General features: G+C 56.3%; 44 protein-coding genes, 1 tRNA gene and 1 pseudogene (1 of these 46 cut by a window edge). 26 read left to right on the top strand and 20 right to left on the bottom strand.

Features of this window, described 5'->3' with window-relative positions; all coding sequences use genetic code 11:
- The 3 genes and pseudogenes from GOW16_RS08805 to GOW16_RS08795 all read right to left on the bottom strand — a co-directional run.
- A pseudogene (locus GOW16_RS08805) lies at positions 1 to 735 on the bottom strand (hypothetical protein); the annotation flags it as partial.
- Between the two features lie 436 nt (positions 736 to 1,171).
- The gene (typA, locus tag GOW16_RS08800) at positions 1,172 to 2,989 is read right to left on the bottom strand and encodes a translational GTPase TypA (protein ID WP_170413339.1); all 1,818 of its coding nucleotides are present in this window, start codon (positions 2,987 to 2,989) and stop codon (positions 1,172 to 1,174) included.
- Positions 2,990 to 3,065: 76 nt separating this feature from the next.
- On the bottom strand, positions 3,066 to 3,401 hold the full coding sequence (locus GOW16_RS08795) for a DMT family transporter (RefSeq protein ID WP_254429720.1): 336 nt from the start codon (positions 3,399 to 3,401) through the stop codon (positions 3,066 to 3,068).
- Positions 3,402 to 3,608: 207 nt separating this feature from the next.
- Here GOW16_RS08795 and GOW16_RS22970 point away from each other — a divergent pair, with 207 nt between their 5' ends.
- Positions 3,609 to 3,740: a hypothetical protein gene (locus GOW16_RS22970; protein WP_302478056.1), complete on the top strand. Its 132-nt coding sequence runs from the start codon at positions 3,609 to 3,611 to the stop codon at positions 3,738 to 3,740.
- Positions 3,741 to 3,793: 53 nt separating this feature from the next.
- Here the strand turns inward: GOW16_RS22970 and GOW16_RS08790 are convergent, their stop codons facing one another.
- Genes GOW16_RS08790 through GOW16_RS08780 form a run of 3 tightly spaced genes read right to left on the bottom strand, consistent with a single transcriptional unit; the run spans position 3,794 to position 5,846 of the window.
- A complete protein-coding gene (locus GOW16_RS08790; RefSeq protein ID WP_170413332.1) occupies positions 3,794 to 4,951 on the bottom strand; it encodes an HD domain-containing protein in 1,158 nt (385 codons plus the stop codon).
- Positions 4,948 to 5,193 carry a hypothetical protein gene (locus GOW16_RS08785; RefSeq protein ID WP_170413329.1) on the bottom strand — a complete coding sequence of 82 codons (246 nt, stop codon included), beginning with the start codon at positions 5,191 to 5,193 and terminating at the stop codon, positions 4,948 to 4,950. The genes GOW16_RS08790 and GOW16_RS08785 overlap by 4 nt, the downstream gene beginning before the upstream one ends.
- Positions 5,193 to 5,846 (bottom strand): alpha/beta hydrolase, encoded by a 654-nt coding sequence (locus GOW16_RS08780; RefSeq protein WP_170413326.1) that lies wholly within the window; start codon positions 5,844 to 5,846, stop codon positions 5,193 to 5,195. The genes GOW16_RS08785 and GOW16_RS08780 overlap by 1 nt, the downstream gene beginning before the upstream one ends.
- Before the next feature lie 177 nt (positions 5,847 to 6,023).
- Here GOW16_RS08780 and GOW16_RS08775 point away from each other — a divergent pair, with 177 nt between their 5' ends.
- The 10 genes from GOW16_RS08775 to GOW16_RS08730 all read left to right on the top strand — a co-directional run bounded on the left by GOW16_RS08775 (position 6,024) and on the right by GOW16_RS08730 (position 14,506).
- Positions 6,024 to 6,482, top strand: a complete 459-nt coding sequence (locus GOW16_RS08775) for an Rrf2 family transcriptional regulator (RefSeq protein ID WP_170413323.1) — start codon at positions 6,024 to 6,026, stop codon at positions 6,480 to 6,482.
- A 60-nt stretch (positions 6,483 to 6,542) separates the two neighbouring features.
- On the top strand, positions 6,543 to 7,586 hold the full coding sequence (locus tag GOW16_RS08770) for a cysteine desulfurase family protein (RefSeq protein ID WP_170413320.1): 1,044 nt from the start codon (positions 6,543 to 6,545) through the stop codon (positions 7,584 to 7,586).
- Positions 7,587 to 7,604: 18 nt separating this feature from the next.
- Complete coding sequence (gene sufB / locus GOW16_RS08765; RefSeq protein ID WP_170413317.1) at positions 7,605 to 9,125, top strand: Fe-S cluster assembly protein SufB; 1,521 nt, start codon at positions 7,605 to 7,607, stop codon at positions 9,123 to 9,125.
- A gap of 214 nt (positions 9,126 to 9,339) precedes the next feature.
- Entirely contained in the window at positions 9,340 to 10,053 is a 714-nt protein-coding gene (locus GOW16_RS08760) for a polysaccharide pyruvyl transferase family protein (RefSeq protein ID WP_217354547.1), read from the top strand.
- Positions 10,046 to 10,801, top strand: a complete 756-nt coding sequence (gene sufC, locus GOW16_RS08755; protein WP_170413310.1) for a Fe-S cluster assembly ATPase SufC — start codon at positions 10,046 to 10,048, stop codon at positions 10,799 to 10,801. Before GOW16_RS08760 ends, sufC begins: the two co-directional genes overlap by 8 nt.
- Positions 10,801 to 12,081, top strand: a complete 1,281-nt coding sequence (gene sufD, locus GOW16_RS08750) for a Fe-S cluster assembly protein SufD (protein WP_170413307.1) — start codon at positions 10,801 to 10,803, stop codon at positions 12,079 to 12,081. Before sufC ends, sufD begins: the two co-directional genes overlap by 1 nt.
- Positions 12,081 to 12,566 (top strand): YIP1 family protein, encoded by a 486-nt coding sequence (locus GOW16_RS08745; protein WP_170413304.1) that lies wholly within the window; start codon positions 12,081 to 12,083, stop codon positions 12,564 to 12,566. The genes sufD and GOW16_RS08745 overlap by 1 nt, the downstream gene beginning before the upstream one ends.
- Positions 12,563 to 13,129, top strand: a complete 567-nt coding sequence (locus tag GOW16_RS08740) for a YIP1 family protein (protein WP_170413301.1) — start codon at positions 12,563 to 12,565, stop codon at positions 13,127 to 13,129. The genes GOW16_RS08745 and GOW16_RS08740 overlap by 4 nt, the downstream gene beginning before the upstream one ends.
- Positions 13,130 to 13,142: 13 nt before the next feature.
- The gene (locus GOW16_RS08735) at positions 13,143 to 14,363 is read left to right on the top strand and encodes a cysteine desulfurase (protein ID WP_170413298.1); all 1,221 of its coding nucleotides are present in this window, start codon (positions 13,143 to 13,145) and stop codon (positions 14,361 to 14,363) included.
- Between the two features lie 66 nt (positions 14,364 to 14,429).
- Positions 14,430 to 14,506: transfer RNA gene (locus tag GOW16_RS08730), tRNA-Arg, on the top strand.
- Positions 14,507 to 15,189: 683 nt separating this feature from the next.
- On the opposite strand, the gene GOW16_RS08725 is transcribed toward GOW16_RS08730, so the two are convergent.
- The gene (locus GOW16_RS08725; RefSeq protein ID WP_170413296.1) at positions 15,190 to 15,759 is read right to left on the bottom strand and encodes a YcbK family protein; all 570 of its coding nucleotides are present in this window, start codon (positions 15,757 to 15,759) and stop codon (positions 15,190 to 15,192) included.
- 355 nt (positions 15,760 to 16,114) lie between these two features.
- On the opposite strand from GOW16_RS08725, the gene GOW16_RS08720 reads away from it, so the two are divergent.
- Genes GOW16_RS08720 through GOW16_RS08705 form a run of 4 tightly spaced genes read left to right on the top strand, consistent with a single transcriptional unit; the run spans position 16,115 to position 20,355 of the window.
- Complete coding sequence (locus tag GOW16_RS08720) at positions 16,115 to 17,719, top strand: L,D-transpeptidase family protein (protein WP_170413294.1); 1,605 nt, start codon at positions 16,115 to 16,117, stop codon at positions 17,717 to 17,719.
- A 36-nt stretch (positions 17,720 to 17,755) separates the two neighbouring features.
- Positions 17,756 to 18,847, top strand: a complete 1,092-nt coding sequence (gene lpxD, locus GOW16_RS08715; protein WP_170413291.1) for a UDP-3-O-(3-hydroxymyristoyl)glucosamine N-acyltransferase — start codon at positions 17,756 to 17,758, stop codon at positions 18,845 to 18,847.
- Between the two features lie 32 nt (positions 18,848 to 18,879).
- Entirely contained in the window at positions 18,880 to 19,137 is a 258-nt protein-coding gene (locus GOW16_RS08710) for an acyl carrier protein (protein ID WP_170413288.1), read from the top strand.
- A gap of 9 nt (positions 19,138 to 19,146) precedes the next feature.
- Complete coding sequence (locus GOW16_RS08705; protein ID WP_170413285.1) at positions 19,147 to 20,355, top strand: beta-ketoacyl-[acyl-carrier-protein] synthase family protein; 1,209 nt, start codon at positions 19,147 to 19,149, stop codon at positions 20,353 to 20,355.
- A gap of 62 nt (positions 20,356 to 20,417) precedes the next feature.
- Here GOW16_RS08705 and GOW16_RS08700 read toward each other — a convergent pair whose 3' ends face one another.
- Entirely contained in the window at positions 20,418 to 21,026 is a 609-nt protein-coding gene (locus tag GOW16_RS08700; protein ID WP_170413282.1) for an invasion associated locus B family protein, read from the bottom strand.
- Positions 21,027 to 21,459: 433 nt separating this feature from the next.
- Between GOW16_RS08700 and GOW16_RS08695 the strand changes: the two genes are divergently transcribed.
- Positions 21,460 to 23,001 carry a helicase HerA-like domain-containing protein gene (locus GOW16_RS08695; RefSeq protein ID WP_170413280.1) on the top strand — a complete coding sequence of 514 codons (1,542 nt, stop codon included), beginning with the start codon at positions 21,460 to 21,462 and terminating at the stop codon, positions 22,999 to 23,001.
- 42 nt (positions 23,002 to 23,043) lie between these two features.
- On the opposite strand, the gene GOW16_RS08690 is transcribed toward GOW16_RS08695, so the two are convergent.
- From GOW16_RS08690 to GOW16_RS08675, 4 genes are all read right to left on the bottom strand, one after another.
- On the bottom strand, positions 23,044 to 23,295 hold the full coding sequence (locus tag GOW16_RS08690) for a hypothetical protein (protein WP_170413277.1): 252 nt from the start codon (positions 23,293 to 23,295) through the stop codon (positions 23,044 to 23,046).
- A 187-nt stretch (positions 23,296 to 23,482) separates the two neighbouring features.
- Complete coding sequence (locus GOW16_RS08685) at positions 23,483 to 24,796, bottom strand: branched-chain amino acid ABC transporter permease (protein ID WP_170413273.1); 1,314 nt, start codon at positions 24,794 to 24,796, stop codon at positions 23,483 to 23,485.
- A complete protein-coding gene (locus tag GOW16_RS08680) occupies positions 24,793 to 25,803 on the bottom strand; it encodes a branched-chain amino acid ABC transporter permease (RefSeq protein WP_170413270.1) in 1,011 nt (336 codons plus the stop codon). The genes GOW16_RS08685 and GOW16_RS08680 overlap by 4 nt, the downstream gene beginning before the upstream one ends.
- 231 nt (positions 25,804 to 26,034) lie before the next feature.
- Complete coding sequence (locus GOW16_RS08675) at positions 26,035 to 26,409, bottom strand: hypothetical protein (RefSeq protein ID WP_170413267.1); 375 nt, start codon at positions 26,407 to 26,409, stop codon at positions 26,035 to 26,037.
- A 536-nt stretch (positions 26,410 to 26,945) separates the two neighbouring features.
- On the opposite strand from GOW16_RS08675, the gene GOW16_RS08670 reads away from it, so the two are divergent.
- Entirely contained in the window at positions 26,946 to 27,296 is a 351-nt protein-coding gene (locus tag GOW16_RS08670; RefSeq protein ID WP_170413264.1) for a hypothetical protein, read from the top strand.
- Between the two features lie 70 nt (positions 27,297 to 27,366).
- On the opposite strand, the gene GOW16_RS08665 is transcribed toward GOW16_RS08670, so the two are convergent.
- The 4 genes from GOW16_RS08665 to GOW16_RS08650 form a co-directional block, all read right to left on the bottom strand.
- Complete coding sequence (locus tag GOW16_RS08665) at positions 27,367 to 27,615, bottom strand: hypothetical protein (RefSeq protein WP_170413261.1); 249 nt, start codon at positions 27,613 to 27,615, stop codon at positions 27,367 to 27,369.
- Positions 27,616 to 27,751: 136 nt separating this feature from the next.
- A complete protein-coding gene (locus GOW16_RS08660) occupies positions 27,752 to 28,582 on the bottom strand; it encodes an ABC transporter ATP-binding protein (RefSeq protein WP_170413257.1) in 831 nt (276 codons plus the stop codon).
- Positions 28,579 to 29,367 (bottom strand): ABC transporter ATP-binding protein, encoded by a 789-nt coding sequence (locus GOW16_RS08655; protein ID WP_170413254.1) that lies wholly within the window; start codon positions 29,365 to 29,367, stop codon positions 28,579 to 28,581. Before GOW16_RS08655 ends, GOW16_RS08660 begins: the two co-directional genes overlap by 4 nt.
- 126 nt (positions 29,368 to 29,493) lie before the next feature.
- Entirely contained in the window at positions 29,494 to 30,675 is a 1,182-nt protein-coding gene (locus GOW16_RS08650; protein ID WP_170413251.1) for an ABC transporter substrate-binding protein, read from the bottom strand.
- A 153-nt stretch (positions 30,676 to 30,828) separates the two neighbouring features.
- Between GOW16_RS08650 and GOW16_RS08645 the strand changes: the two genes are divergently transcribed.
- Both GOW16_RS08645 and GOW16_RS08640 read left to right on the top strand, forming a co-directional pair.
- Positions 30,829 to 31,926, top strand: a complete 1,098-nt coding sequence (locus GOW16_RS08645) for a PQQ-dependent sugar dehydrogenase (RefSeq protein ID WP_170413247.1) — start codon at positions 30,829 to 30,831, stop codon at positions 31,924 to 31,926.
- Positions 31,927 to 31,958: 32 nt separating this feature from the next.
- Complete coding sequence (locus GOW16_RS08640; protein ID WP_170413244.1) at positions 31,959 to 32,366, top strand: hypothetical protein; 408 nt, start codon at positions 31,959 to 31,961, stop codon at positions 32,364 to 32,366.
- Positions 32,367 to 32,371: 5 nt separating this feature from the next.
- Here the strand turns inward: GOW16_RS08640 and GOW16_RS08635 are convergent, their stop codons facing one another.
- Positions 32,372 to 33,376 (bottom strand): GlxA family transcriptional regulator, encoded by a 1,005-nt coding sequence (locus tag GOW16_RS08635; RefSeq protein ID WP_170413241.1) that lies wholly within the window; start codon positions 33,374 to 33,376, stop codon positions 32,372 to 32,374.
- Between the two features lie 169 nt (positions 33,377 to 33,545).
- Here GOW16_RS08635 and GOW16_RS08630 point away from each other — a divergent pair, with 169 nt between their 5' ends.
- On the top strand, positions 33,546 to 34,916 hold the full coding sequence (locus GOW16_RS08630; protein WP_170413238.1) for a class II 3-deoxy-7-phosphoheptulonate synthase: 1,371 nt from the start codon (positions 33,546 to 33,548) through the stop codon (positions 34,914 to 34,916).
- 215 nt (positions 34,917 to 35,131) lie between these two features.
- Here GOW16_RS08630 and GOW16_RS08625 read toward each other — a convergent pair whose 3' ends face one another.
- From GOW16_RS08625 to GOW16_RS08615, 3 genes are all read right to left on the bottom strand, one after another.
- The gene (locus tag GOW16_RS08625) at positions 35,132 to 36,340 is read right to left on the bottom strand and encodes an oxidoreductase (protein ID WP_170413235.1); all 1,209 of its coding nucleotides are present in this window, start codon (positions 36,338 to 36,340) and stop codon (positions 35,132 to 35,134) included.
- Between the two features lie 79 nt (positions 36,341 to 36,419).
- Positions 36,420 to 36,674 carry an ArsR/SmtB family transcription factor gene (locus tag GOW16_RS08620; protein ID WP_254429719.1) on the bottom strand — a complete coding sequence of 85 codons (255 nt, stop codon included), beginning with the start codon at positions 36,672 to 36,674 and terminating at the stop codon, positions 36,420 to 36,422.
- A 295-nt stretch (positions 36,675 to 36,969) separates the two neighbouring features.
- The gene (locus GOW16_RS08615) at positions 36,970 to 37,590 is read right to left on the bottom strand and encodes a PAS domain-containing protein (protein WP_254429718.1); all 621 of its coding nucleotides are present in this window, start codon (positions 37,588 to 37,590) and stop codon (positions 36,970 to 36,972) included.
- Positions 37,591 to 37,889: 299 nt separating this feature from the next.
- Here GOW16_RS08615 and GOW16_RS08610 point away from each other — a divergent pair, with 299 nt between their 5' ends.
- The 6 genes from GOW16_RS08610 to pstC form a co-directional block, all read left to right on the top strand.
- Positions 37,890 to 38,780: a YicC/YloC family endoribonuclease gene (locus GOW16_RS08610; protein WP_170413226.1), complete on the top strand. Its 891-nt coding sequence runs from the start codon at positions 37,890 to 37,892 to the stop codon at positions 38,778 to 38,780.
- Between the two features lie 16 nt (positions 38,781 to 38,796).
- The gene (gene gmk / locus GOW16_RS08605) at positions 38,797 to 39,438 is read left to right on the top strand and encodes a guanylate kinase (RefSeq protein WP_170413222.1); all 642 of its coding nucleotides are present in this window, start codon (positions 38,797 to 38,799) and stop codon (positions 39,436 to 39,438) included.
- Entirely contained in the window at positions 39,435 to 39,959 is a 525-nt protein-coding gene (locus tag GOW16_RS08600) for a gamma carbonic anhydrase family protein (protein WP_170413218.1), read from the top strand. Before gmk ends, GOW16_RS08600 begins: the two co-directional genes overlap by 4 nt.
- Before the next feature lie 31 nt (positions 39,960 to 39,990).
- Entirely contained in the window at positions 39,991 to 41,022 is a 1,032-nt protein-coding gene (locus tag GOW16_RS08595; protein ID WP_170413215.1) for an ATP-binding protein, read from the top strand.
- A 193-nt stretch (positions 41,023 to 41,215) separates the two neighbouring features.
- Complete coding sequence (locus GOW16_RS08590; protein WP_170413212.1) at positions 41,216 to 42,256, top strand: substrate-binding domain-containing protein; 1,041 nt, start codon at positions 41,216 to 41,218, stop codon at positions 42,254 to 42,256.
- Between the two features lie 82 nt (positions 42,257 to 42,338).
- Positions 42,339 to 43,602: the 5' portion of a phosphate ABC transporter permease subunit PstC gene (pstC, locus tag GOW16_RS08585; protein WP_170413209.1), read on the top strand. It continues 209 nt past the right edge of the window; the window shows 1,264 of its 1,473 coding nt (coding positions 1-1,264); it begins with the start codon at positions 42,339 to 42,341; its stop codon lies beyond the right edge, outside the window.

Raw genomic sequence — 43,602 nt, 5'->3', positions numbered from 1 at the left:
GCCGTCGCCGCCGCCGCTGCCATCGCTGCCACCGCCGCCGTCACCGCCGCCGCTGCCATCGCTGCCACCGCCGTCGTTACCGCCACCGTTGCTGCCACCGTTACCGTCGCCGCTGTTGGAGTTTCCGCCACCGTTGCTGCCGCCGTTACCGTCGCCGCTGTTGGAGTTCCCACCACCGTTGCTGCCACCGTTACCGTCGCCGCTGTCGGAGTTTCCACCGCCGTTGCTGCCACCGTTACCGTCGCCGCTGCCGGAGTTTCCACCGCCGTTGCTGCCGCCGTTACCGTCGCCGCTGCCGGAGTTTCCGCCGCCGTTGCTACCGCCGCCGCCGCTGCCGCTGCCAGTGTCTGCACCGCCATTGCTGCCGCCGCTTCCGTTGCTGCCGCCGCCGTTACTGCCGCCAGCGCCACCGCCATTGCCGCCACCGCCATTGCCGCCGCCATTGCCGCCACCGCCATTGCCGCCGCCGTCACCGCCGCCGCCGCCATTGCCGCCACCGCCTTCACCGTTTTCGCCGCCATTGGTCGACGAGCCAGAGCCGCCGTTCCCACCGGCGTCGCCGGCCGACGTGTTGCTGCGGCTAACCGATTCGTTGTCGTTACCGCGGTTGGTCTGATCGGTTAGGACAGTCGCTGTTGGAATGTCGGTCAAAATGGCCGCGAACAGGGGGCACGCCTGAGACGTACGGGCCAGGATATCCTCGAAGTCGGCGCGGCGTTGAATGTAACGCAGCATCCGCTTGTCGACGACTTTGCAACTACAAAGCGTTTCAGTGGATACAGATTGACGGGCTGTTTTGACTTTGCAAACCTCAGCCGCATGAGCCGCGCTTGTTGCCATCAATGGGAATGCCGCGGATAAAAATACAAACGAATACAAACGGGACCTTACGCGCATAGCGCTACTCCTTTAAACTCATTACCTACACCTTAGAATTAAGTAATTGTGCCACAGATTTGACAAAAATACAGCCACATCTTGTCTCATTTTTCATTCGAGTGTCAGCAAAAATTGCAAGGAACTGTGCAACCTATTGGTGAAACTGTATGAAAAACAACAAAAAAGCCCGTCGGACGGACGGGCTTTATTTTGGTTAATTTAGTCGATTTGGAAGCAAATATGTCACAATCTTGGCATTGTGGAGCGTTTGGAAACAATGCCCGGAGCTGGTTCAAGCCGATTTTGCCATCCGTTTCCGCTCGTGCGGATCAAGGAAACGCTTGCGCAGCCGAATGGCGTTTGGCGTGACTTCAACCAATTCGTCATCATCGATGTAGGCAATCGCCTCTTCCAGGGAAAACTGGACATGAGGTGTCAGACGAACGGCATCGTCGGAACCGCTGGCACGCACGTTGGTGAGCTTCTTGCCTTTGAGCGGGTTAACCTCAAGGTCATTGTCGCGTGAATGCTCACCTATAACCATTCCCTGATAAACATCGGTCTGTGGGGCCACGAACATCCGGCCGCGCTCTTCCAGGTTCCAGAGCGCATAGGCCACGGCCTGACCTTTCTCCATCGAGATCAGAACGCCCGCGCGACGACCAGGGATTGCGCCTTTATGAGGCGCCCAGTCGTGGAAAACACGGTTCAGAACACCAGTGCCGCGTGTGTCGGTCAGAAACTCACCATGGTATCCGATCAACCCGCGTGACGGCACATGCGCGATGATGCGGGTTTTACCTGCGCCTGCAGGGCGCATTTCGACCAGCTCTCCCTTGCGGGCACCAGTGATTTTCTCGATTACCGAGCCAGAATACTCGTCGTCTACATCGATGGTGACTTCTTCGATCGGTTCCAGACGCTGGCCGTCTTCCTCGCGGAACAGAACCTGCGGACGAGAAATGCTCAGCTCAAACCCTTCGCGACGCATGTTCTCGATCAGAACTCCCATCTGAAGTTCACCGCGACCGGCGACTTCAAAGGCTTCACCTCCGGGGGTGTCGGTGATGCGGATCGCCACGTTCGATTCGGCCTCTTTCATCAGGCGATCCCGGATGACGCGAGACTGCACCTTTTTGCCGTCGCGACCGGCCAAGGGCGAGTCGTTGATGCCGAAGGTCACGGTGATGGTTGGCGGATCGATAGGTTGCGCGGGCAGGGCTTCGTCGACCTGCGGCGCAACCAGCGAGTCGGCCACGGTCGCTTTGCTCATGCCTGCAATGGTGACGATGTCGCCTGCCTCGGCCACGTCGATTGGCTGCTGTGCCAACCCGCGGAACGCCAGGATTTTCGACGCACGGAAGTTTTCGATCTGTGTTCCGTCACGGCTCAGCGCCTTGAGGTTGTCACCGGCCTTCAAGGTGCCGCTTTCGACGCGGCCCGTCAGGATGCGTCCGATGAACGGGTCGCTGCCCAGCGTCGTGGCCAACATGCGGAAGGGTTCGTCTTTGCGCTCGGCCTGTTTGGGGGCGGGAACGTGATCGACGATAAGGTCGAATAGCGCGGTCAGGTCCTTGCGGGGACCATCCAGTTCCATGTCCGCCCAACCCGAACGGCCCGAGGCATACATAGACGGGAAATCCAGCTGATCATCATCGGCACCAAGGTTTGCGAACAGGTCAAAGCACTCATCGAGTGCACGATCAGGCTCGGCATCCGGTTTGTCGACCTTGTTCAGAACGACAATGGGACGCAAGCCAAGCGCCAGCGCCTTGGAGGTCACGAATTTGGTCTGCGGCATCGGACCTTCGGCTGCGTCCACCAGCAGGACAACGCCGTCCACCATGCTTAGGATCCGCTCAACCTCGCCACCGAAATCGGCGTGGCCGGGGGTATCAACGATGTTGATCCGGGTGCCATTCCACTCGACCGAAGTCGCCTTGGCAAGGATGGTGATGCCGCGCTCGCGCTCCAAATCGTTGCTGTCCATGGCGCGTTCCGCCACCGCCTGATTTTCCCGGAACGCACCGGATTGTTTGAGCAGCTCATCCACCAGGGTCGTCTTGCCGTGGTCCACGTGAGCGATGATTGCGATATTGCGCAGGTCCATGAGAGGTCAGCCTTTGAACGGGAAGTTGCCGCGCGCATAACGCGGTTTGACTGAATAGGCCAGCCCTAACCGGTCATCAGTGGCCGGCTGTGTTGGAAAACAGGTGAATGACAAGGATTCCGGTCAAAATCATGGCCAATCCAACCACAGCGGGCCAGTCGAGGCGCTGACCGAAAACGATGAATCCGATAATGGCAATCAGCACGATCCCCAGGCCTGACCAAATGGCATATACGATGCCAACCGGCATGTATTTCAGGGTGAGGCCGAGCAGGTAGAAGGCCACTCCGTATCCAACAACTACCAGAACAGAGGGCCAAAACCGGCTGAACTGCTGGCTGGCCTGCAGCGCCGAGGTGCCAATCGTTTCAGCGATAACCGCCAGCAAAAGGATGAGATAGGCTTTGGGCAATGTGTGCCTCGAGTTTAGTTGCGATGCGGAAGGGTTGAGCACGATATTCCGTTTCGCGGCAAGAAGAATTTGGGCGAAAATCAGGAAAGTTACGACCGCCTGGCAAATGGGGTGGTGTGCCGGTGAGGTCAGGATAACCATACTATTTCAAAGAGATAGATTCTGATATGAAGCAGATGTTTTTTAGTTTTCTTTTATGAGTTTTCTATGACGAAATTTGCGATATCCGTGATCGTCGCTTCGGCATTGATAGTGGCGCTTGGGTGGCTTGCGGGCGGGGGGTCCGTCGACATAAACGCAGCCAGTGGTGTTGAGCGGTTCGAAAGTTTTCAGGTTTAAGTGCCTGCCGGAACGATTGGAAAAGGGGCCTTAGCGCCCCTTTTTCTTTTGGCTCAGCCGACAGCATTTTCCGAAAAGTACGTGCTCAGTTTCGGCCGCAGCCACGACCACAGTTCTGGTGCGCCGCGATTGATCGGCGTTCCCACGCGCTGTTCGATTTGGGCAAAGGTTACGTCGTAATCCACCCAGGATCCTCCGCCGGTTTCAAGATTTCCGACCGGGGTTTGAAACCGATCAATGGCCTTGGCAAAGCGCGCATCTGCAGTTTCGGCGTCCTCGAACTCTTGCCAAAGTGTCCGGAAAGTCAACTGAGGTGCCTTGGGCAGCAGACCAAAAAGCCTGTCGGCAGCGGCCTGTTCTTCAGCCTCTTGCGCGGCGTGGTCCACCTGACCGTGGATGGGGTGATCTCCGGCGTCGATCTCGACAATGTCGTGCAGCAGCAGCATCTTCAGGACACGTTCCAGAGACACGCCAGGCTGCGCGTATTCCGCCAATACCCAGGCAAACAGCATGATGTGCCAGGAATGTTCGGCCGAGTTTTCAAACCGCTCTCCGGACAACAGGCGTGAAGCGCGGTAAACGGATTTAAGGCGGTCTGCCTCAGCTAAAAAAGCCAGCCGCTCGGAAAACGCGGATTCGGACGCTGATTGCTTGTTCAGCAGGGCGCTGGCTAAGCTGTGCGCTTCAGGGAATTCCTGCGCCAGATATGCAGCGCGACCAGTGCTGAGGTTTTCTCGGACAACCTCGACATGGTCAGGGTTGGGAGTTGGTGCGCACATGACTTGAAACAGCGGTTGGCATCGGTCGAGGTATTTGGCGAATTTGGCGTCTGGCGTCGTGTCGGCTTCGAATTCTTCCCAGAGGGCACGAAAAACGATTGTCTGGTCGTCCGGCAAAAGCCCGAACAACTTATCCGCAGCGACCCGCTCGGCCTGCTCTACCGCGCTCCAGTCGGTGTCCAGATGAATGGGGTGATCGCCCACGATGATCTCAACCAGATCGTGCAACAGAAGCATGCGTATGACGCGGTTGATGTCGACGTCGTCACCCGCCAGCGGCTCCATTGTCAGCGCCCATAACGCCAGGTGCCAACTGTGCTCTGCGGCGTTTTCCGGCCGGGACTGATCTAGTAATGCATTCGCGCGATCGACCGACTTCAGCCTGTCCGCGCGTTTCAGGAATTCAAGTTGCGCGGACAGTCTTTCAGTCATTTCTTTTCAATCGCTTTCACTTGGGATCGGTGTTTGGTCAGTCTATCGATGACAAATTTGCGCGCCTTGCGTTCTGCCATGCGCACACGAATCTCAGTTAGGAACGCTTCTTCCAGAGTCTGTGAGGACGCACCCAAAAGCTCTCCCACTTCGACAAAGAAACGATCATCGCCGGTTTCATCCATCACCTTCATCGTGTCCTCAGCCAGTTTGGAGGCGAGGTTACTGATGGTGTCGGACATTAGCGCGTGTTCTCGGTCAGGCGACGTTTTACATAGTCGCTGACATCGGTGATCAGCGTGTCCATGTGACGATCCTGGAAGAAGTGATCAGCACCTTCGACCTCATTATGAGTGATGGTGATGCCCTTCTGCTCGTGCAGTTTGTTGACCAGAGATGTGGTGTCGGCGGGTGGTGCTACACGGTCAGAGGAACCATTGATGATCAGGCCAGATGACGGGCAGGGCGCCAGAAATGAAAAGTCATACATGTTCGCGGGCGGCGAGACACTGATGAAACCGGTAATTTCCGGGCGCCGCATCAACAGCTGCATGCCGATCCATGCACCAAACGAGAAACCCGCGACCCAGCAGTGTTTCGAGTTGTTATTCATCGACTGCAGGTAATCCAGCGCCGAGGCGGCATCGCTCAACTCTCCGACGCCCTGATCGTATTCGCCCTGGCTGCGGCCTACGCCGCGGAAGTTAAAGCGCAACACGGTAAAGCCCATGTTGTAGAACGCGTAGTGCAGGTTATAGACCACCTTGTTGTTCATGGTCCCGCCAAACTGAGGATGCGGGTGCAGCACGATGGCGATCGGTGCGTCTTTTTCCTTTTGCGGGTGGTAGCGGCCTTCCAGGCGGCCTTCGGGTCCGGGAAAAATCACCTCGGGCATGTGTGCTTTGGTCCTGTCTTTTTCTTCCTGATGCCACGATATACTTGACGGTTATCGTATGGCACTTTAGAACGGTTCTAATTGTGATGCTATGCGCAAGGCGCTGCTTGTCGGAGATACGCACTGGCGGCGGCGGCGTCAATGTTTTCGCGTATAACCTGCCATAAGGGAAAGACAATGAAGCTTTCGACGAAGGGTCGTTACGCGATGGTTGCTTTGGCTGATATAGCATTGCAGCCGACTGAAGGGTTGGTAACTCTTAGCGAAATATCTGAGCGTCAGGATATTTCTCTGCCATATCTCGAGCAGCTGTTTGTCAAGCTACGCCGGGCCGAGTTGGTGTCGTCGGTGCGCGGACCTGGTGGCGGCTACCGATTGGCGCGCCCGGCATCCGAGATTCGCGTTGTCGAAATTCTGGCCGCGGTGGACGAAACCGTTGATGCCTTGCAGAAGGGCGCGGGGGCTTCGGGTGCGTCGTCGGGCAGCAGGGCGCAATCCTTGACCAACCGGTTGTGGGAAGGTCTAAGCGCACATGTCTATGTCTTTCTGCACCAGACGCGATTGTCCGACGTGATCAAGAACGACCTGGCCCCATGTCCTGCCGTACCAAGCCTGTTTGCCGTGGTTGATGAGTGATCCATTGCCCTTTATGTCACCCACACTTCACCGGTTTTCCATCAGGAAAAAGATGTATCCATGAATCGTATTTATCTGGATCATAACGCCACAACGCCGCTCCGCCCCGAGGCGCGCGACGCCATGGTTGCGGCGATGGACCTGTGCGGAAATCCTTCATCCGTGCATGCCGAGGGTCGTGCGGCCAAGGCTTTGGTAGAACGCGCCCGCGCGCAGATCGCTGCGGCATTTGGAGCTGACGGCGCAGACATTGTGTTCACGTCCGGATCCACTGAAGGGGCCGCGTTGACCCTGGCGGGACGGGAACTGCATGGGTCCGCACTTGAGCATGATGCGATCCGGTCGTGGATCATCGAAGACTTGCCCGCGTCGCAGTCCGGTCAGGTGGATGTTCCAAACCCTGTGCAGTCAACCCTGCAACTGGCGAATTCCGAGACCGGGATTGTCCAATCGATTCCCAACGGATTGGCCGTGACCGATGCGACTCAGGCGTTTGGCAAATTGCCCGTGGCTTTTAACTGGATGGGCGCCCAAATGGCATTGATTTCGGCGCATAAGCTGGGCGGGCCAAAAGGTATCGGTGCCGTTGTGATGAAACGTGGCACGGATCTGCCTGCAATGATCAAGGGCGGCGGTCAGGAGATGGGCCGGCGCTCGGGCACGGAAAATGTCATTGGAATCGCTGGGTTCGGGGCCGCAGCTGAGGCTGCGGCACGGGATCTCTCCAGCGGTGTTTGGGAACAGGTTCGTGAATTTAGAAATATTCTAGAAAATGCCCTTGAGGCTGGTTCTAAATCTACTATTTTTGTCGGGAAAGGTCAGGATCGCCTGCCAAATACCTCTTGTTTCGCAACTCCGGGCTGGAAGGGTGAAACGCAAGTCATGCAGATGGATTTGGCGGGTTTTGCTATCAGCGCAGGTTCTGCCTGTTCCAGCGGAAAGGTCCGGGCCAGCGCGGTGTTGACCGCAATGGGTTTTGATGAGGTTACAGCAGCCAGCGCGATCCGCGTGTCTCTGGGGCCTATGACCACTGAAGAAGATGTGCTGCGTTTCGCCGAAACGTGGCTTGAAAAAGAAAAGAAGCATCGCGCGCGTGCCGCGTGATCTGACGGAGGGTGTCAAATGGCCGCTTTGGACCAAACCCAGGTAAAAGAAGGTGTCGATCAGGAAACCGTGGATGCGGTACGCGAGGTCGGAACCTACAAATACGGATGGGATACAGATATCGAGATGGAATACGCCCCCAAGGGCGTGAACCCGGATATCGTTCGATTGATCTCGGAAAAGAACGAAGAGCCCGAGTGGATGACGGAATGGCGTCTGGCCGCGTTCGAACGCTGGACACAGATCGAAGAACCAAACTGGGCTATGGTTCACTATCCCAAGATCGACTTTCAGGACCAGTATTACTATGCACGTCCCAAGTCGATGGAGGAAAAGCCGAAGTCGTTGGATGAGGTCGACCCCAAGCTGCTGGCCACCTACGAAAAGCTGGGTATCCCGCTGAAAGAACAGATGATTTTGGCGGGTGTCGAAGGCGCCGAAGATATGCCCGCCGAGGGGCGCAAGGTCGCTGTGGACGCGGTGTTTGACTCGGTTTCTGTTGGTACGACTTTCCAGGATGAACTGGCGAAACACGGTGTGATCTTCTGTTCGATCTCCGAGGCGATCCGCGAGCACCCGGAACTGGTCAAGAAATACCTCGGTTCGGTCGTGCCGGTTTCAGACAACTTCTACGCCACGCTGAACTCGGCCGTATTCTCGGATGGCTCGTTCGTCTACATCCCGCCGGGTGTTCGCTGCCCGATGGAGCTGAGCACATATTTCCGCATCAACGCGGAAAACACCGGTCAGTTCGAACGTACGCTGATCATCGCGGACAAGGGCTCGTATGTGTCCTATCTGGAGGGCTGCACCGCACCGCGACGCGACACGGCACAGCTTCACGCCGCTGTTGTCGAGATCATCATCGAAGAAGACGCCGAGGTGAAGTACTCAACCGTCCAGAACTGGTTCCCTGGGGATGAAGAAGGCAAGGGCGGTATCTACAACTTTGTGACCAAGCGCGCCGATTGCCGGGGCGATCGGTCAAAGGTGATGTGGACGCAGGTCGAAACTGGCTCGGCCGTAACCTGGAAGTACCCGTCCTGCATTCTGCGCGGTGACGAAAGCCAGGGTGAGTTCTACTCGATCGCGATTACCAACAACTATCAGCAGGCCGATACTGGCACCAAGATGGTTCACCTGGGCAAGAACACCAAGTCGCGCATCGTGTCCAAAGGGATCAGCGCGGGTAAAGCCCAGAACACCTATCGCGGGCTGGTCTCGATGCACCCCAAGGCCAAGGACAGCCGCAACTATACCCAGTGCGACAGCTTGCTGATTGGCGACAAATGCGGGGCCCACACGGTGCCTTACATCGAGGTTCGCAACAACTCGAGCCGGGTTGAGCATGAGGCGACGACGTCCAAGGTGGACGATGATCAACTGTTCTATTGCCGTCAGCGCGGTATGGACGAGGAAGAGGCCGTGGCGCTGGTCGTTAACGGGTTCTGCAAAGACGTCCTGCAGGCGTTGCCGATGGAATTCGCCATGGAGGCGCAACAGCTGGTGGCGATCAGCCTAGAGGGATCTGTGGGATAACCCGCGTACTTGAAACGAGGATCGTCGTGACCGTGTTTTTCACAGCATTGAAAATTGTTGCTGGTCCTTGCTCGGGCATAAGGCAAGCGTAGGTATGGAACAGTCTGAACCTCAAAAAGAGGCTGTCCCCATCAAGCTTTTTTGGTGGAACAATAGCCCAAATTTCGGGGATGATCTTTCTCGTGACGTTGTGGCGCATGAGTCTGGTCGGCCCGTGGTGTGGGCAAAACCTGTTCGGGCTGAACTGTTCGCGATCGGTTCGATCATGTCCTTTGTCAGCCGCGGCGCTCTGGGGCGTGGTTCGCCTGTAAAACCGTTCGTTTGGGGAAGTGGATGTATCGAGCCTTTGGCAACGGATTTTGTGAAATCGGTGCGAAGTCCTAAGACTGTGCGCGGTCCAATTACGGCATCTCTTCTGGACCTGCGGAACGTAACCTTTGGCGATCCCGGAGTTTTGGCCAGCCGAGTCCATCCGAGAACTGAGGCGCAGGATGACATCATCGGCATCGTACCACACCATAGCGAGGTCGAAGATCCGAAAATCGTGGCTCTGGTCGCATCGGACCCCAGGTTCAAACTGATAGACACCAGAAGACCGGCCGATGTCGTTTGTGCTGAAATTGCCGTTTGTGCGCAAATCTTCTCTTCCAGCCTGCATGGGCTGATCGTTGCGGACAGTTACGGTGTGGCCAACCACTGGTTCAAACTGAACAAAATACATAAGAAACCCGGATTGAAGTTTTACGACTATGCAACCGGAATTGAACGCGCTTTGCCCCCGCCATTGAACGTGGGGGAGATCGCGAAACTAGCAAAGAACGAGCCTCCGGGTTCACTGGCCTACCAGAATGGTATCGAACAGAGCCAGTTGAACTTGTTGGAGAGCTTTTCAACAATCACGCAAGAAACGGAACTCCATCATGCTTGAAATCAAAAACCTGCACGTGAAACTTGAGGAAGAAGAAAAGCAAATCCTCAAAGGTGTCGATCTGACGGTTGAGGCTGGAAAAGTGCACGCGATCATGGGGCCGAACGGTTCGGGCAAGTCGACGCTCAGCTATGTTCTGTCGGGTCGTGATGGGTATGAAGTGACCGAGGGTTCGGCCACATTGGAAGGTGCGGACCTGTTGGAAATGGAGCCGGAAGAACGCGCTGCTGCCGGCATCTTTCTGGCATTCCAGTACCCGGTTGAGATCCCGGGCGTTGGTAACATGACCTTCCTGCGCACGGCCGTGAACGCACAACGTAAGGCGCGCGGTGAAGAAGAGCTTTCGGCAGCGGACTTCCTGAAGGAAGTGCGTGCCAAGGCGAAATCACTGAAGATTGACGCAGACATGCTCAAGCGTCCGGTAAACGTTGGCTTCTCGGGTGGTGAGAAGAAGCGCAACGAAATCCTGCAGATGGCGATGCTGGAACCCAAGATGTGCATCCTGGACGAGACCGACTCGGGTCTGGACGTTGATGCGATGAAGCTGGTGGCCGAAGGTGTCAACGCGCTGCGGGACGAAGGCCGTGGTTTCCTGGTGATCACCCACTATCAGCGTCTGCTGGACCACATCAAACCCGACGTCGTGCACATCATGGCAGATGGTCGGATCGTGAAAACCGGTGGTCCTGATCTGGCGCTGGAAGTTGAAAACAACGGTTATGCCGACATCCTGGCCGAGGTGAACTGATGGCGCTGCCCGAAGTAAAACAAACCGCGACCGAAGCGCGGCTGGCCACGTTGACCATGCCCGACGCCGGTTGTACCCGGGCTGCGCGTGAAGACGCGCTGGCGCGTGTGCTGGAAATGGGTCTGCCGGGTCGGCGCGACGAGTACTGGAAATACACGCGTCCCGACACGCTGATTTCGCCCGAAGCGCCACGTGCTGCGCTGTTCAATTCGGACGAGCCGCTGCTGTTTGGCAATCTGGATCGATTGAAGATCGTTTTCATCGACGGTGTATTTAGCGCCGAGGACTCGGATGATCTGGAACTGGAAGGCGTCAGCATCGACCGGATCGAGGACATCTGCTGCAAGGATATCCATTGGGCTAAAGAGCTGTATGGCGTCCTCGAAGCGCGTGGGCAATCTCCAGTACAACGGCCTTTGGCGGCTTTGAATACAGCTTTTGCTGCGGACGGTGTCGCAATCCATGTGACCGGTAAGCCGTCGAAGCCGATCAGCCTGATTTATCGCCATGCGTCTGAAACCTCTGACGCGATGCTGCATCACATCATCCGCGTTGAAAGCGGTGCAGAGGTGACGATCCTCGAAAACGGACCAGCCGCGTCGCGTTTCAATAAGTGCATGGAGATCGACATCGCCGATGGCGGCATTTTGCATCACGTTCGCGCACAGGGCAGGGATCACGAACGCCGCGCCGCGACACACATGTTCACGCGTCTGGGGCAGGAATCTGTCTATAAATCCTTCACGCTTACGGTGAACGGCATTCTGACCCGCAACGAGCAAGTCGTCGAACTGACCGGTGATGATGCGGTCGCCCATGTGGCGGGTGCGTGTGTTGGCGATGGCGATTTCCACCATGATGACACGGTTTTCGTCACGCATGACGCGGTAAACTGCGAAAGCCGTCAGGTGTTCAAGAAAGTCTTGCGCAACGGTGCGACCGGCGTTTTCCAGGGCAAAATCCTGGTCAAGGAAGGTGCACAGAAGACAGACGGTTATCAGATCAGCCAATCTTTGCTTCTGGATGACGACAGCCAGTTTCTCGCCAAACCCGAGCTTGAAATCTATGCAGACGATGTTGCGTGTTCGCACGGATCGACCTCGGGCGCGATTGACGAGACGGCGCTGTTCTACCTTCGCTCACGTGGCGTGCCAGTGAAGGACGCCACCAACATGCTGACGCTGGCATTTCTGGCCGAAGCGGTCGATGAGATCGAAGATGCGGCATTGGCCGAGGCCATCGTGAACCGCCTAGAAGGCTGGTTGTCGCGGCATATCTGATGCCTTTGACCGCGGATATCGTGGCCACCTATCGGGGGCCGGGACGGGTCGTGCGGCGGCTTCTTGACCTTGGCCCGCGCGAGGACAGGGCGCTGGTGTTTGTCATGGCCTTTTGTGTCGTGGCATTCATCGCTCAGCTGCCCGGCCTTGCGCGGCGCGCGCACATAGAAGGGCTGGAGCTGGATATGTTGATGGGTGGTGCCCTGATGGGCACTGTCTTTATCTTGCCGCTGTTTTTCTACCTGCTGGCATTTGTTTCATATGGTGCCGCCCGTCTGGTCGGCGGTCAGGGAACGTCCTATGGCGCACGGTTGGCGCTGTTTTGGGCGCTGTTGTCCTCGACGCCTCTGGTCCTTTTGAATGGTTTGGTCGCCGGTTTCATAGGGTCTGGCCCGGCCCTGACAATCGTGGGGATTGTCTGGTTCGCAGTCTTCCTGTGGTTCTGGCTGGCAGGTCTCAGACAAGCACAAAGGCAGCAAGAATGAATCCCACTGGCTTTGTCGATCTTGCGATACTGACCCTGACAAACCCGGCCCAGGCGGCCCGGCGACTTTTGGATATGCGTCCAGGGCGCGAGGTTTTGTGGCTGGCGTTCTTTCTGGCAGTGGTGCTGAATGGCCTTGTGCAACTGGGCATTGATCATTTGATCCCGGTCCCTGCTGGCGAACCCGTACCCACACCAGAGCCTGTGTTTCTGGGTTTGATCCGATCTGCCGGCGCCATGATGCTGAGCGTCGGGGCCTTCCTGTTCGTGGGTCGGTTTCTGGGTGGCCGTGCAACGTTCGATGACATCCTGACACTGACGATCTGGCTGCAATACCTTCAGATCGCAGCGATGATGATCACGCTGGTCGCCGCAATTGTGCTGCCGTTTTTGATGCTGATGTTTTTACTGGCCACAGCAATAATCAGTCTTTACGTCACGCTTCATTTTTTGAATGAAGCACACCAGTTCGGTTCGCTTGCTAAATCCTTCGGGGTCATCGTGTTGTCTGCTCTGATCGCAGTGCCCTTTGTCCTCGCATTAACGCCCGGCGGCCCCGTATAGGGAATAGAAGACCATGTATGACGTGCAGAAAATCCGCTCGGACTTTCCGATCCTGTCTCGGGAAGTAAACGGCAAGCCGTTGACCTATCTGGACAATGGTGCATCGGCACAAAAACCGCAGGCCGTTATCGATGCGGTGACGCGGGCTTACTCCGAAGAATACGCGAACGTTCATCGTGGCCTGCATTTTCTGTCCAATCTGGCGACCGAGAAATACGAGTCCGTCCGGGGAACCATCGCTCGTTTTCTTGGCGCGGGGGGCGAGGATGAGATCGTCTTGAACTCAGGCACGACCGAAGGGATCAATCTGGTCGCCTATGGCTGGGCCATGCCGCGCATGCAGGCCGGGGATGAGATCGTGCTGAGCGTGATGGAACACCACGCAAATATTGTCCCCTGGCATTTCCTGCGCGAACGTCAGGGCGTTGTCCTGAAATGGGTCGATGTCGACGCCGACGGCGGGCTGGATCCGCAGGCGGTGATCGACGCAATCGGCCCCAAAACTAAGCTGGTTGCGGTAACGCAGTGTTCGAACGTGTTGGGCACGGTGGTCGACGTCAAAGCGATCACAGAAGGCGCGCACGCGAAGGGCGTACCGGTGTTGGTTGATGGCAGCCAAGGCGCCGTGCACATGCCCGTCAATGTCGCCGATATCGGCTGCGATTTCTATGCAATCACCGGGCACAAGCTTTATGGCCCTTCGGGGTCGGGTGCGATTTACATCAAATCCGAACGCATGGCCGAGATGCGCCCCTTCATCGGCGGTGGCGACATGATCAAAGAGGTCAGCAAGGATCAGGTGATCTACAACGATCCGCCAATGAAGTTTGAGGCCGGAACACCCGGTATTGTCCAGACCATCGGTTTGGGTGTTGCGCTGGATTACATGATGGATCTGGGGATGGAAAACATCGCCGCGCACGAAGCCGATCTGCGCGACTATGCGATGCAAAAACTGACCGGTCTGAACTGGTTGCAGGTTCAGGGCACGCGCCCCGACAAGGCCGCGATTTTCAGCTTTACGCTGGATGGGGCAGGGCACGCGCATGATGTCTCGACCATTCTGGACAAGAAAGGTGTGGCCGTCCGTGCTGGTCACCACTGCGCCGGACCGCTTATGGATTTCTACGGTGTCACTGCGACTTGCCGTGCAAGCTTCGGTTTGTACAACACCACGGATGAAGTCGACATACTCATCGACGCTCTGGAATTGGCACACGATCTGTTTGCATGAAACCTGTCCGTTCCGGGTGGATTTGCAGTTGCGCCCGGATCGGAACAAGGTTAGCTAACGGCCAAGGCACCTGTAGCTCAGTTGGATAGAGCGCTGCCCTCCGAAGGCAGAGGCCAGAGGTTCGAATCCTCTCAGGTGCGCCATTTCTGAACAGAGTCGCTGGCATGCTGTTCCGTGTTGCGCTTCCGGGGCCACAGGTCTTTTTTAGCTTCTCCGCGGAATTGAAGACTTTTTTGCAGTGATCGCGGAACCATGCCTGAGCTCTGGCAGGATTTAACGTTCCCCAAAGTTCTATTGTTAGATTGATGAGCTTTCCGTCCGGCGCTTGATGGATTGTCAAAACAGATGTCTGGATGCTGAATGAGCAACTAAATCAGCACCATTATTAAATAGGCAGCGAATGCTACTACGATGGAAAACACAACCACCGGGGGTGGGTTTTTAGTATTCTTGAATTCTCGTCGAAACGAACCGGCGTGGTATGCCAAATAAAGCGCGGCACCCAACAAAAAAAACGCTACGATATTGGCGACAACCGAAATCATTACTCTCTACCCTACCGTCTCAGTATACCTCTTTTTTGGAAATACCCCTTTCAATATCGTTCAAGTTTTTCTCGTGTCCCAAACATGTACAGGAAAATACGGTGCGTTTTTTCGATAGAAGGATGGTTTTGATGTCGTGAGAACGCCTTCGATCGACCAATTTCCGGTTCGAACGGTGCGATGGTCGGCAAGCTCATTTTTGGGTAAAATATGTGATTGGGGCGTAAAAAAACAAAGAGCGCCCAAGGGCGCTCGTTGTTGCTAAACAGATAGCGGGACTTTTAGCCGCCCCAGCTGCGAACCTCACCGCAATCCATATGGACAAAGTTCGAGCGGTAATATTTGCCAACGCCACCAGCGCGGCAGGACATGGCCGCTTTAGCCATCTGAGAAACGGAACGGGAGGACAGGCGCAAGTCGGCAGCCTGGCCTTTCATGTGCAACGAGTTCTTGGCCACGCGGCGCGAACGCGATCGCAGCATTGCATTAGTTTGAGGGGAACGGTAGCCGGACAAAAGCGTGTAGGGTTCGTTCACGTCCAGCAGGTTGTGAGAGGCCGCCATGATGTCGATGGTGCGCAGGTCCATGGACTTGCTCTGGTCCGTACGCCAGTCGCGCATGAAGTGGTTCACTTCTTTGACTGCATCTTTGATGTATTTGCCGTCCACCCAATAGATCATATCGATCCGTTCGCCGGTACGACCTGAATACATGCGAATGCGGCGGATATCACCGCTGCCGCGCAAAAAACCTGCTGCATTGGAATAAGTCGGTGCTGCTACAACTGCTGTTGCCGCGAATGCGCCCAGTAGGGCACGCCGGGTTAAACCCGATGTACTGCTCGTGGTCATTTTTGTTTCGTCCCGTACTGTTCCTGCCTGCACACGATGTTACGCGCGCGATCTTAATTTTTTCCCATCCCAGATGCGGGATTTATGACACAGTCCGAAAAGGCAGCCAAGAAATCTTTCACATTCATCTTTTCAAGGGGGAATTTTCGGCGATTTTTTGCGCAGGTGATGCAAATCGGTATAATATTGAGGAATTTAGCCGTTGGCGCTGCGCGGCCGATGCAAACGCGCATCAGGCTCGGATAGATGGTTCAAATTGATGTATTTGTGAATGGACAAAAGGTCCAGCCGAAAACCATATTCGTTCAGAACGCGCCTCAGAACGCGCAAAGTATTGAATAATCAGGGTCATCCCATGCGAGCATTTTATCGGTTGCCTAAAAGTCTTATCTTCGCCGCTTGTGTTTCGGCGTCAGCCTCTGTGGCAAGTGCCCAGTCTGCACCTGGGACGGCCTTCCAGATGGCTGTGGCCGAGTTTGCGCCCGCCGGATCGGGCCTTGCTGAGTTTTATCGTTCCAACGCGTTTGCGCCGGTCTGGGTCGGCGACACGCCTGAGCACGAGGCCCGCAGGGCGCGGTTGGTTAAGGCGTTATCGTCCACGAAGCTGCATGGTTTGCCTGAAGGGGCCTATGACGTTCAGTCGATTGTGTCACAGATGCAGGACGCCAGATCGCTGCGGGATTTGGGTGCGGTTGAAATCGCGCTGAGCAAGGCGTTTGTCAGATACGCAAATGATCTGTACTCGGGCGCATTGCGTCCTTCTCAGATCGACGATGGGCTGGTCCGCAAAGTGTCGCGCCGTTCGGCCGATGATCATTTGCAGGGCCTGCTTGCTGCCGAGGGTGACGCGTATTTTGATCAGCTGGCACCGCAGTCCACTCAATACCGCGCGTTGATGAAGCAGAAAATCGCGCTGGAGGCTTTGGTAAACCAAGGCGGCTGGGGCGCTGGTGTGCCCGCGGACAAGCTGGAATACGGCGATGCCGGTCCCAATGTAATTAAGCTGCGTAACAGATTGATTACTATGGGGTATCTCAAACCAACGGCTAGCCCCGATTTCGATGAAGCGATGCTTGCTGCCGTCAAGGATTTTCAACAATCGCATGGCCTGGCCCCAGACGGTGTCGCCGGTCAGGGGACCATCGCCGAGTTGAACCGAACGGCGTCCGAGCGGTTGAAGGCCGTGTATGTTGCACTGGAACGCGAGCGTTGGTTGCCGCGCGAACGGGGTGAGCGGCACATTCTGGTGAATCAGGCGGATTTTTCAGCAAAGATCGTGGACGATGGCCTGGTCACCTTTGAAACCCGTGCCGTGATTGGCAAGAACGTGCATGACCGACGCAGCCCCGAGTTCTCGGACGAGATGGAGCATATGGTCATCAACCCAAGTTGGTATGTGCCGCGCTCGATCATCACCAAGGAATATCTGCCAAAGCTGCAGTCAAACCCGAACGCCGTCGGTCACATCCAGATCACTGATCGTAGTGGCCGTCTTGTGAACCGTGGAGCGGTTGATTTTACTCAATTCAACACCAAGAATTTCCCATTTGCCATGCGTCAACCCCCCAGCAAAAGCAATGCGCTGGGGCTGGTGAAGTTCATGTTCCCCAACAAGTACAACATCTATCTGCATGATACGCCTCAGAAATCTCTGTTTGCGCGTGAAACGCGTGCGTTCTCGCACGGGTGTATTCGTCTGGCGCAGCCATTTGACTTCGCTTATGCGCTTTTGGCCAAGCAGGAAGAAAATCCGAAGGCATTCTTCCAGCGGATACTGGCGACGGGCAAGGAAACAACTGTTCAACTTGAACAGCACGTTCCAGTCCACCTGATCTATCGTACGGCCTATATCGGCCCGAAGGGAGACGTCCAGTATCGCCGCGATGTGTATGACCGGGATCGGAAAATCTGGGATGCTCTGCAGAAAGCAGGGGTGGCCCTGCCGGACGTTCAGGGGTAATCACCGGGGGCAGGTCCTAAATCCGGGAAGCCCGTCATGCAGTACACTATTAAGCAAATCGCCGAAGCCTTGGGCGCGGAAAGCCAGGGCGATCTTAGCGTCACCATAGAGCGTGCTGCAGAACCGGCTGATGCCGGACCGTCAGATTTGGCAATGGCAATGTCGCCGAAATACGCAGATGCGCTCAGCGCGGGGGCAGCCCGTGCTGCTGTTCTGTGGGAGGGTGCGGATTGGCAAGCCTTGGGGCTTAAGGCCGCAATTTTCGTGCCGCGCCCACGCATGGCGATGGCTGGGATCACCGCGATGCTGGATCGCGGGCAGGGGGTTGAGCCGGGTATTCACTCCTCGGCCGTTATCGACCCGACGGCGGAGATCGGTGAAGGTGCTTCGATCGGTCCGCTGGCAGTCATTGGCGCGCGTGTGCGCATAGGTAAAGGCGCGATCATCGGACCTCATTGCGTGATCGGTATGGATGCCGTTCTTGGGAACGACGCGGTTCTGCGCGAGATGGTGAGTATCGGGGCTCGCGCTCAGATCGGTGATCGTTTCATTGCGCAACCGGGTGCGCGGATCGGTGGAGATGGGTTCAGCTTTGTAACACCCGAGGTATCCGGTGCCGAAAACGCGCGCAAAACCATGGGCGATCAGGGTGAGGTTCGCGCCCAAAGTTGGCTTCGTATCCATTCGCTGGGTGCCGTTGAGATCGGCGACGATGTCGAAGTTGGCGCAAATTGCACCGTTGACAATGGGACAATTCGGAATACGCGTATCGGCAATGGCTCAAAACTCGATAACCTGGTTCACGTCGGGCACAACACACGCGTCGGACAGGATTGTCTGCTGTGTGGGCAAACCGGCGTGTCCGGATCGGTCGAGATTGGAAACAACGTTGTGTTGGGCGGGCAGACCGGCGTCGTGGACAACATCTTTATCGGTGATGGCGTGATTTCGGGCGGGGGCACAAAGATCCTGTCCAATGTGCCCAAAGGGCGTGTGATTATGGGCTATCCGGGCATCAAAATGGAAACGCATACAGACATTTACAAAGCACAACGTCGACTGCCGCGATTGGCACGTGACGTTGAGGCGTTAAAAAAGGTTGTTTCCAAATTGCCTCCGAGCGATTAAATCACCCTCAACAGAATAATCAGAGGATCGACATGAGCATCAGCGACCGCGTCATCGCAATTATTGCAGAGCAGGCCGTGCTGGAGCCGTCGGATGTGACACCCGAGAGCACGCTTGAAGATCTGGGTATCGACAGCCTTGGTCTGGTCGAGAGTATTTTCGCCATCGAGGAAGAATTCGATATCTCGATTCCGTTCAATGCCAACGAGCCGAGCGCCAGCGACTTCGATATCTCGAATGTTGCGGCAATCATCGCCGGTATCGAAAAGCTGGTGTCGGAGAAGGTCTGACATATTCCCATGAAACGCGTCGTCATTACCGGGGCCGGTACAATCAATTCACTGGGCCATTCGGTGCCTGATACGTTGGATGCTATGCGCGAAGGGCGCTGCGGTATTTCTGCGCTTGAGTTTCGGGATGTGGAAAGGCTTGCGATCCAGATTGGCGGTCAAGTTCGCGGGTTTGAAGCCGAGGGTCGTTTTAACCGCCAGCAAATGACGCTGTATGATCGGTTCACCCAATTCACTTTGACGGCTGCGAAAGAGGCGATCGATCAATCCGGGATCGAATTCCACGGTGATCTTGCCGCCCGTTCGGGCGTTGTGCTGGGCACAGCAGGTGGCGGCGTTTCGACCTGGGATGACAATTACCGTTCCGTTTATGAGGATGGCAAAAACCGGGTTCACCCGTTTGTCGTACCCAAACTGATGAACAACGCCGCGGCTAGCCACGTCTCGATGGAGCATAACCTCAAAGGGCCTAGCTTTACGGTGTCGACGGCCTGTGCTTCGTCCAACCACGCAATGGCGCTGGCGTTCCAGATGGTCCGCAGCGGGGCTGCTCCGGCAATGTTGACCGGTGGTTCGGAATCCATGTTGTGCTTTGGTGGCGTCAAAGCCTGGGAAGGGCTGCGCGTCATGTCCAAGGACGCCTGCCGCCCATTCAGCGCGAATCGCAATGGCATGGTGCAGGGCGAAGGTGCAGGTGTCTTCGTGTTCGAAGAATACGAGCACGCGCGCGCCCGTGGGGCCGATATCCTGTGCGAGGTTGTAGGCTTTGCCATGTCGTCAGATGCCTCGGATATCGTCATGCCCAGCAAACAGGGCGCTGCACGCGCCATGTCGGGCGCGCTGGCCGATGCTGGTTTGAGTGCGGACAGTGTTGGATACATCAACGCGCATGGCACCGGCACCGCAGCCAACGACAAAACAGAATGTGCGGCAGTGGCCGACGTGTTTGGCCCTCATGCGGACGAACTGATGATTTCGTCGACCAAATCGATGCACGGCCACTTGATCGGCGGCACTGGTGCTGTCGAGCTTTTGGCCTGTATCATGGCGCTGAGGGATGGTGTGATTGCGCCAACCATCGGCTATGAAGAACCGGACCCCGAATGCGCGCTGGACGTTGTTCCGAACGAGGCCCGCGAGGCGAAGGTGGACGTGGCGTTGAGCAATGCGTTTGCTTTTGGTGGGCTGAATGCCGTTCTTGCGCTTAAGCGCGTCTAAGCTCTGACAAACTAACAAAAGACGCCGCCGGTAATACCTGGCGGCGTCTTTTTTGCGAACATTTAGTTCGGCAGTACTTCGAGGCCGTCAAAGCTTGCAGTGAAGCCCGCCAGTGAAACTTCGAGTTGCAGCAATTGATTGGGGGCAAGAACCGAAACAAGCGAAAGGGTCGCTTTGGTTCCGGCCTTCATTGCGTCTACGTCGCCTTCGGTAAAGCCCAGCTGCGCAACACAGCCAACGGGGTTACAGTGGTGGTAGTCGTAACGCTTGCCCGGAGCACCGTCGACCGACAGTGCCAGTTGTGCTTGCAGCATCGTTTCCAGTGGCACAACCACAGTTGCGCCAGCAACGGCGGCGACACCTTCAGGCAATCTTTCCAGAGTGATTTCTGCAATCGGCTGGCCTTGCTCGCCGGTCAGGATCTGACGCATCGCGCAGGGGTCTTCTTCGGCATCGGTCTTGATGCACAGGATCGACCAATCTCCTTTTTCTTCCTTGATGTATTGCTCGCCGAGACGCGGACCGGTTTCACCCAAGTCCAGGTTGCTTCCGGCCTCGGTTTGCGAGGTCTCGGGCTGTTGTTCGGTGTCCTGTGTCGTTTCCTGAGCGTACGCGGCCCCGCACCACATGGCAGCGGAAATCAGGCTGACGGATAGGGTGTTCTTGATCATGAATGCCTCGGCAATGTGTTGGACTTTTTCATTCGTCTATCACCCTTGTCCGACACTGTCAGGGGCTAAGGTGGATCATTTCATCACGTGAACGGTTTTTCGCCGTAGACAGGGAAATGACGTGCGACCGCACAAATGACAAAGGGAGCCGGTGGAGCGGCTCCCTTCGATATAATTTTCTCCCCGTCGGACTGGCCGACTTAGTTATGCGCAGACGTTACGAAAGGCGGGCGCAGCGGTCAACTGCTAACCTGAATTTTTAATGTAATGGCCATGATTTGTGAAAAAAACCGCGCCCGAAGGCGCGGTCAGTCGACAGGGAGGAAATATGCCGCCCCGTAACCTGAACCACGAAGGCAGCAATTAGACTTTCGCAGATAAAGGTTAACTTTGTATGCTGGCTGCAGATCGGTGGATATAAGGCCTTACACTCATGGACGAAAACATATTCTTGGGCGGCGCTGGGGACGGTTACAGCCAACCGCAGTCGTTGACGCTGAAATATGCCAACCGCCACGGCATGATCGCGGGGGCGACCGGAACCGGGAAAACGGTGACACTGCAAATTCTGGCCGAGGGCTTTTCCCAGGCCGGTGTTCCGGTTTTCCTGTCTGACGTCAAAGGGGACCTGTCTGGTCTGGCGAAGGCGGGCAGTGAAAACCACAAACTTCACCAAGCGTTTCAGGATCGGGCCCAGCGGATCGGTTTTGCCGATTACGTGTATAGTGCATGTCCGGTCACATTCTGGGACCTGTTTGGGCAACAGGGGCATCCCGTTCGCACAACCGTGACCGAGATGGGGCCGCTTTTGCTGTCGCGCCTGATGGATCTGAGCGAAGCGCAGGAAGGCATTCTGAACATCGCGTTCCGGGTGGCCGACGAAGAAGGCTTGCCATTATTGGACCTCAAAGACCTTCAGGCGCTGCTGGTCTGGATCGGGGAAAACCGGGCGCAGCTGTCATTGCGTTATGGCAATGTCTCGACCTCTTCCATAGGGGCCATTCAACGGCGACTGCTGGTGCTCGAGAACCAGGGCGGGACCAAATTGTTTGGGGAACCCGCGCTGGAACTGGCCGATCTGATGCGGGTGGATGAAAACGGGCAGGGCGTCGTGAACATTTTGGCGGCAGACAAGTTGATGGGTTCACCGCGCCTTTATGCCACTTTCCTGTTATGGCTGCTCAGCGAGTTGTTCGAAGAACTGCCCGAAGTCGGAGACCCGGACAAACCCAAGCTGGTGTTCTTTTTCGACGAAGCGCATTTGCTGTTCGATGATGCGCCCAAGGTTTTGGTGGACAAGGTCGAGCAGGTCGCACGGCTCATTCGGTCCAAAGGGGTTGGCGTTTACTTCATTTCGCAGAGCCCTGCGGATGTTCCAGAAGATATTCTGGGACAGTTGGGTAACCGGGTTCAGCATGCCCTACGCGCATTCACGGCACGGGATCGTAAGAACCTTCGGCTTGCTGCCGAAACCTATCGTGAGAACCCTGCCTTCGACACCGAACAGGCGATCCGTGAGGTCGGCGTGGGTGAGGCCGTGACGTCCATGCTGCAGAAAAAGGGTGTGCCAGGGATCGTTGAACGAACCCTGATCCGCCCGCCCGGATCGCAATTGGGTCCGATTACCAAGGCCGAGCGGAAGGCATTTATAGATGCCTCAGCAATGAAAGCGAAATACGGGACGTTGAAGGACCGGAAATCGGCCTTTGAAATTCTACAGTCCCGCGCCGATGCGGCGGCTAAAGCGGCGGCAGAAGCCGAGGAACAGTTGGAAACCCAATCTACGGCTGAGCGTGAGTTTGCGACAGCCAGGCGCTATTCCGGCAGCCGGGTAGGACGGTCAACCTCTCGTGCGATGCGCAAGCAAGACACGTTTGCTACCGCGATGAGCGAGGCTGTGATTAAAGAGCTGAAAGGAACAACCGGACGCCGCATCGTCCGCGGAATACTGGGCGGTTTGTTCAAAGCCAGATAAGTTCGGCGCCGGGCAGGAACCTGCTGCCCGGCGCGCAATCTGTTACTTCAGACGGCGCTGGCCTTCCTGCCGGCAATAGGAATCTGCCTCGGGAACTGACATTTTGGTTGCCGGGAAGTCGATCGCCCGATCCCATGTCACACGGTCCTGACGGTACAGTTGGCAGGTGACCACACCTTTGGGCGTTTGCACCTGGACCGGAGTGGTTTCCAGATCTTCCGGTGTGGGAATACAACCGGCCAGCGTAACCAACAGCGGAACGATAAGGATTGTTTTTGTGAGGGAATTATTCATGTGCACTCTTCTTATACTCGTAGATTTCCCGAATGATCGCGGGCCAGGCATCAATTTAGCGTAAATACTGGCCAAAAAGAGGGCTGGATCAAGGCGGTACTGGGCTTCGTCTAGTCGGTATATCCCACAAAATCAAGAAACCGCACCAATCAGTTGGCGCGGCTTCAAGATTTGATGGTTTGTGATCCTACTTTTCCGGGATCAGACCCCTCGGACTGAACCTGAGAACAACCAGCAGTATAAGCCCCATTGTGAACAGGCGCATATGCGCAGCGCTTTCGATCAAATGAGATTTGAGGGCACTGCCATCGGGCATGCTTGAGGTGATCAGGTTCATGAACCACAATCCCATCGGCTCGACCTGAACCCACAGAAACCAGATCAGGAACGCGCCCAGAACAGCGCCGAAATTGTTACCCGATCCACCAACGATGACCATCACCCAGACAAGGAAGGTAAAGCGCAGTGGATTATAGGTTCCGGGCGTTAACTGACCGTCCAGAGTTGTCATCATTGCACCCGCAATGCCGCAGATGGCCGAGCCGAGCACGAAGATCTGCAGGTGTCGCCGGGTGACGTCTTTGCCCATCGCCTCGGCTGCGACCTCGTTGTCCCGTATGGCGCGCATCATGCGGCCCCAGGGACTTTTCAACGCCATCTGCGCCATCCACAGCAGGACAAGCAGAACGATCATGAACAGCAGCGAATAACCCAGTTTGACCGAAAGGGTGGATGCAATGACGGGATCCAGCCCCAGCCAATCAGCCCGCGCAACAAAGCCGGGATCGTTTTGAAGTTCGACTTCGTAACCAACGACAGGTGAGGGGCGCGGGATGCCGTAGACGTTCTTGACGCCTCGGGCCAGCCAGTCCTCATTCTTCATAACTGCGATGATGATCTCGGCAATGCCCAACGTTGCAATCGCGAGATAATCCGAGCGTAGACCCAAGGCGGTTTTGCCGATCAGCCACGCTGCACCAGCGGCGAGAAGACCGCCTGCAGGCCAGGCAAGCAGGACCGGCAGGTTAAGACCGCCAAGATTTCCGGCAATGGCCGGGTCAATGGCCTCGACCCCGGCGACGCTTGGATCGAAAACGGCGCGGTAGACAAAGAACCCGACGATCAGAATAGCGATAATCGTCAGGGTTTGGGTACGGCCCTTTGGCATTCGGGTTGCAACCAGAACAGCCGCCACAACCGTCGCGGCGCCCAACAACAACGCTAGGACAATTCCGTAGCCGCCTGAAGACCAAGCTCCGGGTGTTGTCGGGGTCGAAACCAGCACAACCGCCAGTCCGCCCAGCGCGACAAATCCCATAACGCCGACGTTAAAGAGGCCCGCAAACCCCCATTGAAGGTTCACCCCAATCGCCATAATGGCCGAGATCAGCCCCATGTTCAGGATCAGGATCGCAGAGTTCCAGCTTTGTGTGAAACCGGTCAGCAGGATCAGGCCGCCGACGACAACGAAAAGCAGCGTGTTTTTGACGTATTCGGTCATACCGCTTTTCCTTTAAACAGGCCCGTAGGCTTGAACAGAAGCACGATCAGCAGGATGACAAAGCTGACGGCGAATTTGTAATCGGTGGACAGGAACTGAACCAAACCCGACGGTGCCAGACTTTCCGGTGCAATGTACGTGAGCACCTTTTTCCAGGCATAGGTGATGGTGACCTCGGAGAAGGCGATGATGAAACCGCCCGCGATGGCCCCCAACGGATTGCCAAGTCCGCCGACAATAGCGGATGCGAAAATCGGCAGCAGAAGCTGGAAGTAGACAAACGGTTTAAAGCTTTTGTCCAACCCGTAGAGAACGCCTGCCGTGGTTGCCAGGGCCGCAACGATAATCCATGTGATCATCACCACGCGTTCCGGGTTGATACCGGACAGCAGCGCCAGATCCTCGTTATCGGAATAAGCCCGCATCGACTTGCCCGTGCGGGTTTTGTTGAGAAACCAAAACAGCAGCGCCACCGCAACAACAGCAACTACCAATGTGATGCCCTGAGAGGTTTTGATCGCAAGCCCTTCGCGCAGTCCGGTCATGGCCTTGAAATCACGGGCAGATACGATGAAACGCGCGCCGTCCGAGAACCGTTGATCATCCGGCCCGATGATGAACCGAACAAGACCGTTCATGATGAACATGACGCCCATCGACACGATCACAAGGATCACTGGTTTGGCCTTTTGTTCCCGATAGAACCGATAGACCAATCGGTCGGTTATCAGAACCAGAACGATACAGCCCAATATCGCAAAGGGCAGGGCGAGCAGGGCGGTGGGCAGTGGGCCGAAACTCACCCCGGCGGCTTGGAGGCCCCATGTGACCAGCACTGCGATCATCGCGCCGAAGGCCATCGTGTCGCCATGGGCAAAATTTGAAAATCGCAGTATGCCGTAGATGAGTGTGACCCCAAGCGCCCCAAGCGCCAACTGACTGCCGTAAGCAACCGCAGGCACGATGACAAAGTTTGCCAGCGCGACTAACGCATTCAATAAGTCCATTTGATCGTCTCGTTCTTTCGGGTGCGGCTTTATGGCATGCGTTTTGCCATTTGCACAATCATTCCCGCGTCTTTTCTGGCGTAAAACTGGGAAATTTATGACCCGGAAACGACAATGTCGGCGCTGGTCCGTTCGCTGTTGACTGTGCCGTTATGTTTGGGCGTGCTCAGGCGGGGCTTATCCGCCTGAACGGTTGTTACTCGGCTATCCAGTGGCGCGGATCAGATGCCGTCAGTTGATCACGCAGGTGCCGCGCTCGTTACGGCTGTTGGCGCCAGTTGCCCGGATCGCAAGCACGCCGTTTTCGTCGTTTACAGTGTAGCCAACGCTGCCTCCACCGGTGATTTGCATGAACTCATGTGCGCCAAGTCCTTTGTACACGAGCAGCTCAGCCGCCTCGCCATCAATGGTCAGGGTTCCTTTGGATTCACCCTCGATACGTTTCAATGTGATCGTTTGAGAGGTGCCTGCAGGGTTACATTTGCCGGACTTGCAAACTTCTTCAATCTGACACTCGTAAACAAACTCAGCCCCCGGCGTTTTCTGCGTTGTGGCCTGCGCAACAGCGGGCAGGATCAAGGCAGCAAGAGCAGCCAGATATTTCATATAAGATCTCCTAAAAGGTGTTGGCCAACAGATCGGCCGATTTGTTGTTGAACCAGCTCTGGAATGGCTTGGTTTCGGCGCCTCACTAGGTTGGGAAAATGGCGAGAATTGATCCGTCCGGGGACAGAATTCTGAATGTCAAAAATCTAAGCTGTTTAGCGTGGCTGGAATTATGCATTGAAAACTCAGGAATTATTCGGCCTCGGCGGAATTCAGCAGCTTCGACACCGGTGTGCGTGCCGAATTTTCGCCACATTTCAATACTTTGCCTGCAACATTTGCGGACACTTTGGCTTTCTGAGTTGAAACAATCAGATTCGTGGGCAGCTCAGATTTCAAGTAAGCAAAGGGTTTTTTAGCCAGCAAGCTTCACACAACCTCAAGATGAGGTGATGCGCGCAGTCAGACGCTTTGATCCATGAGAGATGTCCCTAGTTTTTCACTATGGCTCGCATGGCTGTGTGCGGCCCGACTTACAGAATACGGATCACGTTGCGGCGCAAACCCAATTGGTCCGGGGAACAGAAAGGCAAGAAATGAAAAACGTGACGATTTTGCTTTTGGGGCTGGCAGTGCCGGGTATTGCGGTTGCTCAGAACGATCCTCTGAACGGTGAGGATTTCGTGGTGAACTGCGTCTCGGATAGTACGGGCAACGCGGTGACGCTGGCGCGGTCTGGTGCAACCGACAAGGGGTTCATTGTGACCGATGAGGTCAAGGGCGAGGCCACGATCATCGGCGGGCTGAACTCACTGACGTTTCTGCACATCATGGACAAGGATGTGGTTACCTTTGTCGTGGACTTTGAGAATCTGAATTATGATATGTCGATCAAGGGCCCACATGCTGCGCAGGACTTTGGGACTTGTGGTGATCCGATAGGATAGTCGAAGGCCGACCTCATAAGGGCGAAGGCAGGACCATTGAGATGCGTTCTGCCTGCTCCGTATCACACCACTAGTTGTTAACTTTGCACCTGCCAAGTCCTGTCAGACTGATGCCTTTGCCTGTAAATACATGAGTTGTGTAGGCGACAATGCCGTCTGCAAATACGCTGAACGTGTACGAAGCGGAGCGGTCTTCATCCCATCCATGTGCTGTCATAAGATCTTCAGAAACCTGAACCACTTTCAGGTGCGGCAGCCCACGACCTCCCAGATCAATTCGAAGCCGATCGGAGTCCAGTTTCTCAAATTCGAAATCCATGCCATTACCTGTCTTTGTAGTTTGACATGGGTGCGTGTTTGCACATGTGAATTCGAGCGTACATTTCGTAACTTCACCAGCGAACGCGTGCTCGCCTACCAATGCCAGGATCGTCGAGGCAACTAAGGACTTCATCTTACCCGCCCAAGAAACTCTTCCGAACCTCAGGATCAGCCAACAGTTCCTTGCCCGTGCCGGTATAAGCATTCCGCCCCTGAACCAGCACGTATCCCTTGTCCGCGATCTCCAGCGCCTGACGGGCGTTTTGCTCAACCATCAGGATCGGCAACCCGGTGCGGGACACCTCGATGATCCGGTCGAACAGCTCATCCATCACGATGGGCGAGACACCAGCGGTCGGTTCGTCCAGCATCAGGACCTTCGGCTGCGTCATCAGAGCGCGGCCGACGGCGACCTGCTGGCGTTGGCCGCCCGACAACTCTCCGGCCGGTTGGTTGCGTTTGTCGCGCAGAATGGGGAAGAGGTCATAAACCTGCTCCATCGTCTGACTGATGTCGTCGCGGCGGATGAAGGCACCCATCTCGAGGTTTTCTTCGACTGTCATCGACGTGAAGATGTTCGAGGTCTGCGGCACAAAGCCCATACCTCGGATCACGCGATCCTGCGGGGTGAGGTTGGTGATGTCCTCACCATCCAGCCGCACCGCGCCCGAGCGGACATCCAACATGCCAAAAACGGCCTTCATTGCGGTGGACTTGCCAGCGCCGTTGGGGCCGACGATCACGGCGATCTCACCCTTGTCGACGGCGATCGTGCAGTCGTGCAGGATATCCGGCCCTTTGCCGTAACCGCCGGTCATCGTGTCGCCGATCAGGAAGGGGCCGCCTTCAACCTTATGCGTTTCGCCGCTTTTCGTGTGCGCAGGCGTCATGGTGCCAACCCCGTGGGTATTGGTAATCGAGGCGTCCTTGTTGCCCTTGTCATCCTGATAAGGATTGTCGCTCATGCCCCGGCCTCCAGCTTGTCTTTGTTTTTCAGGCCAGTGCCTAGGTAGGCCTCGATCACGTGCTCATTCGCCTTGATCTCGTCCAGAGTGCCTTCGGCCAGAACTTTGCCCTCGGCCATACAGATGACCGGGTCGCAGATCTTGCCAATGAAATCCATATCGTGCTCGATGACGACGAACGTGTAGCCGCGTTCTTTGTTCAGGCGCAGAATTGTGTCGGCGATGGTCATAAGCAGGGTGCGGTTCACACCTGCGCCGACCTCATCCAGAAACACAATCTTGGCGTCGACCATCATGGTGCGGCCGAGTTCCAGCAGTTTCTTCTGACCGCCTGAGACCTGACCCGCCTTGTGATCTGCCAGATGTTCGATGGTCAGGAACTCCAGAACTTCATCCGCCTTGGCCTTCAACGCGCGTTCCTCGTCAGCAATCCGTTTGCGGCCAAACCAAGTGTTCCACAGCGACTCGCCGGATTGTGCGCCGGGAACCATCATCAGGTTCTCACGGCATGACATCGAAGAGAATTCGTGCGCGATCTGGAATGTTCGCAGCAGACCCTTGTGAAACAGGTCATGCGGGGGCAGGCCGGTGATTTCTTCACCATCCATGAACACTTTGCCGCTGGTCGGCGGCAGGACGCCCGCGATCACGTTGAACAGAGTGGTTTTTCCCGCTCCGTTTGGCCCGATCAGACCGGTGATCGAACCTTTTTGGATTTCCAGCGATGCCCCATCCACCGCGTGAAACCCGCCGAAATGCTTGTGCACGTCTTCGACGACGATCATCTTTTCCCCTTGCCGCCGTTTTCGGCGTTGTTGTCCCATCCCCGAAACCGAGGTGCGGCCTTTTTTCACTGAAACAGCCCGGGCACAAGGCCCGGGCTGCTTGATTTTATGGCGTTTTGCGCCGGATCAACGGAAGTTGACGGTCTTGTTCTCGCCGTCGGTCACTTCGATCTCACGGTAGGAACCCGCGCTTTCGCCAGGACCGATCAGCTCAACACCCGATGCGCCGACATAGTCGATGTCCTGACCTGCGGCCAGCAACTCCAGACCTTTGGCCAGCTCACCCGGATAGATCTTTTCACCCGGAGCGTTTGCTACGTCCATGATCTTGGCGCCGTACTCAGCCGGGTTGGTCGAACCTGCGGCCTGCATGGCCAGCATGAACAGCGCCGCAGCGTCGTAGGATTCAGGCGAGTAGGGCGAGGAGCCGTCGAAACCTGCGGCTTCGGCCATGGCAAAGTACTTCTCAGCACCTTCACCGCCGGAACCTGCGATCTGACCAAACGAGCCGTTCAGATCGGGGCCAACATTGGACGGCAACGAGTCACCGATCATGCCGCCGGGCAGACCGAATGTGTCAAACGCGCCGCTGTCCAACGACGACTGAATGATGCCCAGACCACCCTGGTCCAGGTAACCCGCAACGACCAGAATATCGCCACCAGCAGACGCCAGCGCTCCAACTTCGGCCGAATAATCAGCCTTGCCGTCTTCGTGCGCGGCAACGATGGTCACTTCACCACCGGCTGCTTCGAACGAGGATTGGATCGCGTCTGCCAGACCCTTACCGTAGTCGTTGTTGGTGTAGGTCAGTGCGATCGAGTTGATGCCGCGGTCTTTCAGGATGTCCGCCATCACTTCGCCTTCGCGCGCATCCGACGGGGCGGTCCGGAAGAACAGACCGTTGTCTTCCATGGTCGACAGGCCGGGCGAGGTTGCAGATGGCGAGATCATGACCATGCCATTCGGAATCGCAACGTTCTGCAGGATCGCGCCAGTGACGCCCGAGCAGTCGCCGCCGATGATGCCGGCAACGCCGTCAGCGATCATGCGTTCACCGTTCGACGTGGCCAGACCATTGTCGATGCAGCCGGTATCGGCACGCGATGCACTGACCTTGGAACCATCCAGCAGTTTGCCGGAGTCGGTTACTTCGGCGATGGCCAGTTCCGCACCCGAGCCCATGGCCGGTGCCAGCGATTCAATCGGGCCGGTGAACCCGAACAGAACGCCCAGAGTGACGTCTTCGGCCAATGCCGGACCAGCCAGCAGCGCGGATGCTGCAGTTGCAGTAAGCAGCTTTTTCATATGGTTACTCCCTAATTGGAACGTATTCGTTCTGGGCAAGACCCTAGGCAAGCTGTCTGGAAAAGAAAAGTCCTAACGCAAATGTGTTTTTGCCAAGAATAAACCTATTTGTTTTGATGAGCTTGTCACGTTTTGCCGGAGTTGGAGATTCTCATGTTCAGAGCTGCCGCGATTCTGGTCCTGTCGGTTTTTGCTGGCCCGATCGGCGCCGATACCCTGCAAACCTCAGCCGGGACGGTGCAAGTCACGTCTATGGTCGAGGGGTTAGACGCACCTTGGGCGATTGGGCTTTTGCCTGATGGTGGGATTTTGGTGACTGAGCGGGACGGAGAGCTTTTGTTTGTCTCGAAAGGCAAGGCTAAACGCGTTGCCGGTGTGCCCAAAGTCGCTGCGAACGGGCAGGGCGGGTTACTGGACATCACTGTGGCGCGGGATTTTGTACGAAGCCGCGAAGTATTTCTAACCTTCTCCAAACCTCAGAGCGGCGGCGCCGGAACAGCGGTTGCCGTGGCACGTCTGTCCGAAAACGGGAGCCGGTTGAACAACGTGCGGGTCATATTCGAGGCGGTTCCTGGCGGCTCGACCAGTCGGCACTTTGGCTCGCGCGTGGTCGAAGCACAGGACGGAACGCTGTTCGTGACGATCGGCGATCGTGGCGACCGCCCGACTGCGCAGGACAGATCAAATCATATGGGCACCGTCATTCGTATCAATCGGGATGGTTCTGTGCCCACCGACAATCCTTTTGTGGGGCAAGCCGGAATTCGGCCCGAGATCTGGTCATACGGTCACCGCAATCCGCAGGGCGCCGGGTTAGACCGGCAGGGGCGCTTGTGGATTTCAGAGCATGGTGCGAAAGGCGGTGACGAGGTGAACCTGATCCGTCCGGGCCGGAACTATGGCTGGCCGGTGATTTCCTACGGCGTCCACTATTCCGGGCAAAAGATCGGCGAGGGCACCTCGAAACCCGGACTGGAGCAGCCAGAGCATTATTGGGACCCGTCTATCGCACCGTCCGGTTTGTTGGTCTACTCCGGAAAATTATGGCCCGAGTGGCGAGGTGATGTGTTTGTCGGCTCGCTCAAATTCGACTACATCGCTCGCCTTGAAGGATCACCGTTGCGCGAGGTTGAGCAGATCAAAGGTGCCGAAACGGAACGTGTGCGTGACATTGTCGAAGCCCCTGACGGTGCGATCTGGTTCATTTCGGTCGGGCAGGGGGCGGTTTACAGGTTATCGCCGTCCAGATAGTCAATTCCTGTTACAATTTATTGGGGTGCTCCATGAAGCAAATTTTAACTTTGGTCGTCGCGTTGTTTTGTGCGACGCCTGCTTTGGCGGAAAACTTCTCATCTTATGAGGCCTACCAAAGCATTCTCGATAAGAAGATGAAAAATCGGGAATTCGCAAATGTGGTCCGGGAGATGGGGGGAGCAGACGAATACTCTGAACAAGAGCTTGCGCGCATCCAAATTCAATTGCGTGAGGTGGCCCCGTATTACCTGACAAACGCGGATATTGTGAAACGCGTTGAACTGGAAAACGGCTACTCGCAAGAATTGCGAGCCTATTGGAACGACAAAAACAGTTACATCTTCCTATATGCCTTGCTTCACCAACGCGATGACGGGTTGGTGCCTATCCAGTTCTACATTAACACCAGCCCTGAGGAACTCTTGAAGAAGTTCTGAAGATCTTAAACGGACAACCGCCCGCTTTGTGCGCCACGCTCGCGATAGGGCGTGGTGTTGTAATGCGCCCGGTAGCATTTTGAGAAATGGCTGGGCGAAGCAAAGCCGCAGGCCAAAGCCACGTTGATCACACTCATATCCGTCTGCATCAGGAGGTTGCGCGCTTTGTGCAGGCGCAACTCCATATAGTAGCGTTTGGGAGACCGGCTCAGGTACCGGCGGAACAAACGTTCCAGCTGGCGCGTGGACATTCCGACATCCTTGGCCAGAATCGAAGGCGAGATCGGTTCTTCGATGTTCTTTTCCATCATCAGGATAACCTGGCTTAGCTTGGGGTGACGCACGCCAATTCGGGTCGGGGTCGATAGGCGCTGTGTGTCCTGATCGGTGCGAATGGAAGAATAGATCATCTGATCCGCAACGGCATTCGCCAGATCCTCACCATAATCGTCGGCAATGATCTTCAGCATCAGGTCGATCGAAGACGTGCCGCCCGCCGTTGTCATACGGTTGCCATCGATCTGAAACACGGATTTTGTCAGCTCAACCTCGTCGAACTCTTCGATAAAACTGTCCGAGTTTTCCCAGTGGATCGTCGCGCGTTTACCGTCCAGTAACCCAGCCTTAGCCAATGTATAAGCCGCAGTACACAAGCCACCGATCCGCAACCCGCGACGCGCTTCGCGGCGGACCCAGTTCAGAACTTTCTTGGTAGTCGCCAACTGAACGTCCACGCCGCCGCAGATCAGAACGACGTCGTCACGCTGCAGTTCATTCAAATCGGAATCCAGTTTGAATGTGGTTCCGGCCGAGCAACTGACGGTTTCGCCACTTTCACCTGCAAGCGTCCACGTATAGAGCTGCTTATCCGCCATGCGGTTTGCAATCCTCAGACTGTCCAGTGCCGAGGCAAAAGACAGCAGGGAAAATTTGTCCAAAAGGACAAAGACAAAATGGCGAGGATTGGCCTCAGTGCCTTCCACTGTGACAACTTGGCGTTGCTCTTGCATGGCTTGGTGTCCTTGATTCGGCGCGTTGTAACGTTGCGTCCGGCGTCGGTGTTGCCAGCCACCATGATCAAAGCTTGTTTGCGCCGTCAAGAGGTTCAAATCGCATATGGTCAGTCTTCAATGCATTTTGTATAGAGACGACCTGACTACTTCAGCGGAGATCAAAGCTATGACCGAATGGCAAAAAACGAACTGGCGCAACAAGCCCCGGGTTCAGATGCCAGATTATACCGACGCGGCCGCGCTGGCCAAAGTCGAGGCTCAGCTTTCACAGTATCCCCCGCTGGTCTTTGCTGGCGAAGCGCGGCGTCTCAAGCAACATCTTGGCGCCGCCGGTCGCGGCGAGGCATTCCTATTGCAGGGCGGGGACTGTGCTGAAAGCTTTGAGCAATTCAGCGCGGATGCAATTCGCGACACCTTTAAGGTGATGCTGCAGATGGCGATGGTTTTGACCTATGGTGCCAAGGTGCCCGTGGTCAAAGTTGGCCGTATGGCGGGCCAGTTCGCCAAGCCGCGCAGCGCACCGACCGAAGTTCTGAACGGTGTCGAGCTGCCCAGCTATCGCGGTGACATCATCAACGAACTGGCCTTCACGCCCGAAGCCCGTATTCCGAATCCCGGCAAGATGCTGCAGGCCTACACGCAGGCCGCCGCGACTTTGAACCTGCTGCGCGCTTTCTCGACCGGCGGTTTTGCCGATATGAGCATGGTGCATTCGTGGACTTTGGGTTTCACAGATGAGCAGGACGTTCAGAAATATTCCGAAATTGCAGACCGCATTCAGGACACCATCGACTTCATGAATGCCGCCGGGATCACGGCGGACACTACGCATGAGTTCTCAACGGTGGAGTTCTACACCAGCCACGAAGGTCTGCTGCTGGAATATGAAGAGGCGCTGACCCGTCTCGATTCGACTTCAGGTAACTGGCTGGCTGGGTCCGGCCACATGATCTGGATCGGCGACCGCACGCGGCAACCGGACGGCGCGCATGTCGAATTCTGCAGTGGCGTGTTGAATCCGATCGGTCTGAAATGTGGCCCGACTACAACGGCCGAAGACCTCAAAGTTCTTATGTCCAAGCTGAACCCGGAAAACGAAGAGGGCCGTCTGACCCTGATCGCCCGATTTGGTGCCGGCAATGTAGGTGAGCACCTGCCACGTCTGATCAAAGCCGTTAAGGAAGAGGGCGCCAACGTCACCTGGGTCTGCGACCCGATGCATGGCAACACGATCAAATCGGCCACCGGTTATAAAACCCGGCCCTTCGACTCGGTCCTGCGTGAAGTGCGCGATTTCTTTGGCGTTCATCAGGCTGAGGGGACGATCCCCGGCGGTGTGCATTTTGAGATGACCGGTCTGGACGTCACCGAATGCACCGGCGGCGTGCGGGCAGTGACCGAAGAGGACCTGTCGGATCGCTACCACACAGCGTGCGATCCGCGTCTGAATGCAACGCAGTCTTTGGAGCTGGCGTTCCTGGTCGCGGAAGAGCTGACCAACCTGCGTCGCAATGGAAGCAAACGCGCGGCCAGCTAGGATCATTGAGCGTAAAAGGAAAAGGCAGGCCACGTTGGCCTGCCTATGCAGTAAATGTTGAAACGACACGAGCCATAGCTTTGTCGGCGGGTTGTTACCGAGCGTTTTGTCTCGAAGATTGCTTCGAGAGTTTTCCCCAATCCTGAAAACCGGACAGTCGCAAGACGCCGATCATCAACCGCTTTGCGGAAAGTTCTGTCGTTCAGTAGCTTTGATTATGTGAACCGTTTTTGCCACCTGACACAACGTTCTGCATCCCGCTTTTCGTAGTCTGCCAATGCTTCCTCGAGGCTTTTCTCGAAATCTGCTTCAGCATCTCCTCCAATTGCCGTCAGCCGCATTGAATACCATGCAGTGACGCCACCCGGCGTTGTTGTCTCGAACCGAGGAAAATCTGGGTCAATGCCGGTTCCACCCAGCCACGTTTTTGCAAGCGATGGGTTAAGAGCCATTGATCGAGCCAAGCCGACAGCGTCTGCGGCACCGGTCTCGATAGCGGAAACTGCTTCTTTCCGGTTTTTGAACCCGCCTGTCAGCATGATCGGGATAGTTGTGATCGCCTTTGCGCGTCTGGCAAAATCAAGGAAATACGGGCCCGAAGAAGAAGAAGTGCCTTCGGAACTGGAGGGTGCGCCAGGGAAGTAGGTACCTCCACTCACGTCGATCAGGTCAATCGATGCTTTGGCAAGCAACTCGACAACTTCAAGCGCCTCTTCTTCGGTCAGACCGCCAACCAATTTATCCGTTGCATTGATCCTGATGCCGACGGGAAAAGCAGGTCCAACAGCTCGCCGCACAGAATCAATTGTCTCGCCGATAACTCGGAAGCGATTGGCAACGGAACCGCCGTAGTTGTCTTTTCTCTGATTGAATAATGGGGAGAGAAACTGGCTAAACAGGAAGCCATGACCGGCATGTAGCTGCACACCACCAAACCCTGCTTCCTGCGCAAGAATTGCTGCCTGCGCGAAGGTGCCGGGTAACTCCTCGATATCGGCAACCGTCATCCCTTCGCATTTCAACCCCTCTACACTCAGAGGGGATGGTCCTTTGGGCCTGCTTATCGGCCGGTGTGAGAGAGCGCCAGCGTGACCAAGCTGGGGCCAGATTTGTGCACCATTGGCTGATCCCCGCGAGGCAAGTTTCGACAGTGCTTCCAAATCGGCGTCCGGCGCGAGAACAAGGTTTCCAGGCTTCTCCGGGAACAGTGGCGTTGCTTGCACCTCGCCGATAACGCTTAAAGCTGCGCCACCTTCTGCCCATCGTTCATAGAGCCGTATCTGAGCGTTGGTGGCATTTCCCTCGCCATCTCCGAGGCTGTCCGACATTGCTGACTTGACCAACCGGTTCTTTAACTGCCCACCGCATGGCAGAGTCAGGGATTGCCCTAAGGTTGCCTTTGCGTTTTGATCTTCTTGGGCCATGCCATCATCGTTTCGCTATATTTCGATTTATCGTTTTACTTGTGGACCTTTGTCACCTTCGAAGAATAGCAAGCCCGCACTACGTCTTCAGGAGTTCGTCTTGGAATGCGGTTAGGAAAGCCTGGATGTTTTCCTCGTCACGCCGATAAAACGTCCACTGACCATGGCGTTCGGCGATCACGAAACCCGTCTGTTTCAGCAACCCCATGTAGTTCGATATTGTGGATTGAGATAGCTGGGCTTTTTCCTGGATATAACCTACGCAAACACCATCCAATCCATCATGTTCGGGCAATGCTGGCGGAAAGTTTGAGCGGTCTTTGAGCCATTCCAAAATCTTCCTCCTGATCGGATTATTCAGCGCTGCTATCGATCTCTCTAAGTCCATAATTCGAAATATCTCGATATTAAGCGTGGGGTCAAGAAACCATTGCAGGAATGCTCAAGATCACACTTGAATTCTCCTCAATTTAGGCCCGCAAAGAGATCTGCGTGGACATCTGACCAAAATAGTTGGAAGTCCACTTCTCGAAACACAAGAATTTCTGGATGGGACATGGCCGGATCCTCGTTTCAGCAATTTCAGCTTGGGGTGGGCCTTATTGGCCTGCCGTTCTTAGCTTTCCGACTCAGTCGTCCCGCGACACGACCAGCCGCAGATGGGAGCCGGGGCGATCAAATTTATCCTGTTCTTCGGCGAAACCAACCTCGACTTGCTGCGGTTGGTTCTGTGGCACCCGCACATCCGTCACCGGGCGCAGATTGGTTTCTGTGATCGTGAACCGTCTGGGTGTTGCGCCGATTGCGCCGTCGCTGACCATCACCCCGAGAATACGGCTGACATCACCCAGATCGCTTTTCAGCGGCAGCAGAAGCATGCGGGCCTGCAGTTGCACACGTCCCAACCGCCCCGATGATTCAAGGTGAAGATTGGCAATTGCAGGTTCGGCGAAGACTTGTTCGGAAACGGCCTTGATCTGATCTCGCGCCGCGGGATCAAAAAAAGAGGTCAGCGGCATGCCACGCACTTCCATCCCGGCCAGCTTGTTCAAATGGCTTCCGGCCAGACGGAACCTGGCCAGGCCGGGGGCAATGCGTTCCAGAACGAAAGTATATTCCAGAATGTTCTCAAGTCCGCGCGGGTCGATTTGCGACCGCATGGGAACGCTGTCACCTGTCAGAAGTGCGGTCCAATATGCCTCGGCCTGCCGGATGGGCGAAAGGCTGCGCCCGCTATCAAAACGATCCATTGCGACGATCTTTCCACAACTTGACCCGAAACCGTTCCCGAAAAAGGTTCTCATCACTATCACCCTGGCGTCTATCGACCGTCATTTTCCTAAAGTGCGAACTACCGGGAACACTCCGCGGAGACCAGCGTTCGCAGGTATAAGATTGACGCGGGTTAATTCAATTTTGGAGCAAATCTTTAACGAATGGTTAACGTCTGGCGGACAAAGGCAGAGTCAGCAAACTCTTGCCCTGTACGCGCAGTTCGCATTAGGTGCGCCCAGCGAACTGAAAACGGGCAGCTACGGAAAGGGCAGGCATGATCAAATCCATGACGGGTTTCGCCTCGGGCAAAGGGGCGTTTGGGCCGCATAGCTGGACGTGGGAATTGCGCAGTGTAAACGGCAAGGGGCTGGACATGCGCCTGCGCGTTCCAGATTGGTTGACAGGCCTTGAGGCCGCGTTGCGCGCCGCGATTTCGAAACAGCTGAGCCGGGGTAATGTGACCCTGTCCCTGCGCATCAGCCGCGATGAGACGCAGCCAGACCTTGTTCTGAACGAAGCAGCCATGGGTGCCGTTCTTGAGGCCGTCGCGCGGACGCAGGAAATGGCCATCGCGCGCGACGTAACGCTTGGACCTGCGACGGCCGCTGATCTGATCTCGCTCAAGGGTATGTTGGATGCGGGCAGCGATGTTGACGATCCCGGTCCTTTGGTTGGTCAGCTAACGGCTGAGTTCGGCAGTCTGCTGAGCGACTTTATCGAAATGCGCCAGTCCGAGGGCCAGGCGCTGGCGACCGTTCTGGACGAACAACTGTGCCAGGTGGCCACCTTGACCGCTCAGGCAGCGGACCTGGCCGAGCAGCGCAAGGACAAGATGGCCGAGGCGCTGCGGGACAATCTGGCGCGGGTGTTGGATAACGCGCAGGGGGCCGATCCCGACCGCGTTGCGCAGGAACTAGCGCTGATCGCGGTCAAGGCTGACATTACCGAAGAGATCGACCGCTTGAAAGCGCATGTTGCGGCAGCGCGGGATCTGCTGGCGCAGGATGCGCCGGTCGGGCGCAAGCTGGATTTCCTGATGCAGGAGTTCAACCGCGAGGCCAACACCTTGTGCTCGAAAGCCCAAAGCGCGGACCTGACAGCGGTAGGCCTTGAGTTGAAGGCCGTAATCGATCAGATGCGCGAGCAAGTGCAGAACGTAGAGTAACCACAGGAGCGCCCAAATGGTGGATCGACGCGGCCTATTAATCATTCTGTCCTCGCCATCGGGGGCTGGTAAATCGACTTTGGCCAAGCGGCTGATGCAGTGGGATTCTGAGCTGGAGTTTTCCGTCTCGGCTACGACTCGTGCGCCACGTCCGGGTGAGCAAGACGGGCGCGAATACTACTTCCTGAGCGAGGATGCCTTTCGGCAGCAGGTGTCCGAAGGGCAGATGCTGGAACACGCGCACGTGTTCGGCAATTTCTATGGGTCACCTGCAGGCCCGGTGCGTGAATCCATCAACAGCGGTAAAGACGTGCTGTTTGATGTGGACTGGCAGGGTGAGGTGCAGATCCGCAATTCGGATCTGGGTAAGCACGCCCTGTCGATCTTTATCCTGCCCCCGTCCATTCCTGAACTGCGTCGCAGGCTGGAAAGCCGGGGTCAGGACAGTGAGGACGTGATCGCCAAGCGGATGTTGAAAAGCTGGGATGAGATCAGCCACTGGGGCTATTATGACTACGTTTTGATCAATGACGATCTGGATGCCACCGAGGAAAAGTTGAAAACCATCGTCAGCGCTGAACGCATGCGCCGAATCCAGCAGCCCAGCCTGCAGAACCACGTCCGCACATTGCAAAACGAATTTGAGGGCCTGGCATGACAATCTACGCCTTGGGTGAAAACGCACCGCAAATCCATGAAGACACCTGGGTCGCACCGGACGCCAACCTGATCGGCAAGGTCGTGCTGGAGCAGGGGGCCTCGGTCTGGTTCGGCTGCACAATCCGCGCTGATCACGAAGAGATCCGCGTGGGTGAGGGCAGTAACGTTCAGGAAAACTGCGTCATGCATATCGACGCTGGCTATCCGCTGACCATCGGTAAGAACTGCACCATCGGGCACAAAGTCATGCTGCATGGCTGCACGATCGGGGAAAACACGCTGATCGGGATGGGGGCAATCGTTCTGAACGGTGCAAAGATCGGGAAGAACTGCTTGATCGGGGCAGGGGCGCTGATCACCGAGGGCAAGGAAATCCCTGACAATTCCTTGGTCATGGGGTCACCGGGCAAGGTTGTGCGGGAACTTGATGAGGCTGCGGCGCAAAGGATCACCTTCAGTGCGCTGCATTATCAGCAGAATATGCGTCAGTTTCGCAAAACTTTGAAACATTTGCTTTAGGCCGCTTCCAAACCCATAACGAGTAATGGAAATGCCAAACGACCTGCTTGCCGAAATCGTGTCTGCCGTCCCCATGCCTGCTCTTATGGTGGATCAGACCGAGCGGATCATCGCGACCAATATCGACGCCAGGACCTTGCTGGGACAAAACATTGAAGGACGCCATTTTGCAACGATCCTTCGGCAGCCGCAGGTCATTGACGCGATTGAGCAGAGCTTGCGCAGCAAAGGTCCTGCGAAAACCCGGCATCTTGCCAATGACGGCGCTCAGGACACAACTTTTGAAGTTCAGTGCCGCTATGTAAACGGCGTTGGCACGGTTTTGGTCGTTTTTCAGGACGTCACGCATCTGGAGCAAGCCGGTCAGATGAGGCGCGATTTTGTGGCGAATGTCAGCCACGAGTTGCGCACGCCTTTGACGGCTTTGATGGGTTTCATTGAAACCTTGCGTGGTCCCGCCCGTGATGATGCCGCCGCGCGAGAGCGGTTTTTGCAGATCATGACGGATGAGGCCAACCGGATGAACCGGCTGGTCGGCGATCTGCTATCCCTGAATCGCGTTGAGAGCGAAGAGCGGGTGCGCCCCAAGGAACGGCTTGATTTGACAGGTTTACTGCAGTCGACGCTGACATCTCTGCGACCGTTGGCCGAGGCAGCAAAGGTAGAGCTTGCACTGGATGCGCCAACAGAACCGATCTCGGTCACCGGTGACAGCGATCAATTGCGTCAGGTATTCACGAACCTGATCGAAAACGCGATCAAGTATGGAGGCAGTGGCGGCAGTGTAGATGTGCGCATTCAGGCATCTGAACGTGACACAGCCATACGTGGACCTGCTATCCGGGTGCAGATCGCGGACAAAGGCCCCGGTATTGATGCGATACACCTGCCGCGTCTGACCGAGCGATTCTATCGCGCCGATAGTCACAGATCACGCGAGTTGGGTGGTACGGGGCTGGGCCTTGCGATTGTGAAACACATCGTCAATCGGCACAGGGGCCGGTTGCGTGTTGAAAGCGAATTGGGCAAGGGCGCTGTATTTACTGTGATTTTGCCTCGCTGAAATTTGGGCTCTGACACAGGTTCCTTGCGGGTTTGCAGGTCAAGTCTGTCGTCAAGTTAAGAAAACGTAAGAAAATCGTTACGTGTCATAAAACCGTTACGTACTTGTCACAAAAGGCTTACGCGCGCTGCTTAGGAGTTCGTGCAAGATCATCATGGGGGTGATCACAATCTATCTTTTCAGGGAGACTGAAATGTCCTTTGTAAAACTGTCGGCTTCGGCGCTTACCATTGCTGCTGTATCGGCCACCGCGGCCGCCGCGCGTGATCAGGTTCAGGTTGCTGGTTCGTCGACTGTGCTGCCATACGCCTCGATCGTAGCTGAAGCCTTCGGTGAAAACTTTGACTTCCCGACACCGGTTGTTGAATCGGGTGGGTCGTCGGCTGGCCTCAAGCGTTTCTGTGAAGGTGTTGGCGAAAACACCATCGACGTTGCTAACGCCTCGCGCCAGATCCGTGAAAAAGAAATCAAAGCCTGTGCCGAAAACGGCGTGACCGACATCATCGAAGTTCAGATCGGTTATGACGGCATCGTTTTCGCATCCGACATCAACGGCAACTCTTTCGAGTTCACTCCGGAAGACTGGTACAAAGCCCTGTCCGCACAAATCGTTGTTGACGGCGAACTGGTCGACAATCCCAACAAAACCTGGACCGACGTGAACCCTGCGTTCCCGGCACAGCCAATCGCAGCCTTCATCCCGGGCACCAAGCACGGCACCCGTGAAGTGTTCGAAGACAAAGTGATCCTGGCTGGTTGTGAGCATCTGGGCGACTTCGACGTCTACAAGGCTGCCAACGGCGACGACAAGAAAGCCGCCGAGAAAGCCTGTATCGCTCTGCGCACCGACGGCGTTTCGGTTGATATCGACGGCGACTACACGGAAACTCTGGCCCGCATCGACAGCAACAAAGACGGCATCGGCGTCTTTGGTCTGGCGTTCTACGAGAACAACACCGACAAGCTGCAGGTCGCGACCATGTCTGGCATCGTTCCTTCCACCGAGTCGATCGCATCCGGCGAATACCCGGTTTCGCGCCCGCTGTTCTTCTACGTCAAGAAAGCGCATATCGGCGTGATCCCCGGCCTGAAAGAATATGCTGAGTTCTTCGTCGCTGACGAGATCGCAGGCCCCGATGGTCCGCTGGCGGAATACGGCCTGGTGTCTGACCCTGAGCTGGTCAAAGTACAGGAAGCTGTTGCCAACGAAACCGTTCTGGGCGGCGGTTCCTAATCACTCTTACGAACAGGACCGGGGCGGCGACTGTGCGCCCCGGTTCCTTTGACTCCATCTCTGCCATCCCCACGGAGTTCTTATGGCGTTATCCTGGCTGTTGCTTATCCTGCTTGCGCTGGCAGTGATCGGATATTTCGCGGGTCGGTCCCGCGCACTGGCAAGTGTGGGGGGTGACGCCCGCGACTTGCATTCTCTGCCGTCTTACTATGGCTACAACGTTGCACTGACGGCTCTGGTTCCCGCAATTGGCGTGTTGATCGTCTGGCTGCTTGCCCAGCCGATGATCGTGAACAGCACGGTGTCCGGTCTCATTCCCGATCAGGCAATCCCCGAAGGATCTGATCGCGGCCTGATCATGAGCGAAGTACGCCGTGTCGCCTACGGTCTGGACGGCGCTGTCTCCAGTGGCGCGATGACCGAGGCGCAGGCTCAGGACGGTGATGCGGACATCGAAATTCTGACCAAATCACTGAAAGACGCCGGTCAGGTTCTGACGCAGGATGTCACGCAGCCCATTTTGGTGGCGGCACAGAAATTCCGCAGCATGACGTCGACCGGGACGATTGCGATGCAGGTCGTCGTTCTGGCGCTGGCTCTGCTTGGAGCCGCTTTTGCCTATGTGCGGACGCACAAGGAATTCCGGGCGCGCAACGTGGTAGAGCAGGGGGTTCTTGCCCTGCTGTTGCTGGCCGCATCGATCGCGATCTTGACGACCATCGGCATTGTTCTGTCGATGCTGTTTGAGACGATGAACTTTTTCCAACTGCATTCGTGGAAGGATTTCTTCTTCGGTAGCACATGGGCTCCGAACTTCCGCGGTGGCAGTGAATTGTCGATCCTGCCGCTGCTCTGGGGCACGCTTTATATCTCGGTGATCGCGCTGCTTGTGGCGGTCCCGATTGGCCTGTTTGCGGCGATCTACCTGTCCGAGTATGCGTCCGGCGTGACGCGGTCCATCGCGAAACCGCTGCTGGAAATCCTAGCCGGTATTCCGACCATCGTTTACGGCCTGTTTGCCTTGCTGACCGTGGGTCCCGCGCTGGTGTCCATGTTCGGCGACGGCGGCGTATTGGGTGTCGGCTGGATGGCGAGCTCAAACGCGGTTCTGACCGCCGGGCTGGTTATGGGGATCATGCTGATCCCGTTTGTCTCATCTCTGTCGGATGACATCATCAACGCGGTGCCGCAATCCATGCGGGATGGCTCGCTTGGCCTTGGTGCCACGCATTCGGAAACTGTGCGCAATGTGATCCTTCCGGCTGCGTTGCCGGGTATCGTCGGCGCTATCCTACTGGCGGCCAGCCGCGCCATCGGAGAAACGATGATCGTTGTGATGGCCGCCG

The sequence above is a fragment of the Ruegeria atlantica genome, assembly GCF_013033965.1.
GTDB classification, from domain to species: Bacteria; Pseudomonadota; Alphaproteobacteria; order Rhodobacterales; family Rhodobacteraceae; genus Ruegeria; species Ruegeria atlantica_D.
Note: the sequence above shows the minus strand (reverse complement) of the source record. Positions and strands in the feature narration are given on the sequence as shown.

Bases quoted from the DNA above. Each gene is read 5' to 3' on its own strand.
- sufD (WP_170413307.1), top strand. From the start codon at position 10,801: ATGGCGCTGCCCGAAGTAAAACAAACCGCGACCGAAGCGCGGCTGGCC.
- sufB (WP_170413317.1), top strand. From the start codon at position 7,605: ATGGCCGCTTTGGACCAAACCCAGGTAAAAGAAGGTGTCGATCAGGAA.
- GOW16_RS08735 (WP_170413298.1), top strand. From the start codon at position 13,143: ATGTATGACGTGCAGAAAATCCGCTCGGACTTTCCGATCCTGTCTCGG.
- GOW16_RS08680 (WP_170413270.1), bottom strand. From the start codon at position 25,803: ATGGACTTATTGAATGCGTTAGTCGCGCTGGCAAACTTTGTCATCGTG.
- GOW16_RS08685 (WP_170413273.1), bottom strand. From the start codon at position 24,796: ATGACCGAATACGTCAAAAACACGCTGCTTTTCGTTGTCGTCGGCGGC.
- GOW16_RS08655 (WP_170413254.1), bottom strand. From the start codon at position 29,367: ATGATCGTCGTCGAAGACGTGCACAAGCATTTCGGCGGGTTTCACGCG.
- GOW16_RS08670 (WP_170413264.1), top strand. From the start codon at position 26,946: ATGAAAAACGTGACGATTTTGCTTTTGGGGCTGGCAGTGCCGGGTATT.
- GOW16_RS08610 (WP_170413226.1), top strand. From the start codon at position 37,890: ATGATCAAATCCATGACGGGTTTCGCCTCGGGCAAAGGGGCGTTTGGG.
- GOW16_RS08775 (WP_170413323.1), top strand. From the start codon at position 6,024: ATGAAGCTTTCGACGAAGGGTCGTTACGCGATGGTTGCTTTGGCTGAT.
- GOW16_RS08725 (WP_170413296.1), bottom strand. From the start codon at position 15,759: ATGACCACGAGCAGTACATCGGGTTTAACCCGGCGTGCCCTACTGGGC.
- lpxD (WP_170413291.1), top strand. From the start codon at position 17,756: ATGCAGTACACTATTAAGCAAATCGCCGAAGCCTTGGGCGCGGAAAGC.
- GOW16_RS08790 (WP_170413332.1), bottom strand. From the start codon at position 4,951: ATGACTGAAAGACTGTCCGCGCAACTTGAATTCCTGAAACGCGCGGAC.
- GOW16_RS08615 (WP_254429718.1), bottom strand. From the start codon at position 37,590: ATGGATCGTTTTGATAGCGGGCGCAGCCTTTCGCCCATCCGGCAGGCC.
- GOW16_RS08665 (WP_170413261.1), bottom strand. From the start codon at position 27,615: ATGGATTTCGAATTTGAGAAACTGGACTCCGATCGGCTTCGAATTGAT.
- GOW16_RS08590 (WP_170413212.1), top strand. From the start codon at position 41,216: ATGTCCTTTGTAAAACTGTCGGCTTCGGCGCTTACCATTGCTGCTGTA.
- GOW16_RS08660 (WP_170413257.1), bottom strand. From the start codon at position 28,582: ATGAGCGACAATCCTTATCAGGATGACAAGGGCAACAAGGACGCCTCG.
- GOW16_RS08675 (WP_170413267.1), bottom strand. From the start codon at position 26,409: ATGAAATATCTGGCTGCTCTTGCTGCCTTGATCCTGCCCGCTGTTGCG.
- typA (WP_170413339.1), bottom strand. From the start codon at position 2,989: ATGGACCTGCGCAATATCGCAATCATCGCTCACGTGGACCACGGCAAG.
- GOW16_RS08635 (WP_170413241.1), bottom strand. From the start codon at position 33,376: ATGCAAGAGCAACGCCAAGTTGTCACAGTGGAAGGCACTGAGGCCAAT.
- GOW16_RS08700 (WP_170413282.1), bottom strand. From the start codon at position 21,026: ATGATCAAGAACACCCTATCCGTCAGCCTGATTTCCGCTGCCATGTGG.
- gmk (WP_170413222.1), top strand. From the start codon at position 38,797: ATGGTGGATCGACGCGGCCTATTAATCATTCTGTCCTCGCCATCGGGG.
- GOW16_RS08595 (WP_170413215.1), top strand. From the start codon at position 39,991: ATGCCAAACGACCTGCTTGCCGAAATCGTGTCTGCCGTCCCCATGCCT.
- GOW16_RS08640 (WP_170413244.1), top strand. From the start codon at position 31,959: ATGAAGCAAATTTTAACTTTGGTCGTCGCGTTGTTTTGTGCGACGCCT.
- GOW16_RS08785 (WP_170413329.1), bottom strand. From the start codon at position 5,193: ATGTCCGACACCATCAGTAACCTCGCCTCCAAACTGGCTGAGGACACG.
- GOW16_RS08720 (WP_170413294.1), top strand. From the start codon at position 16,115: ATGCGAGCATTTTATCGGTTGCCTAAAAGTCTTATCTTCGCCGCTTGT.
- GOW16_RS08745 (WP_170413304.1), top strand. From the start codon at position 12,081: ATGCCTTTGACCGCGGATATCGTGGCCACCTATCGGGGGCCGGGACGG.
- GOW16_RS08645 (WP_170413247.1), top strand. From the start codon at position 30,829: ATGTTCAGAGCTGCCGCGATTCTGGTCCTGTCGGTTTTTGCTGGCCCG.
- GOW16_RS08630 (WP_170413238.1), top strand. From the start codon at position 33,546: ATGACCGAATGGCAAAAAACGAACTGGCGCAACAAGCCCCGGGTTCAG.
- GOW16_RS08600 (WP_170413218.1), top strand. From the start codon at position 39,435: ATGACAATCTACGCCTTGGGTGAAAACGCACCGCAAATCCATGAAGAC.
- GOW16_RS08625 (WP_170413235.1), bottom strand. From the start codon at position 36,340: ATGGCCCAAGAAGATCAAAACGCAAAGGCAACCTTAGGGCAATCCCTG.
- GOW16_RS08650 (WP_170413251.1), bottom strand. From the start codon at position 30,675: ATGAAAAAGCTGCTTACTGCAACTGCAGCATCCGCGCTGCTGGCTGGT.
- GOW16_RS08695 (WP_170413280.1), top strand. From the start codon at position 21,460: ATGGACGAAAACATATTCTTGGGCGGCGCTGGGGACGGTTACAGCCAA.
- GOW16_RS22970 (WP_302478056.1), top strand. From the start codon at position 3,609: ATGACGAAATTTGCGATATCCGTGATCGTCGCTTCGGCATTGATAGTG.
- sufC (WP_170413310.1), top strand. From the start codon at position 10,046: ATGCTTGAAATCAAAAACCTGCACGTGAAACTTGAGGAAGAAGAAAAG.
- GOW16_RS08780 (WP_170413326.1), bottom strand. From the start codon at position 5,846: ATGCCCGAGGTGATTTTTCCCGGACCCGAAGGCCGCCTGGAAGGCCGC.
- GOW16_RS08710 (WP_170413288.1), top strand. From the start codon at position 18,880: ATGAGCATCAGCGACCGCGTCATCGCAATTATTGCAGAGCAGGCCGTG.
- GOW16_RS08690 (WP_170413277.1), bottom strand. From the start codon at position 23,295: ATGAATAATTCCCTCACAAAAACAATCCTTATCGTTCCGCTGTTGGTT.
- GOW16_RS08770 (WP_170413320.1), top strand. From the start codon at position 6,543: ATGAATCGTATTTATCTGGATCATAACGCCACAACGCCGCTCCGCCCC.
- GOW16_RS08740 (WP_170413301.1), top strand. From the start codon at position 12,563: ATGAATCCCACTGGCTTTGTCGATCTTGCGATACTGACCCTGACAAAC.
- GOW16_RS08705 (WP_170413285.1), top strand. From the start codon at position 19,147: ATGAAACGCGTCGTCATTACCGGGGCCGGTACAATCAATTCACTGGGC.